The organism is Effusibacillus consociatus (assembly GCF_042652925.1).
GTDB classification, from domain to species: domain Bacteria; phylum Bacillota; class Bacilli; order Tumebacillales; family Effusibacillaceae; genus Effusibacillus; species Effusibacillus consociatus.
In genome coordinates this window covers 57,672-102,690 of sequence record NZ_JBHSHC010000093.1, presented here as the reverse complement: position 1 = coordinate 102,690, position 45,019 = coordinate 57,672, and the positions used below count along the sequence as shown (strand labels likewise).

The following is a 45,019-nucleotide window of genomic DNA, read 5'->3' as shown; positions in this document are numbered from 1 at the left end:
TACCAGTTTTCTGCTCAGGTGTATTTTTATTTTTTAGACAAATTCAAGGCTTTTTGAACAGACTCTATTAAATCATTAAATCTTTTTGTGACACATTTTTTTCAAAACTGCAGCAAGCTCTGCCCAATTTAAGCAGAGCTTTGCAGTGATTTGAATTATTTGTTCCGCTGCGGGTTTTTGATGGTGGCTTGGGCAGCCGCCAATCTGGCTATTGGCACACGGAACGGAGAACAGGACACGTAATTCAACCCCGTCTTGTAACAGAATTCAATGGAACTTTTCTCCCCGCCGTGCTCTCCGCAGATCCCAAGTTTCAAATCCGGTTTCACACCGCGCCCCAGGCGTTCCGACATCTCGATCAATTTTCCTACACCGCTTTGATCCAACACAGCGAACGGATTATCGGGGAGTATTTTGTGATGAACATACTGATGCAGGAATTTTCCTTCCGCGTCATCTCGCGAAAACCCGAATGTCGTTTGGGTTAAATCGTTCGTTCCGAATGAGAAGAAATCAGCCTCGGTCGCAATCTCATCCGCGGTCAGAGCAGCCCGCGGAATTTCAATCATCGTTCCAATTTTGAAATCGAACGAACTTCCCGTTTCTTCCATTACCTGGGTAGCTTTTTCAACTACCAATTCACGCATAATCCGCAATTCGTTAACGTGACCCACTAACGGAATCATAACCTCCGGACGGGCATCGATCCCTTTTTCGCGCAGTGTGGCGGTTGCTTTAAAAATTGCAACTACCTGCATTGCATAGATCTCCGGGAACGTCATGCCCAATCGGCATCCCCGGTGTCCCAGCATCGGATTGAATTCATGCAGGGCACGAACTTTCCGCAAAAGGTTTTCTTTTTCCCGGATTAACTCCGGATCACTGTTCTCCTGCATCCGAAGCTTGGTTATCTCAACCAACAGCTCCTCAAGGTTCGGCAGAAACTCATGCAAAGGAGGATCCAGCAAGCGAATCGTGACCGGCAGTCCCTCCATGGCGCTCAGAATTCCTTCGAAATCTGCTTGCTGCATAGGCAGAAGCTTATCGAGCGCAATTTGGCGTTCTTGATCCGTTTCCGCGAGAATCATTTCCTGCACAATGGGAACTCTGTCCACCGCCATAAACATATGTTCCGTACGACAGAGTCCAATACCCTCTGCACCAAACTCACGAGCTTTTAAAGAATCTTCCGGGTTATCCGCGTTGGCCCGAACTTCAATTTTGCGAATTTCGTCAGCCCAATCCAGCAGCTGTTTAAATTCGCTCGAAAGTATGGGATCGATCAAGGGGACCTGACCGAGCAGAACCCTGCCGGTACCGCCGTCAATCGAAATCCAGTCTCCCTCTTTAACCAGATATTCGTCGATGGTGAACTGCTTGGCACGCAGATCGATCCGCAACGATTCACAACCGCAAATACAAGGTTTTCCCATACCGCGTGCAACAACCGCAGCATGTGAGGTCATTCCGCCTCTTGAAGTGACGATTCCCTGTGCCGCCACCATTCCGTGAATATCTTCCGGAGTGGTTTCCGGCCGAACCAAAATCACCTTTTTCCCCTCATTCGCCAGCTTGTCGGCAAGATCCGCATCGAATACCACTTGTCCGGAAGCTGCCCCGGGAGACGCAGGAAGACCTTTTGCGATCACATTCATCTTCGCTGCCGGATCGATTCGACGGTGCAGCAGCTGGTCCAATCCGTCCGGATCGACACGCAGAATCGCTTCTTCCTTCGTTATTACTCCTTCATGGACGAGATCCACGGCGATTTTTACGGCTGCATGAGCGGTTCGCTTGCCGTTTCTGGTCTGCAGCATGTAGAGTTTGCCCCGTTCAACGGTAAACTCAATGTCCTGCATGTCTCTATAATGGGATTCCAAACGGGTCGAAATTTCTTTAAACTGTTCAAAGATTTCTGGCATTACGTTTTGCAGAGCCGCAATTGGCTGCGGGGTCCGAATTCCGGCCACCACATCCTCACCCTGTGCATTGATCAGAAACTCTCCATACAACACTTTCTCTCCAGTCGACGGGTTTCGGGTGAACGCCACCCCGGTGCCTGAATCATCGCCCATGTTTCCGAATACCATCATCTGAACGTTGACTGCTGTTCCAAGATCGTCAGGAATCTTATTAATGCGGCGATAAACGAACGCACGCTGGTTGTTCCAAGAGAGGAACACTGCGCGAATCGCCCGGTCTAACTGAACCAAGGGATCCTCCGGAAAATCGGCTTTGGTTTCTTTGCGAACCAGTTCTTTGAAGCGAACAATCGCTTCCTGCCAGTCTTCTGCTGTTAAATCCGGGTCTTGTTTGACGCCTCTCGCTTCTTTTATATGATCCAGAATATGTTCGAATTGATAGTGGTCCACACCGAGCACGACATTGCTGAACATCTGAATAAAACGGCGGTAGCAATCGTAAGCAAAGCGCGGATTGCCGGTTAACTCCGCCAAGCCTTTTACCGTCTCGTCATTCAACCCCAGATTGAGAATCGTGTCCATCATCCCCGGCATGGAAAAAACGGCACCGGATCGAACCGATACCAGCAAAGGATTTGCGGGATCACCCAGCTTCTTGCCGACTCTTTTTTCCAATTCAGCCAGAGCTGTGTCAATCTGCTGTTGAATATCGGCAGTGATGGTTTGACCTGCATTATAGAAAGCCGTACAGGCTTCCGTAGAAATGGTGAACCCCGGGGGGACCGGTAATCCTGCACGGGTCATCTCCGCGAGGTTGGCCCCTTTTCCACCGAGTATCTCCTTCATATCCGCACGGCCTTCATCGAACAAGTAAACAAATTTTTTCGCCATTTATGCCCTTCCTCCCCCGCGTTTCACAATATCGAGCACGATGCTCGCAGTCTCTTCCACAGCCTTGTTGGAAACATTAATCACCGGACATCCAATTCTGCGCATCAGCTTCTCGGCATAATCCAGTTCTTGCAAGATGCGGTCCAGGTTTGCATAGTTGGCTTGCGCTTTTAACCCTAGCGATTTGAGGCGTTCTTGCCGAATCAGATTTAATTCATTTGGTGAGATTGTTAACCCGACAATCTTTTTTGGCGAGATTTGAAACAGTTCTTCCGGCGGTTCCACTTCCGGCACAAGCGGAACGTTGGCGCATTTAAGCCGCTTATGCGCTAGATACATCGAAAGAGGAGTTTTCGAAGTACGGGAAACTCCGATCAGAACAAGATCGGCCCTCAGGAGACCGCGCGGATCCTTGCCATCATCATATTTGACCGCAAATTCAATCGCTTCCACCCGACGGAAATAATCATCATCCATTTGGTGGAGCAATCCAGGACGGCGTTTCGGTTCCATTTCAAGCACGTTCTCAAACGCTTCCAACATCGGTCCCATTATATCGACCAGATACACACCCTCCCGCGAAGCCTCTGCTATGATGAATTCGCGCAATTGAGGCAGCACCAGTGTGAATGCGACGAATCCGCCGACTTCTTTGGCTGCTTGAATCACTTCTTTAATCGGTTCCGTATCATCAACATAAGAAACGCGGCGGATTTCCACTCTTCCGCCATTAAACTGACTCGCGGCAGCCCGAACCACAAACTCGGCTGTTTCCCCCACGGAGTCCGAAACTACATACACGATCGGAAATTGTTCCTTCACTCTCTGTACCTCCAAAATGACTAGATCTCCCGGTTGGTGCCGAGCTCAACGAAAATTTTTGTTACAGTTGTTTTGGTGAAGCGCCCAGTAACTTCATACTGCTTTCGTTCCGCATCGATCACTTTGACTACCGGCAAAGAATCAATCGCGTTGTCCACTAACTTTCTCGCAGCATCGTACACCGTATCTTCTCCCGTCACCGTTATCACATTCGGCATTCTTGTCATGACAAGAGAAACGGGTACAGAGTGGGTTTCCTGTTTCCCGATAGCCACTTTCAATAAATCTTTGCGGGAAATGACTCCAACGAGGATCCCATGTTCCTTAACCACAGAAAGATTCCCAACGTCCTCCACAAACATGGTTACAATGGCATCATAAACGGTGGCCGTATCGGAAATAACCACAGGAACAGCCTTATGATCTTTCACCAGCATTTTGCGGAGCTGTTCGCCGAAAATTTCACTGGTCTTCTTTCCTGCGTAGAAATAACCAACCCGCGGCCGGGCTTCCAAAAAGCCTGCCATGGTCAAGATGGCCAAATCCGGACGCAAGGTTGCCCTTGTCAGGTTTAACTTTTCTGCGATTTGTTCCCCGGTTATCGGACCTTCCACTCGTACAATTTCCAAAATTTGCTGCTGTCTGGCTGAGAGTTCGATGTCCGAACACCACCTTCTAAAAATGCGTTACCTAAATGTGTCATACTTTTTATACCGAAACCCTATATAGTATATACTATATCATCACGTCATTTTCTGCTAGACCTAAATAGGGGAAAAAATAGAATTATGTTAAAAATTGCCGTATAAAATGAAAAAGCGCGCAAGGATATCCGCATGCGCGCGTTCAGGTCATTTTACCAATCGGATCTTTCCTTCATCCGTATAGAGAATCTTCATGGGTCTCGATAAAGCATAGGGATGCTCCACATCGGAATGGGGGCAATCCGCTCCTTGTATTCCTCACTATACCATTGCTCTTTTACGGCAAATATCATGTACCATTTTCCGTTATGTTTATGCAGGAACGGGACTTCCATATCTGTAAATGTGTGGGGCGATACCGCCGGAGGAAGAACTTCCCAATGCAAAAGATCCTTGGATTTCGCTCTCGCAATGCAGCCTCTGGCCTTTGGATCCCCAGCTTTATCACGGGCTGTAATAAAAGCGTAATAGATATCTTCCTCTTCATCGTAAACAATGTAGGGATCTCGCCAGCCCTCGTGTTTGTTATGCGCTTCCGCAGCGCTTTCGTAATAGCGGTAATCGGCTGTCAAAACAGGATTTCCCTGATATTTTTCCCATTGATGCAAGTCTTTTGATGTAGCGACTCCAATCCGTTGCGTGTGACCTACATAACCTCCTTCCGCTACATCCTGTTTGGACCTTGCCGTATAAAACATATAGTAGGTGTCATCTTTTTTAACTGTACATCCTGTCCAAATGGACACACTGTCCCAGGCCTTGTCGTCTTCACTTGCGGTGAGTACTGTTCCTTTCTCCTGCCAATGAATCAGATCCTTTGAAACAGCATGACCGACACTGGAGTTGCGATGTCTTGTGTGCGGATCAGGGTGCAGCGGAGCCTGCAGATAGAAAAGATGATATTCCCCATTTTCTTCATATACCCAGAAATCCCATAAAAACTTTCCTTTTGGCTGATAAGGGATACCGCTCAATTTGCCCCCTCCTTTTCCAAAATTCTCTTGACTTCTTCCAATGTCGGCAACGCGGTCATAGCTCCTTTTTTTGAAGCAGCCAGGCCTCCGGAGACACTTGCAAAGCGAACCATCTCTTGGATATCCTGAACTGTCATTTGATCTAACCTTTTATCCGTATCATTCAAGCAATAGAGAATAGCTGAAACAAACGCATCGCCTGCCCCGGTCGTATCGACCGTTTCAACTTTCATGGCAGGAACTTTTCCCGATTCCCGATGAAACCTGTAGATGCTTCCAGCCCCGCCCATCGTTACAAAGATTAAAGGAATGTTGTATCGCTCCAATTCATCAAGTCCGGCTTCAATATCTGTCTCACCGGTTAGGAAAGTCAACTCTTCATCAGAGATTTTTAGAACATCTGCTGCCGGAAGCATGGAGAGAATGGTTTGCTTTGCCAGTTCTTCACTTTCCCATAAGCCAAGGCGTAGATTTGGATCATAGGAAATCAACATTCCTGCTGCTTTCGCCGCTTTCACCGCTTTTCGGGTTGCGCTTGCGGACGGTTCCCCAATCAGGGAAATGGATCCGAAGTGCAGAATTTTGTTCTCCGCAAAAAGTGTTTCGACGATATCGTCTTCCTCCAGGTAACGGTCTGCGCTGGGATCAATGTAAAAACTGAAATGCCGTTCACCGGTTGGATCAAGGGTAACGAATACGACACCCGTTCGGGCATCATCTGTAAAGGTCATATGTCTTACATCTACTTGATTTTCTTCCATTGTGCGCCTCAGAAAAGACCCCAGAACATCATTTCCGACTTTCCCCAAAAATGCGGACTTGGCACCGAGTCTCGCCAGGCCGACTGCAACATTGGCAGGGGCACCACCCGGACTTTTTTGATAGGTGGTATTCCCCGGGTCCAAAGGAATAAAATCGATCAGCGCCTCACCCAAACTGATAACGCCTTTCATGACAATCAGCTCCTATCGACGAAATTGGGGGCGAGGCCGCCCCCGTCCCGTGTTTATTCATCTTTGAACTTCAAGAACCAGGTAACAACAAATGCAGATACCGCTGCAATCGCAAAACCAATCAAGTAGTTTGCCAGGTTGGATAAACCTAACGGGGCAACGATTGCAATCATCGGGATGCCTGTCAATCCGTAAGCGTTGGCTACTACGTTCGTGAGTACAACATAGGCTCCGCCGAGCGCTCCACCAATTGCAGCTCCGATAAACGGCTTGACCAATTTCAGGTTGATTCCGAAGATCACCGGTTCGGTAATGCCCAGGAACGCGGAAAATGCAGCAGGGATCGCGATTTCCTTGAGCTTCTTGTTTTTCTTTTTGAAAAATACCGCCAAACCGGCTCCGCCTTGAGCCACGTTGGCCATTGACCAAATGGGCAGCAGGAAGTTAACGCCGATTTTTGGATCGGCCAGCAGCCCCGCCTCAATCGCGTGAAAGCTGTGATGCAACCCTGTGATCACAATCGAAGAATACAAGCCGCCAAAGAGCAAACCGGCTATAAAGCCGCCGTACTGGTACACAAAATCCAGAGTGCCCGTAATCAGGCCCCCCACAATTGTACCAAGCGGGCCAATCGCCAGAAGTGAGACAAAACCGGTAAACATGACTGTGATAAAAGGTATAACGAGGAGATCCAAAGAGTTAGGCACCACTTTTCTCAGACCTTTTTCGATCTTGCTCATCGCATATACCGACAATAGGATCGGGATCACTGTACCCTGATAGCCGATCAGCAGGACTAAACCCAAGAACATTCATATACTCCGGAGTTTTGCTCCCGAGCACCCAAGGATTTAAAAGCGCAGGATGGGTTAAAATTCCCCCGATAACCGCTCCCAAAAACGGATTGCTGCCAAATTCCCTAGCGGCACTGAACCCGATCAGGATCGGCAAAATAATAAATGCTGCATTTGAGAACATATCCAACATTTTATACCAGGCACTGTCCGGCGCCACCCAATGGAAAGCTTTCATCATACCGAGAAGCCCCATTAACAAACCGCTGGCGACGATAGCGGGAATAATCGGTACGAATATGTTGGATAATGACTTCGCCAATCTGGCCACAGGATTCATCTTCGCTTTTACGGCCTCAGCGTGCTCAACAGCGTTCGTTTCAGTAATTCCGCTTGCTTCCACGAGCGCCCGGTATACTTTGTTTACCACACCGGTTCCCAAGATAATCTGGAGCTGCCCTGCACTTGTAAACACACCTTTTATGCTGTCCATTTGCTCAATGGATGATTTTTCCACTCTCGTCTCGTCCTTCATAACCAGACGCAATCGAGTGGCGCAATGAGTTACACTGATAATATTGTCTTTGCCCCCTAACAGCGGCAACAGTTGAATGGCAATATCTCTTGGTTGCATAAGAATCCCTCTTTTCCGTGTAATCGTTGTTTGCGAAACAAAAAGACCCAAAACGTGCAAGGGAACAATTTAAGTCGAATCGTCCTGACACATTTTAGGTCTTGCCTGGTCGAACCAGTCACAATCCCACCATATGATGTCTTTCAAGCGCTTTCATTCATTCGTCATGATACCGTTTGATTTGCTTGCAACCCTTTGGATGTGCAAAGCGATATAAGCCAACTCCATTTCCGGAACACTATAACCATATTCCTCTTGCAGATATCGGCCAATCTTTTCGGCACATGCAAAAGATTTTTGGAACCTTTCCCGAATCACGTGCAACATTTCGGGGTCAAACTCATGGCTAGGTTCACTCGCCTCGAACCGCCGAAAAGCATAATGCAAATGTGTAACTAAACGTTGATAAGAAATACTTTCCTCTTCAATCGAGATATTCAACTGGTTCTGAATCAGATCAATTACTTCCCGTATCGTAGTGGTTAAGTCTAACGTTTTCGTCAAATCGCCCGCATTCATTTTTGCCGTATGAATATGGAGGGCGATATATCCTGCTTCATCGTCAGGGATTTCGATGTCCAATCTTTCTTTAATCAACTTTTTTGCCCACAATGCAATTTCAAATTCCTTGCGATACAACGCCTTGATTTCATTCAGCAATTTATTTTGAATGCTTATCCCCTTTTTCAACCTTTCGATCGCAAACGACAAGTGGTCCGTAAGAGCAACGTGAATATGATCATTCAATTCCGTACCTAACTGTTTTTCCGCATAGGTGATAATTTCTTCAGCCACCCCAATATGCTGTTCGGGTAAAGTGGCGAGTATCTCTTTGAATTTTTGATACTCCGAAGTATCCTTCATAACAAAGACTTTTTCAGTCTTAGATTGATCCACAGGATCATTCTTTTTTTCTGAAAAGCAATTCCTAACCCCAGGACAATCTTTTCTCTATCTCTGTCCTGCACTACTAAGGCATTATTATTTAAGATCTTTTTAATTTTCATGCAGATACCCCTTCCACTAACGGCATCCGTTCCAACTTTGGAGACAGGAGAGGTGTTTCAGCATTGGTAGCCTGTGCAAAGAATTCTTTTTCCATTCTCGATCATTCCAACACCCCCTTTTTTCAGCACGACAAAAAAGCATGAGCAAAATCAGCAACGGCCAAACCGCTAACTGTTTTTGCTCATGCCTGATCGAATCAGTAACAACGCAAAAGTGAAACAGTTTATCAAACTATTAGCATAGATGATACAATTTTGGAATCAATTTTGCAAGATCTTTTTCAATTCCTCCCGAATCTCCTCATTCGTATCCAACTCAAGCATATGGGTTGTCAATTTTCTGCAGTCCTCACGATTTAACCGTGAAATCTCACGCTTTATCTTATTGACAGAACCGGCATCCATACTCCATTCATCCAGTCCCAATCCAATGAGGAGAGGAGCAGCCAATGGATCTCCTGCCATTCCGCCGCACATCCCGACCCATTTTCCTTCTTTATGGGCTTCTTCAATGACCGTCTTGATCAACCGGATGACCGACGGATGGAAATAATCATACAAATGGGCTACCTTTTCGTTCATCCGATCTACAGCCACGGTATATTGGACCAAATCATTGGTTCCGATACTGAAGAAATCCACTTCCTTAGCGAATCGATCGGCAAGCAGCGCGGCCGAAGGGACTTCAATCATGATCCCGACTTCGATCGATGAATCAAAAGAAACTCCTTCCCGCTCAAGTTCTTCGCGGACTTCATCAAAAATTGACTTTGCCTGGCGCCATTCCTGCAAATTCGAGATCATCGGGAACATAACCTTCAGATTCCCATGGACACTCGCCCGTAGGATAGCGCGAAGCTGTGTTTTCAGTATCGGCAACTGATCGAGGCAGAGCCGGATTGCTCTGTATCCCAAGAAAGGGTTCATTTCCTCGGGCAAAGACAAATAAGGCAAATCCTTGTCCCCGCCGATGTCCAACGTACGGATTACGACAGGGCGCTCCCCCATAGTTACAGCAACTTCTTTATAAGCCTGGTACTGTTCTTCCTCATCGGGTATGGCAGTCGCATTCATAAAAAGGAATTCCGTTCTGTACAAACCTATTCCTTCTGCACCTTCCTCCAGTGCGGTCACTGCCTCTTTTGGGGTACCAATATTGGCCGCGATCTCCACTTGAAAGCCATCCTGAGTAACTGCCGGTTTCAAGGCGAACTCTTGCAGCAGTTCCTTCTGTTCTTGTTCCAACCCCATTTTTTTGCGATACTGTTCGATTGTGCCTGCATCCGGATCGACAATACATTCCCCTGTAGTTCCGTCGATGATAATTTGCTGTTCGTTGAGGATATGATCCAGGTTCTCTGCAACACCCACAATCGCAGGAATTCCCAAAGATCTCGCTAAAATGGCGGTATGTGAAGTCTTGCCACCCTTGCGTGTTACAAAACCGAGAATAAACTGTTTGTCCAATTGAACTGTATCTGAAGGAGTCAAGTCATCAGCAACCAGAATGACTTCTTCCCGGATTTCCGAAAGCTGCAAGCCTTTCTCATCTCTCAAATTGGATAACAGGCGTCCGCCCAAATCACGAACGTCTGCTGCTCTCTCCCGCAAATACTCGGAATCCATTGACTCAAAGACAGCACTGATTTGTTCCACGATTTGCGTTACAGCTTTTTCAGCGGAATACTGTTGGTTGACAACCAATTTCTCAATTTCGGGATAAAAAGTCGGGTCTTCCAGCATACTTTGTTGGCCGGCCAGGATGACCGCTTTTTCCTCACCCAAGGTTTTCTTGGTCCGTTCAATCAAACCGTTTAGCTCTTGGCGACTTTTTTCTTTGGCTATTGCGAGTCGTTCCTGCTCTGCTTTGCTTTCTTCTTTGGTTACGTATTCTTTAAAAGATTCCACTTTTGAAGAATAGGGAGTATACAATAATGCTTTCCCAATGCGAATCCCTTCCGATACACCGATTCCCACGAATTTGATTTCAGACATCACTCTTCACCAAACTTGCTTTCCACCAAATCTGCCAACGCATCGAGGGCTTCTTCTTCATCGGTTCCACTGGCTTCAATTGTAATTTTTGAGCCCTTCGCAAGACCCAGGGTCATCAATCCCAGAATACTTTTCCCGTCCACTTTCAGTCCTTTTTCGGTGATAACTTGAATATTCGAAGCAAACTTACTTGCATTCTGTACGAACAATTGTGCAGGTCGAACATGAAAGCCCTGTTCATTCTGAATCGAAAGTTCTTTTGACACCATTGCGAGTTCCCCCCAGCTTTAAAGAGTTTCCAAGATGCGAAATACGTCTTCTACGGAAGTTGCTTCAAACAGCTCATTTCGAAAATCTTCATGAATCAGTTTTCTGGAGATAGCTACCAGAATTTGCAGATGTTCATTTCCAACGTTTTCTTCCGGTACAGCGATAAGAAACACGACAGACACCGGATTTCCGTCCAACGATTTCCAGTCTACCGGTTTTGCCAATTTTGCAAAGGCAACACCCGGCTGAGCGACTCCTTTGGACTTGCCATGAGGAATCGCTACTCCGAACCCCACACCGGTTGAGCCTGTTTTTTCACGGTTTACTACTGCTTCCACATACGTGTCCGGTTCAGTAACAAATCCCGCTTTGGCCAAAGTTTCAGCCATGGTTTGAATGCATTCTTCCTTACTTTGAACATCCAAAGACATAAGAACGGTTTCCGGCTTGATGAGAGCGGTTAGTTGCAAAACAATTCCTCCCAGATTATGATTTGTTTTCTTTGACTTTTGAAGAAGATAAGGAATGAGGACAACCTCATTCCTTATTGCTCCTTAACGGTTAGTTAGCCTCAAAGAGGTATTACTTATTCTTCTTTAACACGCTTACCAGCAAAGCTGTGACCACGGTTCCAATTACGATCGCAAGTGCATACAGCGCAAGATGGCCAACCGCGTTGGGAATCGGGAGCACGAAAATCCCGCCATGCGGAGCTCGCAGGGTAGCGCCAAACAGCATGGATAAAGCGCCCGTTACTGCAGAGCCGACCATAATCGAAGGGATCACACGAATCGGATCGGCTGCAGCAAATGGAATCGCACCTTCCGTGATGAAGGAGATCCCCAGAACACCCGCCGCCTTACCGGCTTCACGCTCTTCAACCGTAAACTTATTACGGGCAATCAAGGTAGCCAGCCAAAGTCCAAGAGGAGGAGTCATTCCAGCCGCCATGACGGCCGCCATCGGTTCAAAAACGTTGCTTCCCAACAACCCGACAGCAAACGTATAAGCCGCTTTATTTACCGGTCCCCCCATATCAAAGGCCATCATAGCCCCTAACAGCAGGCCAAGAAATACAGCATTCGAAGAACTAAGTCCTTTTAACCATTCAGTAAGTCCATCCATAATCCCTTTTACAGGAGTACCAATCACATAAGTCATAAGAAGGCCGACTGCAAGAGTGGACAGCAACGGAATGATTAGAATAGGTGTAAGACCTTCGAAATTCTTCGGTAGCTTGATCGTACTGCGAAGCCATTTTGCAATATATCCTGCCAAGAAACCGGCGATAATTCCTCCAAGGAAACCGGCACCGATTTTGGAAGCCAGCATGCCTCCTACCAGCCCCGGAGCCAACCCCGGTTTATCCGCAATCGAGTAAGCAATAAACCCGGCTAAAACCGGAACCATTAGGGCAAAAGCGGCACCGCCCCCAATGTCCATCAATGCAGCAGCCAACGTCCCTTTTTCTTTGAATGCCTCAATCCCAAAAATAAATGAGAGGGCGATAATCAGACCACCGGCTACCACCAGGGGAAGCATGAAAGAAACACCATTCATCAGATGTTTATAAACCCCTGTTCGTTGAGCACTTCTCTCCTGCTTTGTTTTTTCCACCTGGTTTACAAAATCCTGAGCAGAGGCTTGTTTGGATAAAGCTTCTTCAATTAATCGGCCGGGATCTTTGATCGCCTCCCCGACAGAAGCTTTCACTACCGGTTTTCCTGCGAAACGACCTTCATTCACATCGGTATCTGCTGCGATGATAATGGCGTGTGCTTCTGCTATTTCCTGCTCAGTCAGTTCGTTTTCGACTCCCATTGCTCCACGGGTCTCCACCTTCAAGTCGACGTTTTTTTCCTTTGCTGTTTTTTGCAAAGCTTCAGCCGACATGTAAGTGTGAGCGATTCCAGTGGGACATGCTGTTACAGCCAATAACTTTTTCACAGTCATTCTCCTTTCTGACCCCCAAAAATTTAAAATAAGTTCTTATAATATACTTGCATGCACTCTGGATACGCATTGCTGGACCTCTGGGAGAGTGCACACTTGGGTCCCTGATTTGGAAGCGGTTACCGTTCCGGCCGTTGTAGCCCAAACGGCTGTATCTTTCAGCGTTTTTCCGTTAAGCAGCGAATAAACAAGGGCGGCTACCATTGAATCGCCTGCTCCTACAGTGCTCTTCGGGGTGATAGGAAATGAATACACACGAAAAGTCTCGTGTTGATCCATCACAATCGAGCCTTCACTCCCCATCGAAACCAGTACTAGAGAAACTCCGGTTTTGAGCAGCTGCTTACCCGCCGAAACAACTTCCGATTCCGTTTTCAACTCATGTCCTACCCATTGTTCCAGCTCAAAACGGTTCGGTTTTATCGCATAGGGTTTTCCTTCGATTCCTTCCTGAAAAGGAACCCCATCCGCATCCAAGATTGTTTTGACACCCAGCCCGTTCGCCATTTGAATATACTCCCGATAAATATCCTCCGGCACTCCCGGAGGCAAACTTCCACCTACTACCAAAACGGATGTATGGTGGAGCAGCTCGAGGAGTTTCTGTCGGTAGATCTGCAAATCCTCGTGATTTACCGAAAAGCCCGGCTCATTAATTTCTGTAGTGATTTTGGAATCTTCATCGTAGATTTTTAAATTGGTACGAGTTTCACCATTAATCTCCAAAAAGCCGGTTTGAATCTGTTGTTCCTCTAACTGTTTGAGCAGAAAACGGCCTTGTGAACCCGCAACTAATCCTGTGGCAATGACATCAACACCAAATTGGTTGAGTACCTTTGCCACGTTGATCCCTTTTCCTCCAGGATCAAGACGCATTTGTTGGACTCGATTTAAGCCCCCAATTTGCATGCCGTGTATCGTAACGGTTTTATCCAAGGCAGGATTTAAGGTGACTGTTACTACCGATGAATTCAAACCTGATTTCCCTCCTAAGGATTCACAGTGTATACGTCCACTCCCAGTTTCTCCAACTGATTGATGACGCTTACAGGCATCGCGTTGTCGCTGATGCATTTATCAATCTCTTGTACTTCAGCAACCTTTGCGAATGCCACTTTTCCCACTTTGCTATGATCCGCCAGAAGAAATACCGTCTTGGCGGACTGAATCATCTTTCGTTTGGTGGCTGCCTCCAGCAGATTTGGGGTGGTTAAGCCCTCTGTTATGTCCAACCCATTGATGGCCACAAACGCTTTGTCCACTCGAATCATGTTCAATGCTTGTTCCGCCAGGGGGCCCACAAGTGCCAGAGTTTCTCTCCGTAAGGTTCCGCCAATCATCATTACTTCAATTCCCGGAACACCTTCAAGCTCGTGCGCGATCATGATTGAATTGGTCACCATCGTTAACCGGGTAAGCGGTTTCAACTCTTTCGCCAAATGAAGAGTGGTTGTGCCCGAATCGAGAAGAATCGTATCGCCTTCTTCGATAAATTCAATCGCCTTTCTTGCAATCGCTTGCTTTTCTTTTAGAAACTTGTCTTCCTTCTCCACAAACGTGGGCTCGAAATTCACACTTTGTAAAGAAACGGCACCGCCATGCGTTCTTCGCAACAGCTTCGCTTCTTCCAATTCTTTCAAATCACGGCGTATTGTAGCCTCTGAGACCTCAAAAGACTGACATAGTTCCTGCACAGAAGCTCTCGAGTGCTGTTGAACGTATTCAAGAATTTTAATCTTTCGTTCTTCGCCATATAACATAGGGATCCCTCATATTGAAGAGTAGGTTGATCAACTCTGATCAAGAAACGATCGTTTATGATTATTTATGATCGATTTTGATTATAGTTGATATTATTTAAAAATTCAATGGGCAATTTTTGCAAAAGAAAAACCGGGGTCAAATGGCCCGGTTCGATATGCATCCCTAATTCCTGTCGTGCTATTTAAAACTTCACTTTCTCCAACAAGTAATCTTTCAATTCGCTGATCGGCATCCGCACCTGCTCCATCGAATCCCGCTCCCTAACCGTAACCTGACCGTCGGTTTGGGAATCGAAGTCATAGGTGATGCAGAAAGGTGTGCCGATTTCATCCTGGCGCCGGTACCGTTTCCCGATCGACCCGGATTCGTCAAAGTCGCAGTTGAATTCCGCCGACAGAATTTCATAAATCTTGATCGCGTCATCCGACAGTTTCTTGGAAAGCGGCAGAATTGCTGCTTTGACAGGAGCAAGGGCGGGATGGAAGCGAAGAACCGTCCGCTTATCCCCCTCACCGAGATCTTCTTCCTCGTAGGCATCTATCAGGAATGCCAAAGTGACCCGGTCTGCTCCCAACGAAGGTTCAATGCAATACGGAACGTATTTCTCGTTTGTTTCCGGATCCAAGTAATGGAAATCTTCACCGGAGTGTTCCATATGACGTTTCAGGTCAAAATCGGTCCGATCAGCAATTCCCCACAATTCCCCCCAACCAAACGGAAACTTGTACTCAATGTCAGTTGTCGCGTTGCTGTAATGGGACAGCTCTTCTGTAGTGTGATCACGCAATCTGATGTTTTGCTCTGTCATCCCAAGGCCGAGCAGCCAGCTGTAACAGAATTCACGCCAGTACTCAAACCACTTAAGGTCTTCTCCTGGCTTGCAGAAGAATTCAAGTTCCATCTGTTCGAATTCACGAGTCCGGAACGTGAAGTTACCAGGCGTGATTTCATTCCGGAAGCTTTTTCCGATCTGCGCAATTCCGAATGGCACTTTCTTTCTCATGGTGCGCTGCACGTTTTTGAAATTGACGAAAATTCCCTGGGCAGTCTCCGGACGCAAGAAAATTTCGTTGGCAGAAGATTCGGTTACGCCCTGGAAAGTTTTAAACATCAGGTTGAATTGACGAATCTCTGTAAAATCTTTCGCTCCGCAATCCGGACAAGCAATATCGTGCTCTTGGATCAAACGTGCCATCTGATCGAACGACAAGCCATCGACAATCAGCTCAATCCCTTTTTCAGCAAGCGCTCCCTCAATCAATTTGTCCGCACGGTGACGGGCTTTGCAATTTTTGCAGTCGATCATCGGGTCGTTAAAGTTCCCCACGTGCCCGGAAGCTACCCACGTTTGCGGGTTCATCAAGATTGCGGAATCGAGTCCCACATTGTACGGAGATTCCTGGATAAACTTTTTCCACCAAGCTTTTTTCACATTGTTCTTTAATTCTACGCCGAGCGGGCCATAATCCCAAGTGTTTGCCAAACCTCCGTAAATTTCAGAACCTGGAAAGATAAAGCCTCGATGCTTCGCCAATGCGACGATTTGATCCATAGTAACTCTTTGTTCACTCATTGATCCCACTCTCCAAAGTAAAAATAATAAAAACTCCCGTCCCGCATCCGAAAATGCAAGGGACGAGAGTTGGTCTCCCGCGGTTCCACCCTGATTGGCGTTCAGAACGCCCACCTTAGTTTGAAAAAGGCTCCAGACCGCCCTTCATGAACCGTCCATACCGGGCTCACACCATCCCCGGCTCGCTTGTATGGCAATCATTCACTACTCCTGTCCTTCACAGCCTGTATATGCAACTGTTGGCAAAAATCATAACAAAGGATGCATGCAAAGTCAATTCCTAAAGACCGTATCGATTCAATTGATCGAGAAATTGCCTCGATTTAAGATAAATTCCGCCCTGTTCCTCAAGATACTGGCGAAGAATTTTATCCAGCTGGTGTTTCACATCCTCACCAATGCTTATATTCCCCAACCTTGCGGGATCAATTATTTGAAACAGCCGCATCAGTTTTAACGCAGCCGGTTTTAACCGGACAGCATAGGGATCGGAATCATGACACTGTTGACAAAGCGGTCCGCCCTGCCGAATTGAAAATCGGATCACACTGTCGATTGATTTTCCGCAAAAGCTGCACTGCTCCAAGTTGGGTTGAATACCTGCAGCATACAGCATCTTCGTCTCGAAGATCCTTAACAGAACATCCGGATCTTTTCCCTCTGCCAGGTAGTGCAGCATATGTAAAAGAAACTGAAACGCACCGGGATACGGGATGCGTTCTTCCAGCACGCGATCCGTGAGTTCCGTCATACAAGCCGCATAGGTTGATAAAAAAATATCTTCCCTGATTGGACGAAACGGGTTGATCACATCCGCATGGGAAACGGAAAACATACCGGAATTCCCGCCAAATAACAACCAGTGTCCGTGAACAAACGGTTGTGAAACGGAGACCAAGCGGGATTGCGGTTTGTTGGCTCCTTTGGCGAGAACGGCTATTTTTCCATATTTAGCTGTCAATACGGTGACAATCTTGTTCGTTTCCCCGTAATCTATCGCCCGAAGTACAATACCTTCCGTCTTGTCCAAAGGCTGGATTCCTCATTTCTTCTCAATCTTCCGGAGATTGTATTCGGGATCCGTCACGGAAACTCCTTTACTCCTCTTCTGTAAAATCTTCCTCACTTCGACCGGCTGAGACTTCCTGCAAACCGTTAGCCTCGGATTCCTTGTACAAAAGATAAGCATCGATCTCACCTGTAGCACAAAAATAGCGCCACAAAAAGTCTCGCATCAAGCTCATCCTTTCTGTTTGCGAATCCCCACCAGTTTTGTATGGGGGTCCCCATACGAGAGTTGAGAGCTTTCGCCCTTCGGGTACCCGTCAAAGAAGTGTGACCTTGACGGTTTCGTATCGAGTGTAAGGTTAGATTCTACGGAAGCTGTCTGCTCTATACTATGGAATACTTACCAGTAACGACAACAGGCTCTATTCTGTGTCGGAAAACCCGAAATTACGCAGCATTATCTCCTTATTTCGCCAATCTTCTTTTACTTTCACCCAAAGTTCCAGATACGCTTTGGACCCCAATAGATTTTCAATATCGACCCTTGCACGTTTGCCGATTTCTTTTAACATATCGCCGTTCTTCCCTATCAGGATGCCTTTTTGCGAATTCCGTTCCGTATAGATGACCGCGTTTATATAAAGCATGTCCTTGTCTTCCCGATATTGCATCTGTTCGATCTCCACCGCTACGGAATGAGGCACTTCCTCACGCGTCAGATGAAGAACTTTTTCACGAATCAACTCGGCAACCACAAATCGCTCAGGGTGGTCAGATACCTGGTCTTCCGGATAGTATTGCGGTCCTTCCTGCAGGTTGTCAAAGATCAATTTGCGCAGCAGGTCGACATTCTCGCCTTTTAATGCAGAGATCGGCATGATCTCTTTAAACGGATACTCATCCTTATAGATGGCAATGATCTCGAGCAACTGCTCCTGACGGATTGCGTCAATTTTATTGATCAAGAGGAACACGGGAGTAGAAATCTGGCGCAACTGCTCAATTACGTATTGATCTCCAGGCCCCTTTTTTTCGGTTGCGTCCACCAACATGCACACCAAATCCACTTCCCGCAATGTAGTTATAGCGGTACGCACCATATAGTCCCCAAGCTTATGATGAGGTTTATGTATACCCGGTGTATCAAGAAAAATGGCTTGTCCCTCTTCCGTCGTCAGGACTCCTTGAATCCGGTTGCGAGTAGTCTGCGGCTTATTGGACATAATGGCCAGTTTTTGACCGATCACACGGTTCAGCAGGGTCGATTTTCCGACATTTGGCCGGCCTACAAAGGCTATAAAACCCGACTTAAATTTCGTTTTCACCATGAAGATCCCCCTTCGAGAACGAAAATGGCAGAAGTTCGCCCACAGTTGTTTCCTTACTTTGTCCATTTAGATTGCTAAGAATTACTTTGGTACCCGGAGAACAGAATTCTGCCATAACTTGTCTGCACATCCCGCAGGGTGAAACCGGGCCTGCCGTATCCGCAACTACCGCAATCATCCGAATATCGGATTTCCCTTCTGATATCAGCTTAAAAATGGCTGTCCGCTCGGCACAATTGGTCAAACCGTACGAGGCATTTTCAATATTGCAGCCGGTCACTATTGTACCGTCTCCCGTTAAAATCGCAGCGCCGACAGGAAAATTCGAGTAAGGCACATAGGCGTTTTTACGCGCTTGTTTCGCCTGTTCCAACAACTTTTCGCCGTTCAACCTGTTCATCCCCTTTCCCGGTTCACCGAAGAGCGCATTGCCAAAGAACGAACGATAAAATACAGCAGGATTACCGGACCTAACAATAAAAAGTACCATTCAATCGTAAAAGACGACATCGGTCTCATTTGCAACGGCCACAGTTTATCGTGAAACACAAGCAATCCCACTATGATGGCATGAAGTGCGGTCAAAAGCACCGCGGCGGCAGCCGTATCCTTCGCAATCTTGGCCAGCCGGTGATACTCATCCGTAACCAGGTCCACCAAAGATTCAATTGCAGTATTTACAAGTTCGGCAGCAATCACCATGACGATCGCAAAAAACACGAGAATGATCTCCAGCCTGGATACATCAAGTATCAAGCAGAAGATCATTACAAGAAAAGCCAAAACAAAATGAATTTGCATGTTTCGTTGTGTCACCAGTGTATAAGTGATGCCTTCCGAAGCATACTTCAAGCTCTTCAAGAATCCTTGCAACCAAAGCATCCCATCACCCTCTTGTCAGGCCGATGTTGGCAAGGATTGCATCCTGCCTTCCAAACATGTCCTTCTCATCTTCCTCCGTCATATGATCATACCCAATCAGGTGAAGAAAACCGTGAACAGCCAAAAAAGCCAATTCCCTTTCAATGCTGTGGCCGTATTCTTCCGCTTGACGAATCGCGGTCGGCACGGATATCACAATGTCCCCCAACGGTTCCACATCCTCACCGTCTTCCTCTTCGAACACAATGTCGGGTTCTTCATCATATGATTCCTGCAGGGCAAACGACAGTACATCCGTAGGTACATCCTTGTTGCGATAAGTCCGATTCAACTCTTGAATGGTTTCATCATCAACCAGCGAGACCACCACTTCACCGGCGTCGATTTGCTCGTAACCCGCTGCAGCTTGTACCGCTTTTGCAAGGAGGTCCTCCACATCAAAGGAAAATTCGATATTCAACTCATTGAGAACTTCCACGATTACCTGGGTATCTTGTGTTTCCAATCTCTCAGCCCCTGACTGATAGAGGTTTTACTTCTTTTCCAGCGGATCCGGATATTCAATTCGCGCATGATAAATCCCGTTCAATGTAATCATCAGCGCATCTGCAATCTTGTCCAAATCCTTTAAAGTCAAATCACACTCATCCAGTTGTCCGTCATTCAAACGGTCTTTGATGATCTTTCGGATTACCGCTTCAATCCGGTTCGGCGTCGGCCGGCTCATGGAGCGAACAGCCGCTTCCACGGAATCACAAAGCATGATAATCGCAGCTTCCTTCGTCTGCGGCTTCGGACCCGGATAACGGAAATCATCCGCATTCAGGTTGTTGTTTTTGTCCATCTCCAACGCTTTGTTATAGAAATACCATAACACAGTCGTACCATGGTGCTGCTCACAAATGCTGCGGATCGGTTTTGGCAGCCGGTGCTGTTCCAACATTTCTACCCCGTCCCGTACATGAGACGTGATAATCAGATGTGACAAGCTGGGTGCCACTTTGTCATGCGGATTTTCCCGGCCATTCTGGTTTTCGATGAAGAACATGGGGCGTTTTGACTTCCCCACATCGTGAAAATAGCCCCCCACGCGGCAAAGCAGAGGATCTCCTCCCACCATCTCCGCCGCGGTTTCCGCCAGGTTACCGACAATCAAACTGTGGTGATACGTGCCCGGGGCTTCCATTAATAATTTTTTCAGCAGCGGATGATTCGGGTTCGACAATTCCAACAGGCTGATCGGTGTAAGAATCCCAAATAGACTTTCCAGAAACGGCAGCAGTCCAATAGTTAAAATACCTGACAACAAGCCGTTTACCAGCCCGAAGAGCAGCGCCTGCAAAAGTCCTTGCCATGTGAAGTTGGCAGAGGACAGGAGAGACTGAACTGTTGTAATCGCCAGCATGTTAACACCCGCGATGAGAAACGCGGCCCGCATGATCACCAGGCGATGTTTCACCCGAGCAACCGCAAATACTCCCGTCAGAGAAGAAATCATTCCGACAAACAGGTACTCGAATCTGAAGTCAAACGATAAGGCTGCGAATAGCGTAAAAATAACGGCGCCTACGATTGCCAAATAAGCGTCAAACAGAATGGTCAACAACATTGTACCCATTGCAAGCGGTGCCAAATACCCGATTGCTTGTACATTCAAAGGAGCACTCAATGAGACGATCTTCATTACAAAGGCGGTCAGAATGACGACCAGACTTAACAACAGCAGCAGGTTGTTGTTCCGCGACAGTTTTGTTTTTGCAATGAGGGAATATGCTTCGATGATCGCCAATGAAAAGGCTAAAAAAAACGCAAGCCCGAAGTAGATCTTATAGTTGGGTTGTTCCGCCAGAAGTTTTAAATCACGCAGCAGCCCCAGTTTCTCTGCAGTGATCAGTTCTCCATTTCGTATAATGAGATCCCCTTTAAGAATCCGAACTTCCGGTGTCTCGCGTTTCGCTTTCTCACGCTGTTCCTCAGTTTGTTTTACATCATAGACCATGTTGGGACGAAGCGATGACAGCACGAGATCTCGAACAATCAGCCGGGTGTCTTTTTCCAAATCGACCAGTTGGCTGTCCAAAACTGTCGGCGCCGCCGCCAATGATTCTTCATAGAACTCCTTGCGTAAAAATGAACTGATATAACGGTTTGTTTCGTTTTTGATGCGGGCCATCTCATTCGGGGAAACTGTTAAAAGCTTGCCCAGAATGTCCTCTTTCACGGGAATCGGGATTTTCTGCATCTCCCGGATTTTTTGTTCCCGAGTTAAGGATGCATCCGGCGCGAGTTTCTCCGCTGTCTCGAACAGTTTCGCAGTGTTGGCCAAAGCCTTTTCCTCAACTGTAGGATCCAGATAGTAACTCTTTGGAACCTTATTGATGGCTTCCTGTCTCTTTTTTTCGGTTTCAGCCGTGTTAATCGCATCAGTCGGCGCTTTTATATCTTCCTGCGCAATATCCCCAACTTTGTAGGTATAGCGAGGAGGTGTAACGTCCCCCAAGAAAAGGAAAAACAACATCAGAAACAGAACCGCGTAAATCGCGGCTCTCATTCCCTTGCTGCGCATCAGTTCCGGACTTAAAGTAATCTGACGTATGTTTTCCAATTTTAAACCCATTTTAAAACGACTCCTTACTTCCCGCTTTTGGGAGTTGCCACATTCTGTTCATCCTCCGCTGCATAAGCCGAGATGATTTTTTGGACCAGATGATGCCGGACAACATCTTGTTCGGTGAGGAAAACAAAGGAGATTTCCTTGATGTCTTTCAAGATTCGAAGTGCCTCATTGAGACCCGACAGTTTCCCACGCGGCAGGTCAATTTGAGTGATATCGCCCGTAATCACCATTTTGGATCCAAATCCCAGCCGTGTAAGGAACATTTTCATTTGCTCGGGTGTAGTATTCTGGGCTTCGTCCAGAATCACGAATGAGTCTTCCAGTGTACGGCCGCGCATATAGGCTAAAGGAGCCACCTCAATGATGCCGCGTTCCATTGATTTCTGTACATTTTCCAGCCCCATTACATCATACAACGCATCATATAAGGGCCGCAGATAGGGGTCCACTTTTTCCTGCAAATCACCGGGCAGAAAGCCAAGATTTTCTCCCGCCTCTACCGCCGGACGAGTCAGGATGATCTTTTTGACCATTCCTTTTTTCAAAGCCATGACAGCCATTACAACAGCCAAATACGTTTTACCCGTTCCGGCCGGTCCCACACCAAACACGATATCCTGTTTGCGTATTGCCTGGATATAAAAACGCTGTCCCAACGTCTTAACCCGAATCGGTTTTCCTTTTGTCGTGGTTGCAATTTCTTCCGTATACAGCTCCACAATTTCTTCGGCCGCACCAAGCTTTGCCATTTCAATCGCGTATACAATCTCCCGTTCCCCGATCGCAGTTCCCTTTCTCACCAATTGTACCAGAACGTCGAACAAATGCTGGAGTGTATCGACCTCATCTGCCGTTCCGGTGATTGAGATTTCTCCGCCTCTCACGACGAGTTTGGCGGAAAAATGTGCTTCGATATGTTTCAAGTTGACATCGTTTGGCCCAAAGATCTGAAGCGCCTCTTGGTTGGATTGCAGGGAAATTTTGCGGGTCACCGTATTCAATCGTTTCTCTCCTTCTTATAGAAAACTTGGCTTCCTATCGACCTAAAAAGGCTGAGGTTTCCCTATGTCTTCTATTACTTCAGTAAAAACTTCTACATCTAGCTTACCATGTTCGATTCGCACATGTAAAATATCTTGCGAGGTGATTCGCCCTTTTCCACCAATTCTCGCTGTCACATCGGCTTCCGCCTGCCTTAACGCCTCTTGTTTCGCTTCTGCCTCCGTGAAGGCAATCTTGTCATCTACCGTTTCCTTTACATCCACATGCCGGACTTTAACGGGAAAGGTGAAAGAACCGATATGAAACTCCTGATCCACCGCTTGTTCTTCAGAATTCGCATAGGGATTCTGGCCGTACCCCCAGACCTGAATCGGAAAGGAACCCAGGATGAAATACTTTTTCTTAAATGATTGCCCGGTGTATACTTTTCGTCCCTGTTCGAGCGGAATCTGCATTCGGGTTGTGTACCAAACCTTTGCCTCCACAATTCCCTTCGCATGAACGGCTGATCTTCCGTCTCCCAGACTTCCCGAGATGACGACCTCGCCCGGATTGACCAACTGGCCGGGTTGTACCTGCACGACCCCTTTTTCAGCCAGGACTCTTTCAATGACCCCTTTCTTGCCAGCGACAATGTGCTGTGGTTGATTGGGAGCCGGTTGAACGGGAGGAATTTTTTCCAAAACCTGAATGCGAACCTTGGTCCCCTCAACGCTCACCCCCACCCAAGACAGTTCGGGAACTTTGTCCAAAATTTCGGCTTGCAAAAGAGCCGTGTCAGGCAGCCTGCCAATCCATGCGCCTTTATGAATGCCTGTTGATTCCGCCGCAGCCAGAATTGTTTCGGGTGACAGCTTTTTGGTTCCGTCCACTTCAATCGACCACACCACTGAGGTTAATGCATACAGGAAACACAGGAATACAATGGAACCTGCCAGAAAGGTCTTTCTTCTCCAGGCACGCTGCCATAAGAACGGCAGGCCCGTCCGTTTTCCAAAGTGAATTTTGCTTTTCGTTTGCTTAAGCAAAGGCCGAAGGCGACGAACATCGCTCCGCAAGATCGTCATTTGGATAGAGCCGTTTGAACGATAGACAATATCGCGGATCCACAATCCTGCCTCATTCGCCAGATTCACCAGCAGCGGAAGACGATTTCCGGTGATGGTTACAACGACAAATCCCTTGTAGTAATCGAGCAGCAATCGACTGAACATCCTCGTACCCCCTACCCAAACTTAACCCCGTTAATTTCTCCTTCGATCAAGATTTCGCGTGGTTGAATGTATTTAATGACCAAACGCTTCCCCGTCACTTGAAGTTCACCCTTTGTATGAGACAGACGGATACGGGAATGATCGAATTCGAGAATCCCCGTGTGATTTTCGATAAACACCTGCAGTCCGCCAATGAGGGTGATACGCGGCACATCATAAATCGCATCTTTCGGAAGCTCTAACAAATTGGCAGCAAGATTCTGCAACCGTTCAAATGCTCGCACCCGGCTCACACCCTCCTTTTGCATCCTCTTAACACCATATGCGATAGAGATTGGACGTAGTACGGACGAGTCTGGGCAATAAAAAGCGGACGGTGCTGATGCCGTCCAGAGATACGCGTTGATGAAGCCGGTTTTTAAGAGTCCCTAATGGGTGGCAATAATAAATTGGGCCTGCTGCTCCAAGTCTTTCATAATCCGCATCAGAGCAAGTTGGCGTGCGGGTAACAGCACGGACTCCGGTTCGTCCAACAGATAAATCGGGCGATACAAAATTTAACCTACAGCTTCTTCTCCAGAATAATCTTTGCTTCGCCTTTGGCGTCCGTTAAGGTTCCAATAATGTCAAACCCGTGGCGAATGTTCAGAATCAGCATGTCTCTCCATTTATTCTTGGTATGGGTCCGCACGGAACGATACCCATTCCGCCTGCACCACTCATGCTGCCGACGCATCAGTTCGGAGGCAATTCCCTGCTTTCGAAACGATGGATCGACCCCGCCCAACCAACTGTAAAAATGACCTAGTTTCCGTTCATAGCCGATCTTGTAACCGACTACTAGTTGTTCTTTCAATGCAAGCAGTGTAAACAATCTACTTTTACTTTGCATTTCCTCAACTAAAAAAATCGGCCCTGCCAAAGACGGCGCCGTGCAGATCGAGGATTCCGCGCAGAATAGGCTCTTCAGGAATCCCTTCAAATTCCAGAAACCGCACCAAATTCACCCCTTCATTTTCCAGTATTCGTTCAAAACGGACAAAATGCCTAACGGGTAGGCATCTGTTCTGGTGCTGTTCCAAAGTTTGAGGTTTTGTACCGGGATCGCGGATCTATTTCTTCCACTCCGAAGTGCAAAATGTGTTTCATCTCTTCCCCCATCTGCTCTTCATACTGTACCCTTTGCGGGCACGGGGAGGGCCCAGAATCTCAGCCATGACTACGGCGCGAACCAGATCTCCTTTTTGGATTGAAAAAGGGGATTGGCGCCGTACAGGTCTGCCTACAGGATGCGTACCAATTCGATCGTAGGAACTTTGCCCGGAAAAAGCGCGTTCCGTATCCGAACTGGGTCTTGCCCGTTTTTCGTTCCGATACTCAGGTGCGGGTCGCACCGCTGTCGATACCCTGACTGTTTCATGGACCGTTTCATGCGGTTCGTCCAGTGTGGAATAAACTGTCTCATGCGGTTCTCGCAGTGTCGGAGATACCGGGTCTCTCGTTTCATATTCTGAGCGCCCTTCAGACATTGTTGGCGTCATTGCCTCACGCTCACGGCCCGTAATCGTCTCACCTGGCCGTCCGCTAGCCATAGGCGTACCTGTACGAGGCTGGACAGGTTGCTCCGTAATCGGCGGTTTAGCCGGCCACTGTCGATGACCACGCGGTCCAAGCGGTGTATCGTGCCGCCCGTCGGGAAGCTTGGGAAACCCTCTCTTCATCGCATTCCGAATTACGGCGATTGCAATCGCAGCAATCACCCAAATCATAAATCCCATTCGGATCACCTACTTCTTGTTGGAATCCTTGCCCGAGTCATCACCCATTTTTGAGATGGCATCCCGCATGTCGGTGTCAGCCATGATGTTTTGCAGATTCATGTAATCCATGACACCAAGCTTTCCTTGACGCAGGGCTTCCGCCATCGCTTTTGGAACTTCCGATTCGGCCTCGACCACTTTGGCACGCATCTCTTCCACAAACGCACGCATTTCCTGTTCTCTTGCGACCGCCATGGCACGACGCTCTTCCGCTTTTGCCTGAGCGATCCGTTTGTCTGCTTCCGCCTGGTCAGTTTGCAATTGCGCACCGATGTTTTTACCGACGTCCACGTCCGCGATATCGATCGACAGGATTTCAAATGCGGTGCCCGCGTCCAGACCTTTAGCCAATACAGTCTTGGAGATGGAATCCGGATTCTCCAACACATCTTTGTGATTGGCGGCAGAGCCAATCGTACTCACAACCCCTTCCCCGACACGGGCCAGAATCGTTTCTTCTCCGGCACCGCCCACGAGTCGGTCAATATTGGCTCGCACAGTAACTCTTGCCCGCACACGCACCTCAATGCCGTCTTTTGCAACCGCCGAAACGATCGGGGTCTCGATCACTCGCGGATTCACACTCATTTGCACCGCTTGCAGCACATCACGTCCAGCCAGATCAATCGCCGCCGCCCGTTCAAACCCAAGCGAAATATTCGCTCTCTCTGCGGCAATCAGCGCGTTAACCACACGGTCTACGTTGCCTCCCGCAAGATAATGGCTTTCCAACTGGTTGGTACCGATATTCAAACCCGCTTTGGTTGCCTTGATTTGAGGCTCCACAATACGTGCGGGAATTACACGACGAAGCCGCATACCGATCAAGTTGAAAATTGAAATCCTTACACCTGCAGCCCATGCGGAAATCCAGAGGGCAACCGGAATAAATGTAAACAGAATTGCCAAAACGATAATGCCCAGACCTATGAGAACCAAAAACCCGATAAACGCTTGATCCATTGATACTCCTCCTTTACGATTTGCGGCGAACCACAATGCGCACGCCTTCCACATGCACAACTACAATGCTCTCTCCGGCATTAATGAAATCTCCTTCTGAGACCACATCGTAACGTTGCTCGTTTATGACTGCTGTACCTGCCGGACGCAGCGGAGTGAGTGCGGTTCCTTCCTGGTACAGCAGATAGTTGTAACTTTTCGCCGGCACATAGCCTTCTTCTTTGGTGAACTGGTCTTTCAAAATCAGCTTGTTCCAAGCTCCGCGATGCCCGAAGTATTTAATCGTGATCCATGCAGCTATTCCGGCAAACACGAGTGAGACAAGGAAAGACTGCACCCCGTATTTCACATCATAAACGGCCACTCCCACGCTCGCTCCAATTGCCACTATTCCCGCTACTCCAAGTATACCAAAGGATGTCACAAACATCTCGATTACAAGCAAGAGCACACCCAACAGGAACAAGAAAAGAGATTCCCAGCCGGCAAAGCCCGCTATCATGTGCCCGAAGAAAAAGAGGGCAAAAGCGGCTGTGCCAATCACCCCCGGCAATGTCACTCCCGGAATCAGCAGTTCGATTACCAATCCTACGATGCCGATGATCAAGAGCACCGGAATTACGAAGGGATGGGTTACAAAGCGGGCCAATTTTTCCGCAAATGACATCTTATATTCGGCTGTCCGTGTGGAACTGTATCCGTAATGAGCCAACACATCTTCTTGTGTCTTGAAAATTCCATCGGCAATTTTTTGATCAACCGCTTGCTGGGCCGACAATGAAATCAGCTGCCCTTGCTTTTTCAAACCGGGAATGACCAGATTCACATCCACCATCCCGGCGGCAACCTCCCCGTTGCGTCCATTTGCTTCGGCCGCTGCCCGCATGTCAGATGCCCAGTAGGCAACGGTTTTCGGATCCGCTGTCTTCCCGTCGATCGTACGCGGTTCAGCCGCGCCGATTGTGCTTCCCGGTGCCATGGCAATATGTTTGGCATTTAAGGCGATGTACGCGCCAGCAGAGATTGCATTGTGCTCCACATAAGCAATCACGGGGATTTTGGACTCCCGGATCACCCTTCCAATGTCCAGAGCGGCGTTCACGCTTCCTCCGAGAGTATCGATTCGAAGCAGAATCGCCTTCGGCTGAATCCTGTCCGCCTCGTTAAATGCACGTTCAAGAGACTGGGCAAGACCTGTTTCAATTGTACTTTCGATATCAATCACATAGACGTCCGGAGCGGGCTTCGTTTCTGCAAATGCCTGAAAAGGGATCAACAGGAATGCGAAAATGAAGCTCATCAAGCTCACGATCCGAAGAAATCTCATTCGATTCTCATCCTCCTCTCTAAGTTTTTCTCGGTGGTCACAATGGTATATACGGACATCTCAGGAAAAGGTTTCGCTCACATGGATGTGGTTCGCCTCAAATTAAAAACCATGTGCAAATGCACATGGTTTGAGTTTGTTCATGAAAGGTGCGCCTGCACCAATTGATTTACCAGTTTTCCATCGGCGCGCCCCTGCACTTTCGGCATGAGAGCACCCATGACCTTGCCCATATCCTTCTTCGATTCAGCGCCTACTTCAGCAATCGTTGCAGCAACGATCTCGCGAAGTTCATCTTCACTCAATTGGGCGGGCAGGTAATCCTGCAATACGTTAATTTCCTGCTGCACTTGATCGACCAAATCGGAACGTCCGGCGTCTTGAAATGCTTGGAGGGAATCGCGCCGTTGCTTTAATTCACGATTTAGGACAGCGAGAATATCCTCATCTGTCAAAGTCTTTTTTTGGTCAATTTCAGCGTTTTTAATTGCTGTTCGAATCAAGCGAATGGTAGACAAACGAACTTTGTCCTTGTCCTTCATCGCCTGTTTCATGTCAGCATCTAAACGTTCAGCCAAGCCCACGAGACAACTGCCTCCTTAGTATTTCTTCTTTTTGCGAGCAGCCTCGGACTTTTTCTTCCGAGCAACGCTAGGTTTCTCGTAGTGCTTGCGTTTTTTAACTTCTGCAAGGATTCCATCTTTAGCAGTAGCACGCTTAAAACGGCGAAGTGCACTATCCAAAGATTCATTCTTGCGGACCCGAACTTCTGACACTTGATTTCCCTCCCTCCAACTTGCCACACACACATGCCGCTACCAGCATGATGAACGTCAAGAAAGTTTATCACGCCAAATTATACTGGATTCGGTGTAGCCAGTCAACTTACATCCAGTAACGAAATTGGGAGTACACCTCGATGATCAAAGATGGTAAAATGGATGTACCTCATTTGGCACTTCAGGGGGTGAATGAAATGCTGCAACTGGGACAAAAGATCGTGATCGTTAACGACTCGTTCGAACAAAATCTCCCCATAGGGGAGTATGGATATATTATTGGCCGGGAACGCAATTCTGACAGCGCTTTTGATTTTATTATTCGTGTGCCCTCAAAAGACCGGCATTATTATGTACCTGCGGCAGACATCGAATCGGAAGAGGTTTTGATCAAGCGGCAGGCGGAGGAAGTTGAAAGACAGGCATTGATTGATCACGCCCTGGCCACCGGCAACAAACAACTGTTTGAGGAATTGGTCGGGAAAAAGCACGACGAAAGCGATGCCACAAAAAATGATTATGTGAAGCCGGAAGAATTCATTCGCAAAGTCAACGTGAATGCATGGATCTGAAGAGGCTGTTCCAAAAGTCTAGAGTCGACTAAGGGCACAGCCCTTTTCTTTTTTGGAAAATGAAATCATAATATTAATTTCAAACTTCATACGATGGAAAATCAGGCTTTGTGAGTAAGCAATCGGGTATCTCGATCTCGGGTTCAGAATAGGCAAGTTTATTAAGAAAATAACAGGTTTCAAAGAAATGATGTTCCATAAAACGAAGCGTAGTTTTGTTGATTAATTCTTCTTTTTTATATAGTTGCACGAATTTTCTAATAAAATGATACAATGCGACGGTAGTATTTGCTACGTCTTTAAGAAAACGCCTGTAATAAGGATAATTTGGGCCGCTAAATCGTAAGTATCCTTTTAACAACTCATCTTGGAACGAATGGCCTTGAAAAGCCTGGATATATACGTCCGCTTCCTTTATCAATGCCAATTCCACTGGATCAAGCTGGCCCTTCATCAGCACCGCGTGCCCAAGTTGATCTTCCAGCCATAAATCAAGAAAGGCAGTGATCGGCTGCGGAGGTGGCTCTTTTCCTTCAACATAATAAGAAAGCAGGCGAAGATATTCTTCGTTCTCATGTGTGGTGCTGTTTAAAAAACCCGGGTGATATATTGATATTTACCTGATTTCGAATTCGTAAATTGAGCAGATTCCCTTCATATTGGTAGTATCCGGTCGCAAGAGGATGTATTTCCTTAGCAATCTGAATCATTTCAATAGAAGACGCAGGTAAATTTCGATCTAACCGGTTAAGTTTATTTCGTATAATTTGAAATGCAACATTATACCGCTGGGCAAGCTGAATCAACTTTTGTTCTTTAGAGGATAGAAAATCGGTCATCATATTAGAATGATCTTCTAACACCTCTACCCAAAATTGATGTTCATACCACGGAGTGATGATCATCGGAACTTTTTTAGGCATGAAGAGCATACCTCCTTAAGGTGAACCCCATTACTCGAGCTGTGACTGGCTGTTATTACGAATTTATATGTTTTTGCATGGAATGTTTATACCAAAAGGGACTGTCTCAAGGGAGTTTTTGTAGCGGGGTTACCAAAAGAGCAGTCGGGATGAGGGTTATTCTACGACTGCTCTCCGGTTTTGATCTACTGCCGCCTTTGTGCAGGACTTTGAGCAGGCAACCTTCACAGCTGATGCCTATTGGGTTTTAACCGGCCGTTGGTGAAGGCTCTAGCCGACAAGGAACTGGTTTTCCGTTCCAATCTGTACGTTATAACGGGTTTGAGTTAGTTACACCATGAGTTCTGCAAAAGCCGCTTGGTTTTCAAGAATCTTTACCAGCGGTTTGAAAATGGCGTCAATCAGATCACTCGGTCCAGGAATGTCCGGGTAAAAAACCAGAAGGATGGTCAGCAACCATCCCATCGTTGACAGTACTGCAAAAGTTGCCTTCTCTTTTTTTTCGTCCGGATTCATTCTAGGCCATTCATACAGAGTAATAGCAGCCACTACGAGGCTTACGCCCAATATAGCGCCCCATCTCATTTTTTCTTCACCTCTTTTTCGGGTATCCCTTGTGGAGTACTAGCCTTACCCGGTCTGCGTACACGCACCTGGGTATCAAATGTAACTTCCACCTGAGGAAAAATCTCATCCCAACGATCTTTTACCTTCTTCCATTCCTGGGGATATGTTCGGTGAAAAGCTTCTGCGAAACCTAGAATGTCTGCATTCTTCTCTTTCTGAACCTTCTGAAGGGCTAATTCCATTCGGTTGTCGAGATCTTTTTCCAATTCTTTTTCGAGCATCCCTATAAAATTCGGGTTGAGCAGATTCCAACGGCTTGCGTTTAGAATCACATCATCTTCCGATACGGCCTTTACGGTCAGCTTCCATTTTCCATCGTCAATGTGGGGAATGAGCTCCGTCCTGCTCCGAATCATCAGGGCAGAGATGCCCCCCTCTGCATCTTTGGGTGTTACCGTAATGTTGGCTTGTTTTATTTCATTTCTTAGCCAGAGTACTCCTCTCGTCACTGCGTCATCAATCTCTCCGATCATTTTATCCTTTTTAAAAATAGCGGTACGGTTGATATACGCAATCGTTTGCAGCTGTTTTTGACCTTTTTCCGGAGGCAATACGTCAATCATGGGAAGAGCCGCTGCACCGGCATCACCGCTCAACATGTCCATGAATTCGATAAAAGTTACCTTCATCAAGATTTGAGATTTTGCTAATTCCCGTAACACTTCCGCTGAGCTTCGTTCGAGAGGGGGAAGTAATGCCAATACATCCTTAGCGCTCCCCTTGCTGACGAAGACATAGGATTTCGGCCGGGGTTGCGGATGGCTTGCAAAAAATTCCAATTCATCTCGGACTCCTTGTTTCGCGAGCTTCTCCCCGATAACGATCGCCTTTGCGTGACCCCAAAAAACTTTACGGGGCAGTTTTTCTTGTAGGATGGCTAACGCATCTACAATGGTTCTTCCCTTTCCTGATCTGCTCAGGGTTTGTCTTCCCTCTCCTCCCCCTCCTCCGCCGCCCCCCATTCCCTGACCGCCACCGAAGGCTTTGGGAATGGATAATTGAACGGTCAGTTCGATCATCTTGTCTTGCGTTGTGTCAATTCCTACTCCCTCCACAAGGGCCAGATCGTTCAGTTCCGTTCGATCCCAACAACCGGTTAGGAACAGCATGTTTGTACACAATATAAGAAACAGAAGGAAGCTTTTCATCTTCGGTGTTCCTCCTTGTTATTGCCATCCCTTTTGCGTATGTAAGCCACGAGCAGGACGAACAGGGGGATCACCAATTGCACCGCTGTCAGATATAAAGATCCTGATGTGGCCAAAAAATAAGCCAATTCCGACTCATTCGAGGCCGTCCAAATCGCAAACTGTACCAATAGGATGCCAAGCGGAAAGACGACAGGGCGATAGTTAGAGAGATTGAGCCATTGGGCCGTTCCCAACGCAAGCGAATAATAAAACACGCAGATTTTGACAAACGCGCCTGCCACCCAAATGGCCATCACGATGGTTTCAAGATGCTCCAGAAAATCAGCGATGCTAATATAACGGGTTGCAGCCATCACCGGGTAGACCATCCGGGCTGCCCCTCCTCCAAAGACTAAAAGAACGGTGATATTGGTCAAAAACAGGGTCAGCATGACACCGAATACCGATATCATTCCCCATTTCATCCCTTTTTCACGATCCGTCAAAAACGGAAGCAAAAAAGACATCAGAATAAATTCGGTAAACCAGGCCTGAGGAGTGAGCGCTCCCCTGATCGAAGGCATGATCCCATTTTCCATGATGGGAAACATATGCTTCGTTCTGAAGTCAGGGAGGAGAAGGAGTATCACCGACAATAAAAGTAAGATCAGGATGGGAACAATCATTTCGGCGAGCCTTCCCAGTACTTCCACACCTGCTCGTACTGCAAAAGCACAAGCCAGGGTCATGGAACCCAGTACAACGATCATCGGAGTGCGGGAGAGAAACGCACTTACCACGAATTCGGTGTATTCTCGCAGGATGGCGCCAGTTACATGTAAATAAAAAAACAAAAAGATAAACCCAATCGCTTTTCCCGGAATCACACCTAGAATGTGCGCGGTATATTGGATGATCGTCTGTTTCGGATAGAGATTGTTTAGCTGAAAGGCGATATACACCGTAAGAAATCCCACGAGTGAAGCCCAAATGGGGGACATCCACATATCCCGCTTGGCATGTTCCATCGTGATGGCCGGCACGAAGAGAATAGCGGTAGCCATAATTGTTGGATACATCATGATCCCCATTTGCAAGGCCGATATTTTCCCTTTCTCCAGCATGTTTTCACCTCCGTTCTTTCCCCGTCGGATCCTCCCCGCGAATGGGATCAGGTTTTTGATCGGGAGCCTGCCGATATTTGTTATACTCTCCGGCTAAGTGAGGCCGCGTGTTCAGCATCCACCAGGGGGCCCGTATGAGCACATCTTTCATGTCTCGTCCTTTCATGGGCGCCATGGGGCTTAGATAAGGGACACCGAAGGACCGCAAGCTGCATAAGTGGGTGAGGATGAAAAGAATCCCCAGCATTACCCCGAGCAATCCCAACGTCCCCGACAGAATTATCATCGGAAAGCGCAGCATTCTTAGCGCAATCCCTGCCGCATAGCGCGGGATCGTAAAAGAGGCAATACCCGTAATCGCAACTACCATAACCATTGGAGCGGAGACGATTCCCGCTGCAACTGCTGCTTCTCCAATGACCAGGGCTCCGACGATGCTGACAGCCGCTCCTACTTGTTTGGGCAGTCTCACACCGGCTTCACGCAGCGCTTCGAAAGTGATTTCCATAAGCAACGCTTCCACAAGTGCCGGAAAAGGAATTCGTTCACGGGAAGCGGCCATACTAAGCAGCAGGGTCGTTGGCACCATCTCCTGGTGGTAGGTGAGGACCGCCACATAGAGGGACGGGAGCAGAAGGGACATCACAACGAATAAAAACCTCAACCAGCGGATTGTGGTCCCGATTAAAAACCGTTGGTAGTAATCTTCACTGGATTGAAGCAAGGAATAAAGGGTCGTTGGAGCAATCAAAGCAAAAGGAGTGCCATCCACGAGAATGACCACACGTCCTTCCAGCAAACTGGACGCCGCAACATCAGGCCGTTCGGTGTTCAGCACCTGAGGGAAAGGAGAATAAGGATTGTCTTCGATCATTTCCTCGATGTACCCGCTTTCCAATACTCCGTCCATATCGATTCGCTGTAACCGTCTGGTCACTTCTTCGATCAAGGTCTTATCCGCGATACCCTCAATGTAAGCAATAATGATCTCGGTCTGGGTGTAATTCCCTACTTTCAGGGATTTCATTTTTACTTGAGGACTTCTCAGCTTTCTTCGCAGCAGTGAGGCATTCACACCTAATGTTTCTGTAAACCCGTCACGAGCTCCTCTGACGACCGATTCAGCTGTTGGTTCTTCAATCGAACGCTTCTCCCACTTCGCCAATCCCAAAGCGAATCCGTGATTTTCGCGTTCAATGAGCATCACCGGGTTGCCGATGGACATTTGTTCCACACAATCGGCAAAGGTTTTGACTTCTTTTACCTTCGAAACGCTTAGTTTCTTTTTCAGCAGTTCATTCAAGCCGTTTGCTTTCCCTGCGGTTTCCTGCATGAGAGGAGCGAGCACATGGGCATCCATTTCCTCTATGTTAGACAGCCCTTCGATATAAATCAGACAGGCATCGATTTTACCGTTAATCAAAAAAGGACGGAAAACCACATCCGAACAATCCTCATAGATGGAACGAAGAACTTGAAGGTTTTCATTTAAATCAGTGGAAAGCTGGGCTTGCTGCTTTTCAATCGACTGTTCCATGTTCATTTTTATGCTCTTTCTAAAACGTTTACGGAAAAGCATAAAAATGCCTTCTTTCAACTGGCAGAAGTAAAGCTATGTAAAAAGGGGGTATAAACCTCATGATCGAATCTCCTGCTGAATCTTTTAACATTCATCATTTCCATTTAGGTATTCCGGTAAACTCTAACTTTTTTGTTGGATGTTGAAACAACAAGACCCCGTTCCTTTTTACTTAAGGCACGGGGTCAGATCACCGAATCTTGTTAGGGTAACTCTAATCTTACTTACTATCTTTAAGTTGTTATCGAGGAAGAATCCATAAGTTTATCGGCTGTTTGTGCGATATGATCAAAGGCTTTATGAAGTTCCTGTATGCTGGCCGAATGTTCTTCTGTAAAAGCAGCAATCTGCTGTACAGATTCATTGATTCGTTCAATCCCCGCCTGCAACTGCATCAGCTGATCTTGAATTTCTTTTGCCGAATTCTTGCTTTCTTCCGCCATTTTGCGGATTTTATCAGCCACAACCGAGAACCCGCGGCCATACTCACCCGCTCTGGCTGCTTCAATGGCTGCATTTAGGCCAAGCAAGTGCGATTGACTGGCAATCTCTTGCACAAATGTAAGGATGGAAGATATCTTGCGAATGTCTTCTGTCATAACCTCGGATTCACGTGATAGGTCCTGCAAACGGGAAGCCACGTCATCCGTTGCTTGTGAAACTTCTCCCGTCGTGGCTGCCATTTCTTCGACAACGGCCGATAATTCTGCAGCACCTGTCCGTAGTGTATACAGTTTTTGATTGGATACAACGGCACTAATCACGCCAATTTTCTCTTCATTATGAAAGATTGGGGTAGAGGTGGCAACATATGCAAAACCGAAAACCTCCGGTCCGCGTTCTTGTTGAAGCCGCTTACCAAGCGTGAAAGCCTGTTCGGTAACTGTTCCTCTTAATTTCTCAAGTGTTGTCCCTACCGGTATCTTGAAGTCTATGTTTTTGCCGGGCAAAGATGAAACTCTAAGCAGATATAAAAATGTTACTTAAGAGTTAGGGTAACATGGAAGACTTTTTATGAGAAGTAGTTTTCACATCCATTTTGTCACAAGCTGCACCACAATCGGACCAAGCAAAACTACAAACAACGTCGGGAACATGAAAAGGACCATCGGAATCATCATTTTCACCGGTGCTTTCATTGCTTGCTCTTTCGCCGCCTGGCGCCTTTGTTCGCGAATGCGGTGAGTCTGTGCACGCAATACTTTTGCCATCCCCATACCGAGCTGATCCGCCTGAATGAGTGCGCTCATCACGCTTCGAAACGCTTCTGACGGGACGCGGTCCCGAAGGTCGGAGAACGCTTCTCTTCTGGATTTCCCAAGCTTCATTTCATCCAACGTTCTCTGAAATTCGTCCGCCAAAGGCCCATTCATTCTTTTGCACACTTTTGAAATGGCAGCATCCAGTCCCATCCCTGCCTCGATCGACACATTCACCATATCAAAAAAATCGGGCATTTGCTTTTGAATGGCAATGGTTCGCTGTTTTCGTCTGGCGTTTAAATAATAATTCGGATACAGTACACCAAAAACTCCGGCAACCAGTGCCAGAACAAAAATTTTACCGAAATCCTTGGATACCGGAAGAAACAAAAGCAGGATCACAGAGAAAAAAACAGCTCCCAGAATCACCTGAAGCATTTTATAGTCGGCCGGTGTCAATTGAAAGGGATATCCGGCGTCACGAAGCTTCTTTTCCAAGGTCCTTGCGGTATGTGCAGACATTTTTCCAAATGTGTAGTTTCGAATTTTTTCCCACAGAGGCTTCAACACCCGCTCGCCGATAGGAGGAACCTTCGATTTTTCATCGTCCACGCCATTCAAAGGGGAATCTTCAGTCGGACGCCCGGCACCGTCAAACGTCAGGAGACGCGAAATCCGATTTTCCATCAAAATCCGGCTCTTGAACAACACTTGCAGAATCCCCGCCGTAACAAGCGTAAAAAAAAGGAAACTAGTAAGAACCAGCAGCAAGTTCTCCATTATGTCACACCTCAATACGAACGATTTTGCGGATTGTCATCCACCCGATAAACCCGGAAACCGTACCGCTCCCCAGCAGCAGCCAACCGAGGGGGTGAGTGAGCATCGAGGAGAAATATTCGGGATTCATAAAATTCAAGAAAAAGCCCAATGCCACGGGCAGCAGCGAGATAATCCATGCGGATAACCGCCCTTGAGCGGTCAACGCGTGCAATTCTTCTTTGATGCGAACCCGCTCCTGTATCGTTTCCTGCATCGACTCCAAAATCTCCGCCAGATTACCCCCGGTAGAACGCTGAACCAACAATGCGGTCACCACCAGATCAAGGTCGGCATCCGGCAGTCGCTCCAGCAGACGTTGAAATGCTTCTTCAATCGGAACGCCATAATTGATTTCACGAATGGTCCGTTCAAATTCCGACCCCAGCGGGTCGGGCACTTCCCGACCAACCAACTGCATCGACTGAATAAAGCTGAATCCTGCTCGCATGGCCGTAGCCATTGTACCCAACGCGGGAGCCAATTGCGCTGCACAGCGCCCCAAACGTTTGTCTTTGCGCCTGTTAAGATACAAACGAGGAAGCAAGTATCCAAGCAATACCGCAGGAATCAATGCGGCTCCGCTGAACCCCAGCAGAAAAAAGGCTGCAAGAGCCACCACAGCCGTTATCAAACGAAGCGCAAAAAATTCTTCCGGTTTTAACGGCAATGCGGCTTGTTCCAATCGCGTACTCCAGCGTCGAACAAATGCTTTTCCCGCAAACTGAGTGCCAATCACTGCAATCAACCGGCGGATCATACGTGGCCCCTTTTCTTTACTCTCCACAACTTCCTCAGGTTCTTCTACTACAGCTTGCATATAAGGCAAAAACTTTTCCAATCGGGCTTCTGCCTGGGATTTCCGCTTCCTGACCAGAGTTAAGACCAGTCCACCGGACAAAGTAAAAACGATGAAAGCGAACCCAATTAATGGAATGATTCCGTTATTCATACCTACCACTCCTCGCGGAACCACTCGGATGGAAGTTCGGCACCCGCGCTTTCCAGCCTTTCTGCACAATGCGGGCGGATGCCGGTGGAAACGTATTTGCCTTGAACTTTCCCGTCGATGGTCATTCCTGTCTGCTTGAAGACAAACAGATCCTGCAAAACAATGGTATCCCCTTCCATCCCCAATACCTCGGTAATGTGGGTAATTTTTCTGCTGCCATCCTTCAAACGGGATTGTTGAATAATCAAATCAATCGCACTTGAAATTTGTTCACGAATCGCACGAACCGGCAGATCCATTCCCGCCATCAACACCATCGTCTCCAAACGGGAAAGCATGTCCCGCGGGGAGTTGGCGTGTCCGGTTGCCAAAGAGCCGTCGTGCCCGGTGTTCATCGCCTGAAGCATGTCCAGCGCTTCCGCGCTTCGGACCTCCCCGATCACAATCCTCTCAGGGCGCATTCGAAGGGAGTTGCGAACCAGATCCCGAATGGTAATAGCCCCTTTTCCCTCAATGTTGGGCGGTCGGGTCTCAAGAGACACCACGTGTTCCTGCGACAGCTGCAATTCAGCCGCATCTTCAATCGTAATGATCCGCTCATCGTTCGGAATAAACGAGGACAAAACGTTCAAAGTTGTCGTTTTCCCGGAACCGGTGCCTCCGCTGATAAAGATGTTAAGACGAGCCTTAACGCAACCGTCGAGAAATTTCCCCATTTCTTCGCTCAGTGTTCCAAAACGCACCAAGTCATCGATTTGCAGGGGTTTCTTGGAGAATTTTCGTATGGTGACAGTCGGGCCGTTCAGCGCAAGTGGCGGGATAATCGCGTTCACGCGTGACCCGTCGGGCAAACGGGCATCCACCATCGGCATACTTTCATCGATCCGTCGGCCGAGCGGGGTAACAATTTTCTCAATTACCTGCAGCACATGTTCATCATCGCGAAAAAAAGCGTCCGTTCTGATGAGATGGCCTTTTTTCTCCACGTAGATTTGATAAGGCCCGTTCACCATCACTTCCGATACGTCCGGGTCCGCCAAAAAAGGGGTAATCGGCCCATAGCCCGTCAGTTCGTTGACAACGGTGGTCAGAAGCTGGTTCTTTCCCTCGAACGTAAGCCTTTCCCTTTCTTCTTCAAAAAAAGGTTCGGCCAGTTTGGGCAGCAGCTGTTCCAGTTCATCATCCTCAAGATTCGGGTGCTTTTTTAATTCTTCCACCAGGAATTTGTGAAGACGGATCTTACTGTCAGGTTCCTTGAGCGGTTCTTTGCTTGCGGCGGAAGCTGCTTTACTTGGTACTCCCGCTTTCATCTGGGGACTAGGGACAGGTCCTGTCTCCTGTTCGCTTAGCCGTTTTAACAGTGACAAAGAGCTCCCCTCCTTATCTGGTTAGCAGCCGTGCCAGCATCGATTTCTTCGGGACTTTTTTGACAGATGCTTTGTTGGTGGATCTTTGTTGGGATTGCAGCTTCGCGGCGCAAGAGAATACACTCTTGGCTACCGCCGATCGGGGATTCGAAAGAACAAACGGAATCCCTTTATTTACAGAGGCTACCACCACTTTCCCTTCGCTGGGAATTCGGCTGTAGATCGGCATACCCAGTACATTCTCAACCGTTCCGGCTGTTATTCCATCAATTTTTGTATCACGATTTAGAACAAGTTTGATTTTGTCCTTCATTCCCAATGATTCAAGCGTCTCAATGCACAGTTTGCTGTTCTTTAATGTTGGAAGGTCAACTGAAGCAACCAACAAAATGTCGGCCGAATTATCCAACGCAACCAACCCGGTTTCAACGAGCGATGGCGGGGTGTCGATCAAGACCAAGTCATAACGGCGGCGTAATTCACCAATGATGATCCCGACATGCTCGCCTGTTACAACTTCGGCAAACTCAGGTCGCAGCGGTGCGGATAAGATTTCGACACCGGAAGAATGGCGGATCATATACCGGTCCAAATTTCCCCGGGAATGTTCATACTCTTCCTTCACCCACTCATAGATCGTCCGTTTCGGCTGAGAATCGAACAGGATTGTAATATCTCCAAACTGAAGATCCAGATCGAGCACACCCACTTTTAAGTTCGACTTGGAAAAAGCGACTGCCAGATTGACGGTTAACGTCGTTTTTCCGACACCGCCTTTTGTGCCGCAAATTGTGACCACCCGACCGTCTGCCTTAGGCGCTTCAGGTGTATCGGGCTGAATTCTCGCCATTTTTAATCGAACAGCGCTTTCCGCTTCGCGGGCAGCTTGGATCACTTCCGCCTCTTGGGAGGGCAATACGACCGCGTCAATTGCACCCGCATGCATCGCTTTTTTCAGATCGAGTTCCTCTGCTGGAACCAGAAGAACAATTGAGATATAGGGATAAGCAGCGGAAAGTTCGCGACACAGCTCATAGGCATTGTACGCGAGGGACGTTTTCAGAAAAACAACGGCTCCTTCTGAAAAGGAAAGCTGGTCTTGCAGTTCATTTGCTTCCGTATACCAGTGTACCGAATTGCCCGTACGGCTGACCGCGGAGTGAACCGTAGTGACAGATTTGACATTATCAACCAAACCGAACCAATGGAGGGTCATCGTGGGATCACCCCTTTGTTCAACTGCTCAAGTGTGATATGGGAAGGAGGAGTCCCGGCTGTATCCCCTGGCGGCCGCAGCATCAAGGAAACCGCACCCTTTTGCGCGGCAAACGCCAACGCCGAACCTTCTGACGGCAATACTTCAAGAGTTACAGTTCGATAAAGGGAACCCTTTGAGCCGTTCTCAGGCGTCGCGTTCAATTGACCCACCGCCAATACTTTTACATTCTGAAGCAGGATTTGGGCAGACGCGTTCTCTCCCTGCGGCGGCGGCACCATTACAACCACGTCCACATAGGCTCCCGGCGTGATGAACCCGGATACCCCCTGCACTTCATTGACCGCTATCGACATCGCCCGTTTTCCTTGGGCGAGAGACAGATTGGCCAACCCTCCGTCCTTTAAGCCGGTTGTCTGCCCATTGCCGGGATTCTTTTTTGAATTGTCTGCCGCTTTCTTGTCTGCATCCGATTGAGTGTCCGTATTGGACGATAGCTGCGTGTTCTTTTTCGAAAGAGTTGCGTACAGCGCTCCGGATGCCAAGATCCCAAACAGAAATGCCCATATCCAGATCGTTTTTGTTTTCATAAACTGCAGCTCACCTCAGTCTACCAGTTTGTAGCCGTATGCCCCATAGTTAGCCTGTGACGTTGAATTGGCACCGGAATACGCGGTCTGAATGAATCTTCCGATCACCTCGGCGCTGTCTTTGGAGGAGCCTACCTTTTCAAGAAAGAAGGAGGCGAATCCTACCACCTCAATCCGTTTGACTTGATTTTGGTCAATTACAACCGGCTTATAGACGGGAATCAGTACAACCAACGGACAATCTTTTGGATAATCATAATAAGTGGCGCTGCCATGGTAAGGACATCTGTCGATCCGGTCCTGCATCGCCTTTTTGGTCGGCCCGACCAGATTACCTGTCTGTGTATCCAGGATATTCCCAATCGATAATTCATTTTGAAATCCGTTTTGTAAATCTTTTTGATAATTACTGGCTCCGGGGCCGGTTAAAACAAGCGCCCCGAAATTCCCGACAGTGGCTTCACCTGCTTTCATCACGACCGGATCTCCAAAGGATAAGGACCTGGATGAATCCACACCGAGCGGGATCACCCCTGTTGCGGACGTCAAAGGACGCAATTGAACCTTTGCAGCCGCCCCCACAGGCGGGTCCGGAATTCCCACCGCACGACCAAAAATGAGCTGTTTGGTACGGACGGAGGATGCCCGAATAATCGTATTCGCGTTGTCAAATTCAATCGCCAATTCGGAAGCGGGCACGCCGTTTGCAGCCGCCGCCCGTTGGGCTTCTTGTTTCGCCAGGTCCGACCGGTTCGGAAGCTCCTGTGCTCCGGCAAGAACGGCCGCGTCCATCGCCTTTTGCAGTCTGGCTCTTTCCAGATACAAATTGCCTCCATCGATGACGAGTGCCGTCAGGCCAAAAAACACGGTCATTCCGGCTGCGACCAGAAGGATTACGGCCCCTTTTTCATTTTTTTTGAGTTGATCAAGGCAACCTAACATTCGTTTCATGTTTTATTCCACCCGCATTACGGTTTGATTTTGCAATGAATACGGATTGGGAATGAACTGTGCCATTAATGGTGTCACAATGTCGATTGAATAAGTAAGCGATATCGTAACGTAGGTGCCCCGTTTTCGACTGAGTTGATCCGGTGTGATATTGATGCCCAGCCTGGTGGTATCCAGACCGGCAGCCCCCCGCATAGCAGCGTCCTTGATCTGTACATCATCTCCACCGATACTGGCTGTTCTGGCCGCTTCCCTTCCGGCATGATCCAGCGCCAAATACGCGTGGAAAATCCGTCCGAAATCAATCATCCCAAACAGCAGCAGCACCAGTACGGTCAGACTCAACGCCATTTCGACCGTTGACTGTCCTTTCTGGGATTTCATCAAAAACCACCCCGCAAATACGCAAACAATGTGCCCAGCACGATCGCCACCCCATAAGGAAATGCGTGATGGATCTCGTTGTTGTCCAATACATCGAAAGAGGCAGCGCTTCCCCGAACAAAGACAAGTGCGTGTGCGATCCGATGCAAAGACTTGCCTAATTGCTTCCTTGCAGCCAAGATCACCAACGCAATCAGTCCACCAATCAAACAAGTATATAAAAAGGAACTGAACACAAAAGCCGCACCTTTCAGGGCCCCAATGGCAGCCATCAACTTCACGTCACCCGCCCCCATTCCGCCAAGCAGAAAAGGGATGAACAAAAGACCCAAGCCAAGCAAAAGTCCACTGCCGCTGAAAAGGAATCCATCCCATCCGGAGAGAACCGTATGATAGAGAATAGCAAACACAATGACCGGGAAGGTCATCACATTTGGAATGATGCGGCTCCGTAGATCGGTAACAAGAGAAATGAGGAGTGCTGCCGCGAGAATGAAATCGATCATTGTGTGTTCGCTCCTTTAATTCGATAAAGACAGCCCCACTTCTCTGAATAGAAAAGCGGGGCTCCTTCCGGTTCAACAACTTGTGAACCTTTCCCACGATACGGGGGTAAAATGCACTGTCGACCCGTAATTTTACAGACTTTTTACAATGTCATCGAACTTCGTTTTAATCTTGTCCCCCATCAGAGTCAGTGCAGCAATTACCACAACTGCGATTAAACCGAGAATCAGTCCGTATTCTGTCATTGCTTGTCCTTTTTCTTCACGCACAAGATTCTTTAATTGTTGAATCATAGTCCTACCTCCTGTTGAAGGTTCAGTTTCCAAACAACCTTAAATTTCCAGAATTTTTTCATTGTTAGTTGTTTGTATGGAGATTATAGTTTACACTTTAAATAACCTTCAAGTGACTTTTAGCCCGTTTATTGCAAATTAAAAATTGAGGTGTATGCGACCATGGTAATAGAAAAAGAGAATCAGCAGGTCCAAATACCTATCCAAATTGAAAAAGCTGACAAATTTGTCAGCCGGTTCACAGGATTAATGTTCCGCAAGAAATTGCCCGAAAACAAAGCCCTGCTGCTCGTTCCGTGCAAGTCCATTCATATGTTTTTCATGAGGTTTCCCATTGATGTGATGTTCTTGGATAAAAACAACCGTGTAGTAAAAATAGTAGAAAATCTCCGCCCTTGGTCTCTTGTTCCTCCGGTTCGTTCCGCTCATTCGACTCTGGAACTCCCTGTGGGCGCGATTCGGAGGCATGGGATTCAGGTGGGGGATCGGGTGGGTTTTGAAAGCCTAGCCTGACCTACGTATTTTAAAAATCGAAAAAATAATTCAACCAACGCGAAGGGCGGTGGCGTGATGATAAAATAAAGGGGGAGTGAACGGTAGTTTACGATTTGAATGGTCAGAGGCGAAAATAGAAAGCTACCGTTATGCTTGCTTGGATTTTAGTTTGAAAACTTCCCGATCCGTTTCGATCCATTTATGGGCAAGATGTTCCAGATGACCATCAACCTTGTCGAATCGCTCATTCATTTCTTTTCGTAAGAAAATCTGTTCTTCCTTGATGGCTTTAATATCCGCACTCATTTCGTCAAGGCGATACAAAATCGCATTTAGAATTTCTTTTTCAGTCATTTTCGTCCTCTCCTTTGTCCCCAATTATACCATGCTTGTCTATTCTGATAATAGGCCGTAATCGGCGGAATGCTCCAACAGGACGGTAATGCCTTGTTTGGACAATAACGTAACCGCTGAATTCACCTCGACCCTGATGATAAATCACTAAACCAATCAAACCGGGAAGTTTTCCCTCATTATGTAAACATTATACATTTATATGGCCTTATGTAAATTTGTGAGGATAAAAAGACCCCGTCCCGGGGTCACTATGTACAAAAATATATCTTATCGACTTCGCACCTCAAAAATGGCAAACTTCAAATAGTGCCCTTCCTCCACACCGTGAATCTCCGGATGGTCCTTGCCTGCCCCGCCCCAATGGACAAGACGCAAAATCTTCTTAGCATCGATCGCTGCGTCTAGTATGACTTCCTTAAAGAGCTCCGGTTTCATATGGTACGAACAGCTTGCCGTGACCAGGAAGCCGCCGTCACGGACGAGCTTCATTCCGTTTAAGTTGATATCCTTATACCCGCGGCACGCTCCTTGAACCGCCCCTTTTGTCTTGGCAAAAGCGGGCGGATCGAGGATCACTACATCCCACAGATTGCCCTCCTGAACTTGTTCCCGCAGATAATCAAATGCGTTGGCCACCACAAAATTGACCCGGTGCAAGAACCCATTCATCGTTACATTGCGTTTGGCTGTCTCGATCGCGTGTTCCGAAATATCCAAACAGGTGACTTTCTTCGC

At 47.6% G+C, this 45,019-nt stretch carries 48 protein-coding genes, 3 pseudogenes and 1 other annotated feature (1 of these 52 running past the window's edge); of the genes and pseudogenes, 2 read left to right on the top strand and 49 right to left on the bottom strand.

Features of this window, described 5'->3' with window-relative positions:
- Positions 1 to 155: 155 nt before the first annotated feature.
- The 31 genes and pseudogenes from ppdK to rpsU form a co-directional block, all read right to left on the bottom strand.
- The gene (gene ppdK, locus ACFO8Q_RS11405) at positions 156 to 2,813 is read right to left on the bottom strand and encodes a pyruvate, phosphate dikinase (RefSeq protein WP_380025894.1); all 2,658 of its coding nucleotides are present in this window, start codon (positions 2,811 to 2,813) and stop codon (positions 156 to 158) included.
- Positions 2,814 to 3,635: a pyruvate, water dikinase regulatory protein gene (locus tag ACFO8Q_RS11400; RefSeq protein WP_380025893.1), complete on the bottom strand. Its 822-nt coding sequence runs from the start codon at positions 3,633 to 3,635 to the stop codon at positions 2,814 to 2,816.
- 20 nt (positions 3,636 to 3,655) lie between these two features.
- The gene (locus ACFO8Q_RS11395; RefSeq protein WP_380025900.1) at positions 3,656 to 4,318 is read right to left on the bottom strand and encodes a helix-turn-helix transcriptional regulator; all 663 of its coding nucleotides are present in this window, start codon (positions 4,316 to 4,318) and stop codon (positions 3,656 to 3,658) included.
- 212 nt (positions 4,319 to 4,530) lie between these two features.
- A complete protein-coding gene (locus tag ACFO8Q_RS11390) occupies positions 4,531 to 5,313 on the bottom strand; it encodes a glycoside hydrolase family protein (protein WP_380025892.1) in 783 nt (260 codons plus the stop codon).
- The gene (locus tag ACFO8Q_RS11385; RefSeq protein WP_380025891.1) at positions 5,310 to 6,266 is read right to left on the bottom strand and encodes an aminoimidazole riboside kinase; all 957 of its coding nucleotides are present in this window, start codon (positions 6,264 to 6,266) and stop codon (positions 5,310 to 5,312) included. The genes ACFO8Q_RS11390 and ACFO8Q_RS11385 overlap by 4 nt, the downstream gene beginning before the upstream one ends.
- 53 nt (positions 6,267 to 6,319) lie before the next feature.
- Positions 6,320 to 7,694 (bottom strand): annotated as a pseudogene (locus ACFO8Q_RS11380) (sucrose-specific PTS transporter subunit IIBC).
- A 153-nt stretch (positions 7,695 to 7,847) separates the two neighbouring features.
- A pseudogene (locus tag ACFO8Q_RS11375) lies at positions 7,848 to 8,701 on the bottom strand (PRD domain-containing protein).
- Positions 8,702 to 8,962: 261 nt separating this feature from the next.
- On the bottom strand, positions 8,963 to 10,696 hold the full coding sequence (ptsP, locus tag ACFO8Q_RS11370; RefSeq protein ID WP_380025890.1) for a phosphoenolpyruvate--protein phosphotransferase: 1,734 nt from the start codon (positions 10,694 to 10,696) through the stop codon (positions 8,963 to 8,965).
- Complete coding sequence (locus ACFO8Q_RS11365; protein ID WP_380025889.1) at positions 10,696 to 10,965, bottom strand: HPr family phosphocarrier protein; 270 nt, start codon at positions 10,963 to 10,965, stop codon at positions 10,696 to 10,698. Before ACFO8Q_RS11365 ends, ptsP begins: the two co-directional genes overlap by 1 nt.
- 18 nt (positions 10,966 to 10,983) lie before the next feature.
- Positions 10,984 to 11,436, bottom strand: a complete 453-nt coding sequence (locus ACFO8Q_RS11360) for a PTS sugar transporter subunit IIA (protein ID WP_380025888.1) — start codon at positions 11,434 to 11,436, stop codon at positions 10,984 to 10,986.
- A 112-nt stretch (positions 11,437 to 11,548) separates the two neighbouring features.
- Complete coding sequence (locus ACFO8Q_RS11355; protein ID WP_380025887.1) at positions 11,549 to 12,913, bottom strand: PTS fructose transporter subunit IIC; 1,365 nt, start codon at positions 12,911 to 12,913, stop codon at positions 11,549 to 11,551.
- Between the two features lie 42 nt (positions 12,914 to 12,955).
- Complete coding sequence (gene pfkB, locus ACFO8Q_RS11350; RefSeq protein ID WP_380025886.1) at positions 12,956 to 13,894, bottom strand: 1-phosphofructokinase; 939 nt, start codon at positions 13,892 to 13,894, stop codon at positions 12,956 to 12,958.
- A 14-nt stretch (positions 13,895 to 13,908) separates the two neighbouring features.
- Positions 13,909 to 14,679, bottom strand: a complete 771-nt coding sequence (locus ACFO8Q_RS11345; RefSeq protein WP_380025885.1) for a DeoR/GlpR family DNA-binding transcription regulator — start codon at positions 14,677 to 14,679, stop codon at positions 13,909 to 13,911.
- Between the two features lie 185 nt (positions 14,680 to 14,864).
- Entirely contained in the window at positions 14,865 to 16,235 is a 1,371-nt protein-coding gene (locus ACFO8Q_RS11340) for a glycine--tRNA ligase (RefSeq protein WP_380025899.1), read from the bottom strand.
- A 76-nt stretch (positions 16,236 to 16,311) separates the two neighbouring features.
- Positions 16,312 to 16,486 (bottom strand) — a binding site (T-box leader).
- 50 nt (positions 16,487 to 16,536) lie between these two features.
- Positions 16,537 to 17,286, bottom strand: a complete 750-nt coding sequence (gene recO, locus ACFO8Q_RS11335) for a DNA repair protein RecO (RefSeq protein WP_380025884.1) — start codon at positions 17,284 to 17,286, stop codon at positions 16,537 to 16,539.
- A 67-nt stretch (positions 17,287 to 17,353) separates the two neighbouring features.
- On the bottom strand, positions 17,354 to 17,491 hold the full coding sequence (locus tag ACFO8Q_RS11330) for a YqzL family protein (protein ID WP_380025883.1): 138 nt from the start codon (positions 17,489 to 17,491) through the stop codon (positions 17,354 to 17,356).
- A 195-nt stretch (positions 17,492 to 17,686) separates the two neighbouring features.
- Positions 17,687 to 18,592: a GTPase Era gene (gene era / locus ACFO8Q_RS11325; protein ID WP_380025882.1), complete on the bottom strand. Its 906-nt coding sequence runs from the start codon at positions 18,590 to 18,592 to the stop codon at positions 17,687 to 17,689.
- Entirely contained in the window at positions 18,573 to 18,983 is a 411-nt protein-coding gene (locus tag ACFO8Q_RS11320; RefSeq protein WP_380025881.1) for a cytidine deaminase, read from the bottom strand. The genes era and ACFO8Q_RS11320 overlap by 20 nt, the downstream gene beginning before the upstream one ends.
- A 5-nt stretch (positions 18,984 to 18,988) precedes the next feature.
- Entirely contained in the window at positions 18,989 to 19,474 is a 486-nt protein-coding gene (locus ACFO8Q_RS11315) for a diacylglycerol kinase family protein (protein WP_380025880.1), read from the bottom strand.
- Positions 19,475 to 19,478: 4 nt separating this feature from the next.
- Positions 19,479 to 19,979: an rRNA maturation RNase YbeY gene (gene ybeY / locus ACFO8Q_RS11310; protein ID WP_380025879.1), complete on the bottom strand. Its 501-nt coding sequence runs from the start codon at positions 19,977 to 19,979 to the stop codon at positions 19,479 to 19,481.
- A 27-nt stretch (positions 19,980 to 20,006) separates the two neighbouring features.
- Entirely contained in the window at positions 20,007 to 22,091 is a 2,085-nt protein-coding gene (locus ACFO8Q_RS11305; RefSeq protein ID WP_380025878.1) for an HD family phosphohydrolase, read from the bottom strand.
- 14 nt (positions 22,092 to 22,105) lie between these two features.
- On the bottom strand, positions 22,106 to 23,092 hold the full coding sequence (locus ACFO8Q_RS11300) for a PhoH family protein (protein ID WP_380025877.1): 987 nt from the start codon (positions 23,090 to 23,092) through the stop codon (positions 22,106 to 22,108).
- A gap of 42 nt (positions 23,093 to 23,134) precedes the next feature.
- Positions 23,135 to 24,307: a sporulation protein YqfD gene (gene yqfD / locus ACFO8Q_RS11295; protein ID WP_380025876.1), complete on the bottom strand. Its 1,173-nt coding sequence runs from the start codon at positions 24,305 to 24,307 to the stop codon at positions 23,135 to 23,137.
- Positions 24,308 to 24,318: 11 nt separating this feature from the next.
- On the bottom strand, positions 24,319 to 24,591 hold the full coding sequence (gene yqfC / locus ACFO8Q_RS11290; RefSeq protein ID WP_380025875.1) for a sporulation protein YqfC: 273 nt from the start codon (positions 24,589 to 24,591) through the stop codon (positions 24,319 to 24,321).
- A 147-nt stretch (positions 24,592 to 24,738) separates the two neighbouring features.
- Positions 24,739 to 24,855: pseudogene (locus ACFO8Q_RS11285) on the bottom strand (AAA family ATPase); the annotation flags it as partial.
- Between the two features lie 14 nt (positions 24,856 to 24,869).
- Positions 24,870 to 25,199 (bottom strand): GNAT family N-acetyltransferase, encoded by a 330-nt coding sequence (locus tag ACFO8Q_RS11280; protein ID WP_380025874.1) that lies wholly within the window; start codon positions 25,197 to 25,199, stop codon positions 24,870 to 24,872.
- Positions 25,200 to 25,452: 253 nt separating this feature from the next.
- Positions 25,453 to 26,085, bottom strand: coding sequence for a hypothetical protein (locus ACFO8Q_RS11275; RefSeq protein ID WP_380025873.1), 633 nt, complete (start codon positions 26,083 to 26,085; stop codon positions 25,453 to 25,455).
- Positions 26,086 to 26,094: 9 nt separating this feature from the next.
- Positions 26,095 to 27,090, bottom strand: a complete 996-nt coding sequence (gene floA, locus ACFO8Q_RS11270; protein WP_380025872.1) for a flotillin-like protein FloA — start codon at positions 27,088 to 27,090, stop codon at positions 26,095 to 26,097.
- Between the two features lie 13 nt (positions 27,091 to 27,103).
- On the bottom strand, positions 27,104 to 28,417 hold the full coding sequence (locus tag ACFO8Q_RS11265) for an NfeD family protein (protein ID WP_380025871.1): 1,314 nt from the start codon (positions 28,415 to 28,417) through the stop codon (positions 27,104 to 27,106).
- 140 nt (positions 28,418 to 28,557) lie between these two features.
- The gene (locus ACFO8Q_RS11260) at positions 28,558 to 29,001 is read right to left on the bottom strand and encodes a GatB/YqeY domain-containing protein (protein WP_380025870.1); all 444 of its coding nucleotides are present in this window, start codon (positions 28,999 to 29,001) and stop codon (positions 28,558 to 28,560) included.
- A gap of 15 nt (positions 29,002 to 29,016) precedes the next feature.
- On the bottom strand, positions 29,017 to 29,193 hold the full coding sequence (gene rpsU / locus ACFO8Q_RS11255; RefSeq protein WP_096183414.1) for a 30S ribosomal protein S21: 177 nt from the start codon (positions 29,191 to 29,193) through the stop codon (positions 29,017 to 29,019).
- Between the two features lie 143 nt (positions 29,194 to 29,336).
- Here rpsU and ACFO8Q_RS11250 point away from each other — a divergent pair, with 143 nt between their 5' ends.
- Complete coding sequence (locus tag ACFO8Q_RS11250) at positions 29,337 to 29,768, top strand: IDEAL domain-containing protein (protein ID WP_380025869.1); 432 nt, start codon at positions 29,337 to 29,339, stop codon at positions 29,766 to 29,768.
- 79 nt (positions 29,769 to 29,847) lie between these two features.
- Here the strand turns inward: ACFO8Q_RS11250 and ACFO8Q_RS11245 are convergent, their stop codons facing one another.
- The 16 genes from ACFO8Q_RS11245 to ACFO8Q_RS11170 all read right to left on the bottom strand — a co-directional run bounded on the left by ACFO8Q_RS11245 (position 29,848) and on the right by ACFO8Q_RS11170 (position 43,432).
- Complete coding sequence (locus tag ACFO8Q_RS11245; RefSeq protein WP_380025898.1) at positions 29,848 to 30,252, bottom strand: DUF2935 domain-containing protein; 405 nt, start codon at positions 30,250 to 30,252, stop codon at positions 29,848 to 29,850.
- 88 nt (positions 30,253 to 30,340) lie between these two features.
- Positions 30,341 to 30,691 (bottom strand): DUF2935 domain-containing protein, encoded by a 351-nt coding sequence (locus tag ACFO8Q_RS11240; protein ID WP_380025868.1) that lies wholly within the window; start codon positions 30,689 to 30,691, stop codon positions 30,341 to 30,343.
- A gap of 330 nt (positions 30,692 to 31,021) precedes the next feature.
- Positions 31,022 to 31,276: a hypothetical protein gene (locus ACFO8Q_RS11235; protein ID WP_380025867.1), complete on the bottom strand. Its 255-nt coding sequence runs from the start codon at positions 31,274 to 31,276 to the stop codon at positions 31,022 to 31,024.
- Entirely contained in the window at positions 31,273 to 32,466 is a 1,194-nt protein-coding gene (locus ACFO8Q_RS11230) for a Ger(x)C family spore germination protein (RefSeq protein ID WP_380025866.1), read from the bottom strand. The genes ACFO8Q_RS11235 and ACFO8Q_RS11230 overlap by 4 nt, the downstream gene beginning before the upstream one ends.
- Positions 32,463 to 33,572 carry a GerAB/ArcD/ProY family transporter gene (locus ACFO8Q_RS11225; RefSeq protein WP_380025865.1) on the bottom strand — a complete coding sequence of 370 codons (1,110 nt, stop codon included), beginning with the start codon at positions 33,570 to 33,572 and terminating at the stop codon, positions 32,463 to 32,465. The genes ACFO8Q_RS11230 and ACFO8Q_RS11225 overlap by 4 nt, the downstream gene beginning before the upstream one ends.
- 4 nt (positions 33,573 to 33,576) lie before the next feature.
- Complete coding sequence (locus tag ACFO8Q_RS11220; RefSeq protein ID WP_380025864.1) at positions 33,577 to 35,151, bottom strand: spore germination protein; 1,575 nt, start codon at positions 35,149 to 35,151, stop codon at positions 33,577 to 33,579.
- 233 nt (positions 35,152 to 35,384) lie between these two features.
- Positions 35,385 to 36,101, bottom strand: coding sequence for a methyl-accepting chemotaxis protein (locus ACFO8Q_RS11215; protein ID WP_380025863.1), 717 nt, complete (start codon positions 36,099 to 36,101; stop codon positions 35,385 to 35,387).
- 78 nt (positions 36,102 to 36,179) lie between these two features.
- On the bottom strand, positions 36,180 to 37,133 hold the full coding sequence (locus ACFO8Q_RS11210) for a type II secretion system F family protein (RefSeq protein ID WP_380025862.1): 954 nt from the start codon (positions 37,131 to 37,133) through the stop codon (positions 36,180 to 36,182).
- A gap of 4 nt (positions 37,134 to 37,137) precedes the next feature.
- Complete coding sequence (locus ACFO8Q_RS11205) at positions 37,138 to 38,124, bottom strand: type II secretion system F family protein (protein WP_380025861.1); 987 nt, start codon at positions 38,122 to 38,124, stop codon at positions 37,138 to 37,140.
- A 2-nt stretch (positions 38,125 to 38,126) separates the two neighbouring features.
- A complete protein-coding gene (locus ACFO8Q_RS11200; protein ID WP_380025860.1) occupies positions 38,127 to 39,491 on the bottom strand; it encodes a CpaF family protein in 1,365 nt (454 codons plus the stop codon).
- Between the two features lie 13 nt (positions 39,492 to 39,504).
- Positions 39,505 to 40,707, bottom strand: coding sequence for an AAA family ATPase (locus ACFO8Q_RS11195; protein WP_380025859.1), 1,203 nt, complete (start codon positions 40,705 to 40,707; stop codon positions 39,505 to 39,507).
- On the bottom strand, positions 40,704 to 41,297 hold the full coding sequence (cpaB, locus tag ACFO8Q_RS11190; RefSeq protein ID WP_380025858.1) for a Flp pilus assembly protein CpaB: 594 nt from the start codon (positions 41,295 to 41,297) through the stop codon (positions 40,704 to 40,706). Before cpaB ends, ACFO8Q_RS11195 begins: the two co-directional genes overlap by 4 nt.
- 15 nt (positions 41,298 to 41,312) lie before the next feature.
- Positions 41,313 to 42,248, bottom strand: a complete 936-nt coding sequence (locus tag ACFO8Q_RS11185) for a TadE/TadG family type IV pilus assembly protein (RefSeq protein ID WP_380025857.1) — start codon at positions 42,246 to 42,248, stop codon at positions 41,313 to 41,315.
- Between the two features lie 3 nt (positions 42,249 to 42,251).
- Positions 42,252 to 42,632, bottom strand: coding sequence for a TadE/TadG family type IV pilus assembly protein (locus ACFO8Q_RS11180; protein ID WP_380025856.1), 381 nt, complete (start codon positions 42,630 to 42,632; stop codon positions 42,252 to 42,254).
- Positions 42,632 to 43,138, bottom strand: coding sequence for an A24 family peptidase (locus ACFO8Q_RS11175; protein ID WP_380025855.1), 507 nt, complete (start codon positions 43,136 to 43,138; stop codon positions 42,632 to 42,634). Before ACFO8Q_RS11175 ends, ACFO8Q_RS11180 begins: the two co-directional genes overlap by 1 nt.
- A gap of 132 nt (positions 43,139 to 43,270) precedes the next feature.
- A complete protein-coding gene (locus ACFO8Q_RS11170) occupies positions 43,271 to 43,432 on the bottom strand; it encodes a Flp family type IVb pilin (protein ID WP_380025854.1) in 162 nt (53 codons plus the stop codon).
- A gap of 162 nt (positions 43,433 to 43,594) precedes the next feature.
- Here ACFO8Q_RS11170 and ACFO8Q_RS11165 point away from each other — a divergent pair, with 162 nt between their 5' ends.
- The gene (locus tag ACFO8Q_RS11165) at positions 43,595 to 43,945 is read left to right on the top strand and encodes a DUF192 domain-containing protein (protein WP_380025853.1); all 351 of its coding nucleotides are present in this window, start codon (positions 43,595 to 43,597) and stop codon (positions 43,943 to 43,945) included.
- A gap of 129 nt (positions 43,946 to 44,074) precedes the next feature.
- On the opposite strand, the gene ACFO8Q_RS11160 is transcribed toward ACFO8Q_RS11165, so the two are convergent.
- The gene (locus ACFO8Q_RS11160) at positions 44,075 to 44,281 is read right to left on the bottom strand and encodes a hypothetical protein (protein ID WP_380025852.1); all 207 of its coding nucleotides are present in this window, start codon (positions 44,279 to 44,281) and stop codon (positions 44,075 to 44,077) included.
- Between the two features lie 270 nt (positions 44,282 to 44,551).
- A protein-coding gene (locus ACFO8Q_RS11155; protein WP_380025851.1) for a class I SAM-dependent rRNA methyltransferase crosses the window boundary here: on the bottom strand, positions 44,552 to 45,019 show its 3' portion. The gene runs 834 nt beyond the window's last position; the window shows 468 of its 1,302 coding nt (coding positions 835-1,302); its start codon lies off the right edge, out of view — the gene reads right to left on this strand; the stop codon is at positions 44,552 to 44,554.

Coding starts and splice junctions, on each gene's coding strand:
- ACFO8Q_RS11365 (WP_380025889.1), bottom strand. CDS start 10,965: ATGGTGTCAAAAGAACTTTCGATTCAGAATGAACAGGGCTTTCATGTT.
- ACFO8Q_RS11175 (WP_380025855.1), bottom strand. CDS start 43,138: ATGATCGATTTCATTCTCGCGGCAGCACTCCTCATTTCTCTTGTTACC.
- ACFO8Q_RS11305 (WP_380025878.1), bottom strand. CDS start 22,091: ATGGGTTTAAAATTGGAAAACATACGTCAGATTACTTTAAGTCCGGAA.
- ACFO8Q_RS11205 (WP_380025861.1), bottom strand. CDS start 38,124: ATGAATAACGGAATCATTCCATTAATTGGGTTCGCTTTCATCGTTTTT.
- ACFO8Q_RS11250 (WP_380025869.1), top strand. CDS start 29,337: ATGATCAAAGATGGTAAAATGGATGTACCTCATTTGGCACTTCAGGGG.
- ACFO8Q_RS11165 (WP_380025853.1), top strand. CDS start 43,595: ATGGTAATAGAAAAAGAGAATCAGCAGGTCCAAATACCTATCCAAATT.
- ACFO8Q_RS11225 (WP_380025865.1), bottom strand. CDS start 33,572: ATGCTGGAGAAAGGGAAAATATCGGCCTTGCAAATGGGGATCATGATG.
- ACFO8Q_RS11315 (WP_380025880.1), bottom strand. CDS start 19,474: ATGCTTTGGTTGCAAGGATTCTTGAAGAGCTTGAAGTATGCTTCGGAA.
- ACFO8Q_RS11220 (WP_380025864.1), bottom strand. CDS start 35,151: ATGCTTTTCCGTAAACGTTTTAGAAAGAGCATAAAAATGAACATGGAA.
- ACFO8Q_RS11280 (WP_380025874.1), bottom strand. CDS start 25,199: ATGCAAAGTAAAAGTAGATTGTTTACACTGCTTGCATTGAAAGAACAA.
- ptsP (WP_380025890.1), bottom strand. CDS start 10,696: ATGTCTGAAATCAAATTCGTGGGAATCGGTGTATCGGAAGGGATTCGC.
- ACFO8Q_RS11240 (WP_380025868.1), bottom strand. CDS start 30,691: ATGCCTAAAAAAGTTCCGATGATCATCACTCCGTGGTATGAACATCAA.
- ACFO8Q_RS11385 (WP_380025891.1), bottom strand. CDS start 6,266: ATGAAAGGCGTTATCAGTTTGGGTGAGGCGCTGATCGATTTTATTCCT.
- ACFO8Q_RS11230 (WP_380025866.1), bottom strand. CDS start 32,466: ATGAAAAGCTTCCTTCTGTTTCTTATATTGTGTACAAACATGCTGTTC.
- ACFO8Q_RS11330 (WP_380025883.1), bottom strand. CDS start 17,491: ATGCGAGACTTTTTGTGGCGCTATTTTTGTGCTACAGGTGAGATCGAT.
- cpaB (WP_380025858.1), bottom strand. CDS start 41,297: ATGAAAACAAAAACGATCTGGATATGGGCATTTCTGTTTGGGATCTTG.
- ACFO8Q_RS11195 (WP_380025859.1), bottom strand. CDS start 40,707: ATGACCCTCCATTGGTTCGGTTTGGTTGATAATGTCAAATCTGTCACT.
- ACFO8Q_RS11265 (WP_380025871.1), bottom strand. CDS start 28,417: ATGAGATTTCTTCGGATCGTGAGCTTGATGAGCTTCATTTTCGCATTC.
- ACFO8Q_RS11340 (WP_380025899.1), bottom strand. CDS start 16,235: ATGGATCAAATCGTCGCATTGGCGAAGCATCGAGGCTTTATCTTTCCA.
- ACFO8Q_RS11210 (WP_380025862.1), bottom strand. CDS start 37,133: ATGGAGAACTTGCTGCTGGTTCTTACTAGTTTCCTTTTTTTTACGCTT.
- ACFO8Q_RS11160 (WP_380025852.1), bottom strand. CDS start 44,281: ATGACTGAAAAAGAAATTCTAAATGCGATTTTGTATCGCCTTGACGAA.
- era (WP_380025882.1), bottom strand. CDS start 18,592: ATGGTGAAAACGAAATTTAAGTCGGGTTTTATAGCCTTTGTAGGCCGG.
- ACFO8Q_RS11235 (WP_380025867.1), bottom strand. CDS start 31,276: ATGAGATGGGGCGCTATATTGGGCGTAAGCCTCGTAGTGGCTGCTATT.
- ACFO8Q_RS11170 (WP_380025854.1), bottom strand. CDS start 43,432: ATGATTCAACAATTAAAGAATCTTGTGCGTGAAGAAAAAGGACAAGCA.
- ACFO8Q_RS11345 (WP_380025885.1), bottom strand. CDS start 14,679: ATGTTATATGGCGAAGAACGAAAGATTAAAATTCTTGAATACGTTCAA.
- ACFO8Q_RS11185 (WP_380025857.1), bottom strand. CDS start 42,248: ATGAAACGAATGTTAGGTTGCCTTGATCAACTCAAAAAAAATGAAAAA.
- ACFO8Q_RS11180 (WP_380025856.1), bottom strand. CDS start 42,632: ATGAAATCCCAGAAAGGACAGTCAACGGTCGAAATGGCGTTGAGTCTG.
- floA (WP_380025872.1), bottom strand. CDS start 27,090: ATGGATCAAGCGTTTATCGGGTTTTTGGTTCTCATAGGTCTGGGCATT.
- ACFO8Q_RS11275 (WP_380025873.1), bottom strand. CDS start 26,085: ATGGGATTTATGATTTGGGTGATTGCTGCGATTGCAATCGCCGTAATT.
- yqfD (WP_380025876.1), bottom strand. CDS start 24,307: ATGTTCAGTCGATTGCTGCTCGATTACTACAAGGGATTTGTCGTTGTA.
- ppdK (WP_380025894.1), bottom strand. CDS start 2,813: ATGGCGAAAAAATTTGTTTACTTGTTCGATGAAGGCCGTGCGGATATG.